Here is a 57,671-nt window from a genome sequence, read left to right on the forward strand (position 1 = left end):
CTCCCCCCCTCCCCCCCCTTCCCCCTTTGGCGCCGGTCCCGCTCGGGGTCCCTCCCCCCCCCCCGGCCCCGGGCGCCGCCCCCCGCGCGCCCCCCCCGCGCCGGCGATCACCTCGTCGAAGTAGGAGCCGATGGTCGGCACGAGCATGCCGATCACCCTCCCCCGGCCTTCGGCCGCAGGGACCCCAGTCCGGCTGCCGGACGCGTCCCGGCCGGCCTCCCGGGGAAGCGCGACCGTGCCGTGCGACCGGCGCAGCAGCCCTTCGCGGGCGAGTGCAGCGATGTCACGGCGGAGGGTCACCGCGGGGACTCCGAGGTGCCGGGCCAGATCCGCGACGCGGACCGTCCCGAGTTCCCGTACCGCATGGGTGATCCACGCGCGCCGGACCTCCGCCGAGACGGCCACGTGTTCCCCTCCCCTGGCGTCCGACGCCGATCCGTGCCGATCCATGCCGGTCCAGCTGGTTCAGCTGATCCATGCCGATCCGTTCAGATCAAGTTCTATCATTCGATCACAGATGGATCAAAGGGATGTCCGACAGATCACCGCGGGATCATCGCGCGATTCATGTGCCAATCATGTGCCGCTGGTGGGTTGCCTGGGACACCTGCCGATCCTAGGTTTCTGCGCATCGGACGGACCGCTGTCAATCGGCCCCGATTCCACGGTCCGGCGCGGGAGTTCACCCTCCACCCCGCCGCGCTCATCCACGCGGCGGCAGCTCTCCGCGTCGGCCGTCAGGCTCCCTCGAACCCCACGCAGAGGATGCGCATGCTGTCACGAATCTCGCGGCGGGCCCGGGCCGCGCTCGCCACCCTGGTGCCGCTGGCACTGGCGGCCACCGCCGTCGGCGCCGGGGGCGCGTCACCCGCCGCCGCGGCCACGCCGACGTACACGATCACCACCGGCGCGACCGGTACCTACGCCTACGCCGACGACACACCGGCGTACCCCTTCATCGACAGCGACGGGAAGTTCTCCTTCCAGTCCTCCCACTCGCTCTACGGGGGCAGCCAGGGTCGCGCCTGGCAGTTCTGGACCGGGAAGGACATCGACACCGGGGTCACCCGCGCCGCGATCGCCTCGGCCCCCGACAACGCCGACACCACGGCCCGCTGCAACAACAGCCCGACCGGACAGCTCTCCAGCTACGACCCCAAGGGCTCCCCGACCTCGGGGTACGCGGAGCGGAACTACTGCGACCTGATCGGCGTGTGGGTCGACCCGGACACCGGCGACTGGTACGGCGCCGTCCACAACGAGTTCACCCCCTCGCCCTTCGGCGACGGACTGCACTACGACTCGATCGACTACGCCCAATCCACCGACCACGGTGCCACCTGGACCATCAAGGACCACATCATCACCTCGCCGTTCACCACCTGGCGGGCGAACGACCAGCTGTGGACGATGGCCGCCGACGGCAGCGTCCGGCTGGGCGGCGGCAGTGGCGGCAAGTGCCTCGACGTCTCCGGCGGCGGCACGGCGGCCGGCACCACGGTCGGCACGTACGGCTGCACCGGCAACGCGAACCAGAAGTGGACCGCCACCGGCGGCACCCTGGTCAACCCGGCCTCGGACCTGTGCCTGACCGCGTCCGGCACCGGAGCCGGCAGCACCTTCACGATCCAGGGCTGCGGGACCTCCCCCGCCCCGGCGACGCAGGCGTTCACCACACCGGCCACCGGAACCAAGGGCCGGCTCACCTCGAGCGGTACCACCACCTGCGTCGACGGCTCCACCACGCTGCGGCTGGCCGCCTGCAACGACCCCACCAGGGACGGCCGTGACCAGTTCCCGAACCAGACCTACTACTACGGCGACGGCGACCCGAAGCTCTTCGTGGACCACGCCTCCGGCTACTTCTACCTGTACTACGACACGCAGATCCTGAACCAGTCCGGTGGCGGCCGGGTCGACCTCGGACACGTCGCGCGGGCGCCGATCTCCGGCAAGATGGCGCCGTCCACGTGGAAGAAGTGGCACGGCGGCACCTGGACGGAGCCCGGCACCGGCGGCAAGGAGGCCGACCTGGTCCCCTCCGACGGGACCAGCCCCGGGTACCTGGACGACGTCTACGACCCCGCCAACACCGGCACCACGGCACAGCAGCTGGCCGCCGGCCGACTGCCGAGCGCCCCGCCGCTGGCCTGGCTGGACGTCGCCTACGACGCCTACCTCGGCAAGTACATCAGCATGGCCCGGCCCGAGAACCCCACCACCTCCTCCCCGCTGCACGTGTACGCGACCTCCGACCTCGCCACACAGCAGTGGGTCGACATCGGCACGGTCAGCAACCCCAGCGGCGGAGCCTGGTACCGGTCGCTCCTGGACGGGACCAGCAAGACCGCCAACTACCTGGTGGGCAAGACCTTCCGCAACTACTGCATGTACAGCTGCACGTCGACCGGCGGCACCGAGTGGGTCACCACCACCATCGACACCGCGCCCGACAACCTGCCCACCCCGCCGGTCGGCCCCGGCACCGCATACCGGATCGCCGCCGGTGACGGCCTGTCCCTGGCCCAGTCCGGCGCCACGCTGACCACCACGGCCACCAACAGCAGCTCCGCAGCGCAGAGTTGGACGTTCACCGCCACCGGCGACGGGTTCTTCACCATCGCCAACGCCGCCTCGGGCCAGAACATCGGCGTCGACGACACCGTCGACGCCGGGCGGGCCTGGGGCGCCCCGCTCGGCCTGGGCACGGGCACCGGCGTCGGCCGGCAGTGGTTCCTGCAAGCGGTCAACGACACCGCCCTGCCGGCCGGCGGCTACCGGCTGGTCAACCGCTACAGCGGCCAGGCGCTCAGCCTGAACCCCGGCGGCGCCGGCACCGCGCCCCAGCGCGACTGGTCCAACCCCGGCACCGCCGGGGACACCCACCCGGTGAACGCCCAGACGCTCACCTTCCCGACCGGCACGGCCAACCTCATCCCGACCGGGGACCTCGAATCCGGCGACCTGTCGGGTTGGACCGTGCACAACGCCGCCGTCGTCACCGACACCACTGCCCACAGCCCCACCCACGACCTCCGGCTGACGTCGGGGGCCGGTGACTACGCGACCATGGAGTACACCGTCACCGGGCTGACGCCGAACACCACCTACACCTTCTCCGGCTGGGTCCGCGCCGACTCCGGCAGCTCCACCAGCGTCGGGGTGAAGAACCACGGCGCCGCGCAGGTCACCACCCACAGCGCGGCCACCGGCTGGACGCCGGTGTCCGACACCTTCACCACCGGCACCACCAACACCTCGGCCACGGTCTTCTGCTACCTGCCGTCCGCATCGGCCACCTCCACCTGCGACGACCTGACCCTCACCGTCGGCTGACCGCCCGCCCCTGCCACGCCCCTGAGGCCCGCACCGCCCCGCGTGCGGGCCTCAGGCGTGCGGGCCTCAGGCGTTTCGGCTTGCCCGCGAGGGCCCGCCGCCGCGCGCGTACGGTGGATGTGTGGCCGGACGGGTGGCCGGTGGCAGGCACTGCCGGCTGCCACTGCGGGTGACCGCACGCCGCGACGCGGTGTTCTGCTCCCCTACCGGAGGGAAAGGCCATGCCCCAGCACAGGATCGGCACGCAGGAGGAATTCGCGGCGGCCCGCGCGGAGCTGCTCGCCGAGGAGAAGAAACTCACCCGACGAAGTGACGAGCTCGCGCGGAAGCGGCGGGAGCTGCCCTGGGTGCCGGTCGAGAAGGACTACGGCTTCGAGACCGAGGGCGGGACCAAGGCACTCGCGGACCTCTTCGACGGGCGCTCGCAGCTGCTCGTCTACCACTTCATGTTCGGCCCGCCGTACCAGGCCGGATGCCCGGTCTGCTCCTCCATCGCGGACACCCTCAACCCCAACGCGATCCACCTGAAGGCCCGGGACGTGACGCTGATCTGCTCCTCGCGGGCGCCGATCGACAAGCTCCTCGCCTACCGGGAGCGGATGGGCTGGACCTTCGACTGGGTCTCCACCGCCGGCAGCGACTTCCATCGCGACCTCGGCTTCCAGTACACCGAAGAGGAGCTCCGGCCGTTCCTCGACGGTGACATCCCGCCGACCGTCCGGCAGATGGCGGAGGCCTGCGGCACCGACGTGCCCGGGTACGTCACCGAGGGCCCCGGGCTGAGCGCCTACGCCCTCTCGAACGGCACCGTCCACCGGACGTACGTCACCACCGCGCGCGGCCTCGAACCCGCCATGGCCTACTACGGCCTCCTCGACCGAACCCCGATGGGCCGGCACGAGGAGGGCGAGGAGACCCACTGGCTGCGCCGCCACGACGAGTACACGAGAACCTGATGATCCGAACGCGACGGCCTAGGACACGCTCTAGCCGAAGGTGAACCAGTTGAGGTTGACGAAGTCGGCGGGCTGCCCGCTGGCGAAGGTGAGGTACACGGTGTGCGTGCCGGTGGTCCGGGCGATGTCGGCGGGGACCGTCCGCCAGGTCTGCCAGCCGCCGGTGTCGGCGACGGCGAAGCTGCCGACCGGCGCGGCGGTCGGGCTGTCCAGCCGCACCTGGACCAGCCCGCTGATCCCGGGCGCGGCGCCGGAGGCGACCCGGGCCTCGAACCGGGTGGCACCGGAGCTGCCGAAGTCCACGCCCTGGTAGCAGAGCCAGTCGCCGTTCGCGATCCAGCCGACGTCCTGGCCGCCGCCGGTGTCGCCGCAGTTCTCCGTCGCGGTCCCGGACTGCGAGCTGTAGGACTCGGCCTGGATGGTGCCGAACGCGCTCGTCCCGCCACCGGGTTGCGGCGACGGCCCGGGGCCGGCCGGGCCGTGGGTGCCGCCGACGGTGACGGACAGCAGGGTCGGGCTCGCCGACTGCACCTTGCCCTCGAAGTCCACGCCGGCCGGATGGACGTCGTCGTACGGGAACGCGTAGCCGAGGTGGTCGGGGTTGGTCGCGTGCAGGATGCGGGCGTAGTGGTTGGTGCGCGCGGCGGTGTAGAAGGCGGCCGGGTTCTCGCCGTCCGGCTGGTGCGGATCGTCCAGCAGGGTGGTGCGGTTGAGCGCGGCGGCCAGCCGCGCGCTCAGGTTGCCCATCAGGTCGTTGCCGGTGGTGAACGGCGCCGAGCTGCAGTTGAAGACCGCGGCGGTGGAGGGCTTGGCGAAGCCTCCGACGCCGGGGAAGGTGAGCACGCCGTTGACGACCCGGCCGGTGACGGTGCCCCAACCGGCCTGGGTGTCGACCACCAGGTCGGTGCTCTGGTACTTCTGCCACACGGCGGCGAGGTAGTTGTCGAGATAGCCCTTGAACAGCGACGGTTCGGCACTGATCGCCGTGTTGGGGCTGAGGATGCGCAGGGTCCGGCCGGCGGAGTCCGGAACGATCAGCCGGGCCCAGTCGCCGCCGTCGGCAGCGGCCTGCGTGCGCAGCGCGTTCGCGACGGACTCCAGGCCGCCGACGGGGAGTCCGCTGACGCTCTGCCGCCCGCCGCCGGCGCTCAGGTCGAACGCGATGGGGACGGCGGCGAAGTCGACGTAGCTGATGTTGGCGTACAACTGGTCCGGCCCGTAGGTGAATTCGCAGAAGCCGAAGGAGGTGCCGATGTTGGGGTCACTCGGGTTGCTCACCGAGGGCAGCGCGATGCCCGGGCCCGGGTTGATCAGGAAGGTCAGCTCGCGGCCGACGGAGAAGTAGATCCGCCCGCTGGAGAGGTACGGCAGTCGGATCCGCCGCGGGGTGCCGCCGGGCGCGCCCAGCGCGATGGCGCAGTCGGCGCCGAGCGGCGCGCCCGGGGCGGCCGGGGAGGGCGGATGGTAGAGCGTGCTGCCGTCGGAGCGCAGGAAGGCCCAGCTGTTGCCCTGGGCCGGGTCGAGGCCGAGGACGTAGGCGTAAACCGGTTGGGACGACACGGTGTTGACCAGGTCGACGTCGAGCCGCTGCGGGGTGGTGCTGCCGTCCGCGGTCTGCGACAGCGCGAACAGTGCGGGCGCGGTCAGGGCCGCGACAGAGGCACCGAGCATGGTCCGGCGAGAGATCACGGGGGCTCCGGAGGCGGTGGGGGTGGTCGGCGGCGCGGACTGCGCCGCCGTCCTCACCCTCCCCTTCCGGCCTGGACACGTCAACACCTGTAACCGTAAACGCTCCTTAAGCCTGCATCAGTTGATTTCTTGAAGGCCGAGCCCGCTGCGAGCGGCCCGTTACCGCCTCGGTCCTGCCACCGCGTACACCGCGGTACCGGTCACCAGCAGGGCCCACGCCGTCCCGGTGGACGCCGCCGTGCCGGGAGGAAAGGTCATCCAGTCGAGCACCTCTCCCACGGTGCCGCCCGGAACCGGGGCGAGGAGGGTGAACGCGAGCCAGCCGGTCGGCAGGGTCCATGCCGACTGTGCGCCCCACAGCGCGGCCCCGAGCGCGGCCAGGCCGACCAGGCCCGCGCTGTCCCGGACGACGACTTCGCCGGGGGCGAGCCGCGCCCCCACCGCCTGGACCGTCAGCAGCGCCGCGCCGGCGAACGCGCCGATCAGCAGCACGTGCGCCGCCCGGCGGGGCACCCAGCGGATCGCGGCCGTCCGCTCCAGCGCGGCGTCCCGCCCGCCGAGCCCGACCGAGGCGGCCACCACGTTCGCGGTGAGGACCAGGACGGCCGTCCCCAGGCTCACCGGGCCCGGACCGTCCTGGTTGAAGGCCCATGCCGCCAACGCCACGAGCGCGACCGCGGTGGCCGAGGCGGGCACCTGCCGTGAACGGGCGTACAGGGTCAGCCATCTCATCGCGACGCCTCCCCGGTCAGCACCGGAAGCCGGCTGAACCCGGTGCAGGAGAGTGCTGCGGCGCGCACCTCGGCGATCCGTGCGCGCTGCTCGGCCGGTGACAGCGCCAGCAGCTTCTGCCAGGCGGCGTCGGCGTCCGCCCAGATCGCGCGCAAGTACGCTTCGGGGCCGTTCGCCTCCAGCGGCCGGAGCCGGGGGTCATGGAGGGCCCAGCTCACGGCGATGCTCTCGACGACGACGTCGGCGTGTCCTCCGCCCTCCCGGTCGTTGTACGGGCGGCAGTTCGGTGCCAGGCCCTGGGCGATCAGCGCGCGGGTCAGTTTCTCGCCCGCCGCATCGACGAACAGCCGTTCGTCGAAGTCGACCAGCACCACGTCGCCGGACAGCTCGCGGTCGTCGCCGAGCGCGCGCAGCAAGGTGTCCTCCCGCACCGAGTTCGGCGCCGTGTCGCCCAGGGCGTCGTGCAGCACGCTCAGTGCCTCCTTGCTGCGCAGCGCGAGCTCGGGCAGGCGTGCGCGGTTCGCCTGCGTCACGCACACCGGCCCGTCACAGACCAGGGCAGCGGCGGCCCGGTCGACGACATAGGTGTCGCGCGGATCGCCCGGCAGGACCGACAGGGCCAGGGCAGCGCCGACCAGGACGGGGACCACCGCGAGCAGCCGGGCCCGGCGGGTCACCGCCGCGAGCAGGGCGAAGCCGGTGCCGAGCAGGCCGAGCAGCCAGAGCGTCTGACCGAGGTGCACGGAGCCGGACAGGGTCAGCAGCATCTCCCGCGGCTCCGCGATCGCCGGGGACAGCTGCGCGAGCCGGTTCGGCGCGCTGCTCGACGGCAGCACCTCGTCACTGCCCTTGTTCATCAGCAGGCCCGTCAGCAGGAGGACGAGCACCACCAGGGCCGGCGGGGTGAACACGGAGGGCAGGGCCCGTGCGACACCCATGCCGAACACGGCTCCCGCGACCAGGGCCAGCGCCGCCACCAGCGAGATCGGCAGCCAACCGAGGGACGTGTAGGTGGTGGCGCCGAGGGCCACCTGGACTCCGCCCACGAGGACGAGGAGACCGAAGGCCACCGCCAGCACGAGCGCCATCGCACCGGCGGGCACCGCCGCCCGGCGCCAGGCCGGCAGCGGAGTGGTCGCCAGCAGTTCGGCCGTCCCGGAGCGGGACTCGCGCAGCCCGTACACCGCCCCCATGCCCACCACGAGCGGCCACCAGAACGCCAGCAGGTAACGGGTCCACATGGCCATGGCGGTCCACTGGGCCGTCCACCCGGCGGTGCCCCGCCACCAGATGCCGTCGATCAGGAAGAAGACCGCCAGACTGCCGCCCAGGACGACGGCGCCGGCCCACGGGGCGACGGAGCGCTTCAGCTCGGTCCGCAGGACACGCGTGCTCACCAGGTGCCTCCCCGCTGCCCAGAGGTGCGGAGCATCGCCGAGTAGCCGCGCTCCAAGGGGCTGTCGCCCGGGTGCTCGGGGCCGCCCGCCGCGGCCAGGGCGTCCGGCGTGCCCTGGAAGACGAGACGGCCGTCGGCGAAGAGCACGACGTCGGAGCAGGCGGCCGCGACGTCCTCGACCAGGTGGGTGGAGACGACCACACAGGTGTCGCGGCCCAGTTCCTGCAACAGTTCGCGGAACCGCAGCCGCTGCGCCGGGTCCAGGCCGGCCGTCGGCTCGTCCAGCAGCAGCACCGCGGGGTCGTTGACGATGGCCTGGGCGATGCCGGCCCGCCGCACCATGCCGCCGGAGAGGGTCCTCATCCGGTGGTCGGCGCGGTCCGCCAGGCCCACCCGTTCCACCGCCCGCTGGACGGCGGCCGGGACGTCCGCCTTCGGGACCTCCTTCAACCAGGCCATGTACTCGACGAACTCACGCACCGTGAAGCGCTTGTAGTAGCCGAAGTCCTGCGGCAGGTAGCCGATCCGGCGACGCAGCGCCCGGTGGTCGCCCAACCCGCCCATGGCGGTGCCGAGCAGCTCCAGTTCGCCCCCGGCGGGGCGCAGCACGGTCGCCAGCGCCCGGATCAGGGTGGTCTTCCCGGCTCCGTTGGGCCCGAGGAGGCCGTGGGCGCCGATGCCCAGGGAGAGGTCCAGCCCGTCGACGGCCATCTTCTTCCGTCCGGCGCGCACTCTCAGGCCCTCGGCCCGGATCTCCCAGGCGTAGGTCTTCGGCGCGGTGTCGGCCGCGCTCATGGCGGGTGTCATGCGGTGGTCCCTTTCGAGGGTCGATGGATGCTTCACGGCGTCGGGTGCGCGTTCCCGTTCGAGGGTCGATGGAGGCTTCACAGCGTCGAGTACGCGTTCCTGCGGGCGATCACGGCTGCGGCCCCGAGCGCGAGGACCAGCCCCCACCCGGGCAACCGGTCGTGCTGGAGGAGGAGTCGCAGGGCGAGGGGGACGTGGCCGGTGGCCCACGCGGGCACCACGACGACGACGCCCCACGCGGCTGCCAGCCCGGCGGCCGCACGGGTCACGCCGATCACGCTGCCGAGCGCCAGGGCGGTGGAGGTGAAGGCCAGGGAGGGCAGCAGCCACTGCGCGGCCGTCATCGTCCCGGTCAGCCAACCCCACGTCACGAGCCCGGGCAGGACCACCAGGAGTACCGCCGTGGTGCGCCTGAGGAGCAGCGGCAGGCCGAACCGGGCGGTCGAGGCGGTCAGTTCGTGCGCCGGGTCCAGGCCGCGCGACCACGATGCGGCGACACCGCACAGCGGCAGCACGGGCGCGATCGGCAGCACCGGAGAGGCGCCGCCGAAGAAGGTCGGCGACGCGATCGCGTCCAGCAGCAGCGCCGTCAGCGTGACGAGGACGGTCATGGCCAGCCACGGGGCCACGGCCGGCGTCAGCCAGGTCGAGACCCACCGCGGACGACGCCGCCGGGGCGCCCTGACGGCCGCGTCCAGCTGCGGCTCCAGAGCGGCCCGCACGGTGCCGAGGAGTGCGGCGACGTCCGGCGCCTCGGTGGCCACGGAGGCCGCCAGGCGGCCCCGGCACGGCGCGCACGTCTCCAGATGGGCCTCCAGCGCCCACACCGTGTCCGCCGCGATCGTCGTGTCACCGCGTGCGTAGTCGTCGATCAACCGCATCGACGCGTGTTCCCCGCTCATCCGGCCCCCCTCGCTTCGCTCGCTCATGCCAGCGCCTCCCGCATCGCGATCCGGGCCCGGCGGGCGCGGGTCTTGACCGTGCCCTCGGGCAGCCTGAGCAGGACGGCGGTCTCCCGGACGGAGAGCCCGTCGAGCACCGTGGCCTGCAAGACCTCCCGGAGTTCCGGCGCCAGTCGCCGCAGGGCGTCCCCGACGTCACCGCCGACGGTCCCGGCGAGTGCCTCCTCCTCCGCCGCGGGCACGACCGCCCGCTCGGCGGCGGCGACCGGCGGTTCGGCGTGGTGGGCCCGGCGCCGGAACGCGTCGACGAGGCGGCGCGCCGCGATCGTCCACAGCCATCCGACGGCCGTCCCGCCGACCGCGCTCCCGGCGAACGCGCCGGCCGCGCGCCACACCGCCAGATAGGTCTCCTGCATGACCTCGGCGACGATCTGCTCGTCCGCGCAGCGGCGGCGCAGCCGCACCGCCAGCCACGGCGACGTACGCCGGTACAACTCGTCGAACGCCCCGCGGTCACCTCTGGCCACCAGCCGGAGAAGGCGTTCCTCGTCCAGCTCGTCCAGTGCTCTCCTGCGTGATCTCACACCAGCCAGACGCCCGATTCCGCGCGCAGGTTCTGCATCGGCCGTGACCTGCGTCACAGCTTCACGCGCTCAGGTTTGCGATCCGCCCGCCGCCGCGGTCGGGAATGTCCTCACCGGAGCGCGGCAACCTTCCGCCGGGCGGCGGCAACTGGGAAGCGAACGGGTCTGCCTCCCGCAGCTCCCGCCCCAGGAAGGAAGACGCCGTTGCCGGACGAGAACCACCCCTCCCATCGCCGCCGCCGGAACGTCCGCCGCACGCTGGTCGCCGCCACGGTGCTCGCGGTCGTGGGCGCCGCGGTGCCGCTGGCCGCCCAGGCCGCGCTGACGCCGAAGGCCCGCACGCTCACCGTGGCCGCCGACGGCAGCACCCGCTACCGCACGGTGCAGGCCGCCGTCGACGCCGCGCACCCCGGCGACCGGATCCGGATCGGCAAGGGCACCTACCGCGAGGTGGTGAAGGTACCGGCGGGAAAGAACGACCTGACCATCACCGGCGCCACCGGCCACCCTGAGGACGTCGTCATCAGCTACGGGAACTCGGCGCGGACGGCCGGGCCCGGCGGCGGCCCCCTCGGCACCGAGGCCAGCGCCACCGCCACCTTCGCGGCCACCGGGCTGACGGTCGAGAACCTGACGGTGGAGAACACCTTCGACCGCTCTGCCGCCACCGCGCACGGGCAGTCCGGCACCCAGGCCGTGGCCCTGGCGGCCGAGGGCGACCGGCAGGTCTTCCGCAACGACCGCATCCTCGGCCACCAGGACACCCTGCTCACCTGGTCCCCGTCCGCCACCGCGCAGACCCGCCAGTACTTCGTCGACGACTACGTCCGCGGCGACGTGGACATCGTCTTCGGCAACGCCACCGCCGTGCTCGACCACGCCGTCATCGAGGCGGAGGACGACGGCGCACAGGCCGGCGGGGTCAACGGCACCCTCACCGCCGCCAACACCGAGGCCTCGCACAGGTACGGTCTGCTGATCACCGACAGCACCGTGCGCTCCACCGCCGAGGAGGGCACCTACTTCCTCGGCCGGCCCTGGCATCCGACGGCCTCCTCCTTCGCCCAGGTGGTGGTCCGCAACACCGAGCTGCCGGCCGCGGTCAGGGCGTCCACGCCGTGGAGCGACATGGACGGTCACGCCTGGCGCTCCGCACGCCTGGACTCGTACGCCAACACCGGCCCGGGTGCCGGAACCGGCGCCGACAGCCCCCAGCTGAGCCCGGCGCAGGCGGCCGAGTTCACCGCCCGCGCCTACCTGGCGGGCAGCGACGGCTGGAACCCGGTCGGCCAGGCTCCCTCCGGCGGCTCCGGATCAGGGGCGGGCTCCGGATCAGGGTCGGGCTCCGGGTCGGGCTCCGGATCCCCCGGTCCGGTGCCGGCCGGTATGGCGACCGGCGACACCCGGCACGTCACCGAGCCCGTACTGCCCGCCACCACCTGCGCCGACGTCCCGGCGAAGCTGTCGATGCCCCACCGCACGGCCGACCCGACCGCCGAGACCACCCCGCCGGACACCTCGCGGATCCAGCAGGCGCTGGACGGCTGCGCCCAGAGCGGCAGCGGCACGGTCGCGGTCCGCCTCCACACCTCGGACGGCACGCACAACTCCTTCCTGTCCGGTCCGTTGACGGTGCACCAAGGCGAGGTGCTGGTGCTGGACAGCGGCGTCACCCTGTTCGGATCCCGCAACCCGGCCGACTACCAGCTCTCCGCCAAGCCGGCCTGCGGCACCCTCTCCTCGTCGAGCGGCGGCTGCCGACCGCTGATCAGCGTCGCCGGGGCCAACGCCGGCATCGAGGCGGTCCGCGCGGCCGACGGCAGCCAGGGCCGGATCGACGGCCGGGGCGACCAGAGCATCCTGGGGACCGGCACCAGCTGGTGGCAGCTCGCGACCGACGCCCAGAAGGCCGGATCCAACCAGAACAACCCCAGGCTGATCCAGGCCGACAACTCCGACAACTTCACGCTCTACCACGTCGACCTGCTCAACTCGGCCAACTTCCACGTGGTCTACAACGGCGGCAACGGCTTCACCGCCTGGGGCGTCCGGATCAAGACCCCGGCCACCGCCCGCAACACCGACGGCATCGACCCGGCGGGCGCCACCAACGTCACCATCACCGACTCCTTCATCATGGACGGCGACGACGGCATCGCCATCAAGGGCGGCAGCAGGCCCAGCCGCAACATCACCGTCGTCGGCAACCACTTCTACGGCACCCACGGCATCTCGATCGGCAGCGAGACCACCAGCGGCGTGAGCAACGTGCTCTTCCGCGACAACACCCTCACGGGCACCGACGCGCTCGGCAACGCCAGCGGCTCCAGCACCGGCATCCGGATCAAGAGCTCCCCGGCCAACGGCGGCAAGGTGAGTGACATCGGCTACCTGAACACCTGCCTGGACGCCGTCCGTTCGCCGCTGGTCCTCGACACCCACTACTCCTCGGGCAGTGGGTCGAACACCCCGTGGTTCACCGGCATCGTCGTGGACGGCGTCACCGCCCTCCACTCGCCGAGCGGCGCCAGGTCCACCCTGGTCGGCCTGGACGACGCCCACCCGCTCGAACTGACCCTCAGGCGCGTCAACCTGGACGTCACCGCCGCCACCTCGGCCCACGCCAGGATCACCGTCACGGGCAGCAACCTGACCCCGAGCGGCCCCGGGGTCACCGTCATCCGGGGTTCCGGCTCGGGCACCGCACCCTCCTGCGCCTTCCCCGCGTTCCCCGCACTCTGACCCGGATGCCGGGCCGGCCGTGGCCGTCGGCCGCGCGGGCCCTGATCACCACTGGTCCACGGCCGGCGACAGGCCCGCGGTGCGCGCGGCGACGCCCGCCTGGACTGCGAAGAGGCGGTCCCGCGCGTCCTGGTCGAGCGCGTGGAAGTGGCCGTGCGCCTCGAGGGTGACGAAGCCGTGCACGGTGGCCCAGGCCAGCATCAGGGCTTCCGCCGCGTCCGGCACCAGCGGGCTGCCGAGCCGGCCGCGCTCGGCCGTGTCGGCGACGAGTTCGAGCATGTGCTCCATGGCCCGCCGGCCGGCCACCACGGTCGGTCCGTCCGGTGGGGCCGCGTACCCGGGCACGGGGGAACCGAAGATGAGGGCGAAGCGCTCCGGATTCCGCTGCGCCCAGGTGCGGTAGCCGGTGCAGGTCGCCATGAAGCGTCCGTCCAGGTCGTCCCGCGGCACGGTCCCGCGGGTCGCCGTCAACGCGTCCGACAGGCTGTCGTACGAGTCGGCGACCAGGGCGGTGAGCAGCTCGTCCCGGTCGGCGAAGTAGCGGTACAGCGCGGGCGGGGTCATCCCCATGCTGCGGGCGATGTCGGTGAAGCGGAGGTTCGCGGCGCCGCGCTCGACGATCAGGCCCAGGGCCGCGTGCTTGATCTCCTCCACGGTGTCGGCGCGCAGCCGCTCACGGCGGCTCCGCCCCCCGCTCTCATCGGTCGACCCACCCGTCATCGCATCTCCATCGGCTCGCTGCGTCAGTCACCGCGTTGACAATCCGTACCCGTCGAGGCAAACGTTACGCTTCATAAGACGCGTTATGAAGCGTAACGCTTTGCCGGGGGACGGAGCCCCTGACGACGTACGGAGGACCACATGTCCCAGGGACTGCGCGAGGATCGGCGGACAGCCGCCGGGGAGAGCGGGCCGCACAGGCCCGGCCCGCTCGGCCGAATAGCCGGTTGGAGCTTCCGGAACCGGGGCCGCACGGTGCTGCTCTGGCTGCTCGCCGCCGCCGCGGCCTTCGGCCTCTCGGCCGGCCTCGGCGCCAAGTACAGCGCCGACTACAGCGCGCCCGGCTCGGACTCCAAGCAGGCCCAGCAGCTGCTGGCACGGGACTTCCCCGGGCTGGGCGGTGAATCGATCAGCCTGGTGCTGACCTCCGACGGCAGCGTGACCGACGCCGCCACCCGCGACCGGGTCAAGGACTTGCTCGCCCGGATGGCCGAGGTGCCGCACGTCCGCGGCATCGACGACCCGTACGGCCCGCGCGGCAAGGTGTCGGCCGACGGCCGCACCGCCCTCGGGCAGATCCACCTGGACGTCGCCGTCGCCCCCGACATGCCGAAGGCGGACACCCAGCGGCTGCTCGACCTCGCCCGCCCCGTCGACGGCGGCGTGCGCGTCCACCTCGGCGGCATGACGGTCCAGCAGGCCGAGCTGGGCGCGATCGGCTCGGAGGGCATCGGCATCGCGGCCGCCGCCGTGATCCTGGTGATCACCTTCGGCTCGGTCGTGGCCGCCGGCCTGCCGATGCTCACCGCGCTCGGCGGGCTCGCGGTCAGCAGCGCCCTGCTGCCGGTCCTCGCCGCGGTCATGCCGGTCCCGGACTGGTCGACCTCGCTCGCCGCCATGCTGGGCATCGGCGTCGGCATCGACTACGCGCTGCTGCTGGTCACCCGGTTCCGCGAGTGGCGCGCCGAGGGGCTCGAACCCGAGGCCGCCACGGTCGCCGCGCTGGACACCGCGGGCCGCGCGGTCGTGGTCGCCGGAATGACCGTGGTGGTCAGCATGCTCGGGCTGTTCGCGATGGGCCTGTCGTTCATGCGCGGCGCCGCGGTCTCGGCGATCCTCTCCGTGCTCGTCGTGATCGCCGCGTCCGCCACGCTCTTCCCCGCCCTGCTCGGCTACCTCGGCCGACACATCGAGCGCCTCCGGCTGCCCCTGCCCCAGCGCCGCGCCGCCCGGGGCGAGAACTCGGTGGGCGCCGGCTGGCTGCGCTGGAGCAGGCTCGTCGAGCGTCACCGCGTCCTCGGCGCCGTCACCGGGGTCGTCGTCCTGCTGGCACTCGCGGCGCCGTTCCTCGGCGTGCGCTTCGGCTTCCCCGACGCGGGCAACGACCCCGCCGGGCGCTCGAACCGGCTGGCCTACGACACAGTGGCCGCCGGCTTCGGACCGGGCAGCAACGGACCGCTGGTCCTGGTCGCCGAGTTGGCGCCGGGCACCCCCGCCGACGCGACAGCCTCGCTGCCCGCCGCGCTGAAGGCGGTGCCCGGCGTCACGGCCGTGACCCCTCCGGTGCCCGGCCCCGACGGCCGCTCGCTGCTGCTCACCGTCGTCCCGGATAGCGGCCCGCAGTCCAGCGCCACCAAGACCCTGGTCCGCGACCTCCGCGATCACGTCATCCCGGCCGCGGTCGGCCCCGGCGTCCGGGTGCACGTCGGCGGCGCGACCGCCAGCGCGATCGACAGCACCGACAACATCGCCCGCCGCATCCCGCTGCTGGTCGGCGGCGTGGTCACGGTGTCGATGCTCCTGCTCCTGGTGGCCTTCCGCAGCCTCGCCGTCGCCCTCAAGGCCGCCGTGATGAACCTGCTCTCCGTCGGCGCCGCGTACGGCGTGGTCGCCCTCGTCCTCGAAGGCGGCACCGCCGGCCGATTGATCGGCATCGACAGCCCCACCCCGCTGCCGGCCTTCGTCCCGGTGCTGACCTTCGCCGTCCTGTTCGGCCTCTCGATGGACTACGAGGTCTTCCTGGTGAGTCGGATGCGTGAGGCCTGGCTGCGCACCAACGACAACGCGGAGTCCATCGTCAGCGGACTGGCGGGCACCGCGCGGGTGATCACCGCGGCGGCGGCCATCATGGTCGCCGTGTTCGCGGCCTTCGTCCCGTCGCCCGACCTGCCGATCAAGGTCATCGGCGTCGGCATGGGGTCGGCCATCCTGATCGACGCCACGCTGGTCCGACTGCTGCTGGTACCGGCCGTGATGCACCTGCTCGGCCGCGGCAACTGGTGGCTGCCCACCTGGCTGGACCGCCGCCTGCCGCACCTCCACGTCGAAGGACACACCGAGTTCTACCAGCCGGCGGCCGCCACCGAGGCGCCCCGCTCCCCGGCGATGGTCGGCTAGTCGTCACAACGGACCGCGGGCGTCGTGGGGGCGCCCGCGGTCCGCTGCTACGGAACCCGCCGCCCCGGTCCGGGCGACGCTGGCGACCGGCGGCCCCGCAGCGGGATCATGGAGGCATGCGCACCGGCCGCCGAGGGCCGGTCCGAGGGAGTGAGCCCGATGGCTGCCGTCTCCACCATGGTTCCGCTCGGGACGCCCGCGCCCGATTTCGCACTGCCCGCGATCGACGGCCAGGCCGTGGCCCGGGACGACTTCGCCGCCGCACCGGCCCTGCTGGTGGCCTTCCTGTGCAACCACTGCCCCTTCGTGAGACATGTCGAGCAGGTCTTCGGCCGGCTGGTCGGCGAGTTCCCGGACCTGGCGGTCGTCGGGATCTGTAGCAACAGCCCGGCCGTCGCGCCCACCGACGACGCCGACGGGCTGCGCGCCCAGGTCGCACGGACGGGCTGGACCTTCCCGTACCTCGTCGACGTCGACCAGTCCGTCGGCCGGGCGTACCACGCGGCCTGCACACCGGACTTCTTCCTGTACGACGCCCGGCGGGAGCTGGCCTACCGCGGCGCGATGGACGAATCCACCCCCGGCAACCGGCAGCCGGTCACCGGTGGGCTGCTGCGGCACGCCATCACCCTGGTCCTGGCGGGCGAGCCCGTGCCGGAGCCACACCGGGCGAGCATGGGCTGCTCCATCAAGTGGGCTCGACGGTAGCCACCTCACCGTACGGTTCCGATGGACAGTCGCCCGGGCCGGCGACACGTGTCGCCGTGAGCGGCGCGCCGCCGCTCCGCGAGAAGCTCGTCGGTTCCAGCGGACGGCAAAAGGCAAAGGCAAGGAGATCCGTCTCTCCTTGCCACTCTCAACGTATAGCGCACCGGGGGGCTTGCGGCAAGACCCCGGTCACGGCGCAGAATCATTGGCCGAGGCCACGACCTGCGGAAATGAGGGCACGACGTGCGAGTGTTGGTGTCGACGCACTGGGGACGCGGTGACGCCGGACGAATGGTGGGGCCGGCGATGCGATCGGCCGGTGCGGTGCCCCGGGACACGACGGCCTCGGAGGTGTCGCGATGACGGAGCAGTACATTCGCGATCTTCAGGAGGTCGACCGGACGCAGGTCGCGATCGTCGGCGGCAAGGGCGCGCACCTGGGCGAGCTGTCCCGGATCGAAGGCATCCGCATGCCGGCCGGCTTCTGCGTGACGACGGACGCCTTCCGGCGGATCACGGTGGAGGCGCTGTCGATCGACGATCAGCTCGATCGGCTGTCCCGCCTGGACCCGGACGACCGGGAGGCGGTCCGCGCGCTCAGCGCGGAGATCCGCCGGACCATCGAGGAGACCGCCATCCCGGGCGATCTCGCGGCAGCGGTCACCGACGCGCTCGCCCGGCTCGGCGAGCAGGCCGCCTGCGCCGTCCGGTCCAGCGCGACGGCGGAGGACCTGCCGACGGCTTCCTTCGCCGGCCAGCAGGACACGTACCTGAACGTCGTGGGGCCGGCGGCGATCCTCCGGCACGTCAGCCGGTGCTGGGCCTCGCTGTTCACCGAGCGAGCCGTGACCTACCGCCAGCGCAACCGCATCGACCACCGCACGGTCCGGATGGCCGTGGTCGTGCAGCGGATGGTCTTCCCTCATGCGGCCGGCATCCTGTTCACGGCCGACCCCGTCACGGGCAACCGGGAGGTCGCCGCCGTGGATGCCGGCCTCGGCCTCGGCGAGGCCCTGGTCTCCGGTCTGGTGAACCCGGACGTCTTCAAGGTGCGCAACGGCGAAGTGATCGCCAGGGCGATCGCCACCAAACTGCGCGCCGTTCACGCCCTGCCGGCCGGCGGTACGCAGGAGGTGGCGGTCGACCTGCGGCGGCAGGAGCAGCCGGCGCTGACCGATGCTCAGGTGGTGCGGCTGGTGCAGCTCGGGCGACGGATCGAGGCACACCTCGGCCACCCGCAGGACATCGAATGGTGCCTGGTCGACGACGGCTTCCGGATCGTCCAGAGCCGGCCGATCACCACGCTGTTCCCCATCCCCCAGGCCGGCGACCAGGAGAATCACGTCTACGTCTCCGTCGGCCATCAGCAGATGATGACCGACCCGATGAAGCCCCTGGGGCTGTCGATGTGGCAGCTGACGGCGATGGTGCCGATGCACGAGGCCGGCGGAAGGTTGTTCGTCGACGTCACCGGGCGCCTGGCCTCGCCCGCGAGCCGCGCCGGCCTGCTGGACCTCGTGGGGAGAGGTGATCCGCTGGTCAGGGACGCACTGGAGACCGTCCTCGACCGCGGCGACTTCGTTCCGACGCTCCCGGACGCGGGTCCGGCAGGGCACGGGCGGCCACCGGCCGGCGGCGCGTCCGCTCCGATCGAGACCGATCCGGCGATCGTCACCGAGCTGATCGCGCGCAGCCAGGCGTCCCTCGCCGCCCTGCGGCGCGACATCCGGACGAAGACCGGGCCGGCGCTGTTCGACTTCCTGCTGGGCGCCTTCGAGGAGCACAAGCGACTCCTCAGTGATCCGCTGAACATTCAGGCGATCATGGCGGGGATGGAGGCCACCTGGTGGCTCAACGACAGGCTGCGGGAGTGGCTGGGTGAGAAGAGCGCGGCCGACACACTCACGCTGTCCGCCCCCGGCAACGTCACGTCGGAAATGGGACTGGCGCTGCTCGACGTCGCCGACGCGATCCGCCCGCATCCGGAGGTGGTGGCGTTCCTCCAGGGCGTTCAGGACCGGGGCGTCCAGGACCGGGGCGTCCAGGACGAGGGATTCCTGGACGAGCTGGCGAAGCTCGCGGGCGGAGCCCAGGCGCGCGACGCTGTCGAGGACTACCTCGACCGGTACGGCATGCGCTGCGTCGGCGAGATCGACATCACGAGGCCGCGTTGGCGCGAGCGCCCCCGCACGCTCGTGCCCGCGATCCTCGACAACGTCAGGCTCTTCGCGCCGGGCGCAGCCGAGCAGCGCTTCGAGCACGGGCGGCAGGAGGCGCAGCGGAAGGAACGGGACGTGCTGTCACGCTTGCGGGCCCTGCCGGACGGGGAGCAGAAAGCCGACGAGACCAAACGGATGATCGACCGGGTCCGGACCTTCATCGGGTACCGGGAGTACCCGAAGTACAACATCGTCAGCCGCTACTCCGTCTACAAGCAGTCCCTGCTGGAGGAGGCCGAGCGCCTCGTACGGGCCGACGTGCTCCGCGAGCCGGAGGACGTCTTCTACCTCACGTTCCAGGAGTTCCACGACGTCGTGCGCACCGAGCAGGTGGACGGCCGGCTCATCCAGGGGCGCAAGGAGGCGTTCCGGTCGTACGAGGCGCTCACGCCGCCCCGGGTGCTCACCTCGGACGGCGAGGCCGTCGCCGGCACGTACCGGCGCGACGACGTGCCGGCCGGCGCCCTGATCGGCCTACCGGTCTCCGCCGGGACCGTCGAAGGAAGGGCTCGCGTCATCCTCGACATGGCGCAGGCCGATCTCGAAGCGGGCGACATCCTGGTCACCGCCCACACGGACCCCAGCTGGTCACCGCTGTTCGTCGCCGTCGCGGGCCTGGTGACGGAGGTGGGCGGCTTGATGACCCATGGCGCGGTGATCGCGCGGGAGTACGGCCTGCCGGCCGTCGTGGGCGTGGACCAGGCCACCCGGCTGATCCTGGACGGGCAGCGGATCCGAGTGCACGGAACCGACGGCTACGTCGCGATCCTGCGACCGGACCGGGAAGACCCGTCCGCGGCTTCCGGCCAGGACAGCACCGAACAGTAGACGACCGCTTGCTTGCGTTGCACATCTCTTGAAGTGCAGCCGACATATGTGTCAGTCTCATTTCGCCGCCGCGGGTGTCCCAGGCGGCATGCAGTGCGCACCGATGATGCCTCTCCCTACATTGTGAGCGCTCACAATGCAGGGAGCCGCGCGGCCGACCGCTGCCTGCGTGAACCCGCACCGTCGCCGCGCCCTCCGGTGAACCGCCCGGGCAGCATCCGAGCGGTCATTGCTCCGCACATGAGACTGATCCATCGCGCCCAGAGTGTCGTACCAATGACGGACCTCGGCGACAGCGGGGCCCCGCCACCGGCCCGCAGTCGCCGTGCCGAACCCGCACCCCTACGCCAAGGAGGGAAACCCGTCCCCGGCCGGCACCGTCCGGGGACGGCGCCATGAGAGGGCGGTGTTCCAGCCGCACCCGCCCTGCCCACCACCATGCGAGGAGAGAACGATTCCATGAAACCCACCCAACGCGGACTCCCGGCGTTCAGCCTCACCCGCGGGGCCCTCGTCGCGGCGCTGGTCGCCGCCGGCGTCGTGGCCGCGCCCGCCGTGGTCTCGCAGGCGGCGACGATGACCACGCTGTACGTCTCGCCGACCGGCAGCGGTACCGCGTGTTCCTCCTCGGCCCCCTGCTCCCTGACCCAGGCGAAGACCTCCGTGGAGGCCGTCAACGGGAGCATGACCGGTGACGTCGTGGTGCAGCTCGCGGGCGGAACCTACCGGCTGACCGCGCCGCTCACGCTCGGCAGCGCGGACTCGGGCGGCAACGGCCACCGGGTGATCTGGCAGGCCGCCCCGGGTGCGAGCCCGGTGCTGTCGGGTGGGCAGCAGGTGACGGGCTGGACCCTGAAGGACTCCGCGAACAACATCTACGCGGCGCCCGTCCCGACCGGTGTCGACTCGCGGCAGCTCTACGTCGACGGGATGCTCGCGCCGCGGGCGGCGATCGCGATCTCGCGCAACGACGTGAACATCACCGCCACCGGGATGACCATCGTCAACTCGGCGCTGAACTACCTGGCCACGCTGCCGCAGCAGAACCGGATCGAGCTGGAGAGCCAGAACTCCTTCACCGACCGCTTCGCCCCGGTGCAGTCCGTCAGCGGGACCACCATCACCATGCAGCAGCCGGCCTGGAACAACAACAACTGGGGGTACGACACCCTGGCCAAGCCCTTCGCCGGCGGGTCGCTTCAGCTGGAGAACTCCTACGCGTTCCTGAAGTCCACCGGACAGTGGTACCTGGACCCGCAGGCGGGCCAGCTGTACTACAAGGCCCCTGCGGGCTGGCAGGCCACGGCCCACGACATCGAACTGCCCCGGCTGACCTCCCTGTTGCAGATCGGCGGCAGCTACACCAACCCCGCGCACGACATCACCGTCCAGGGCATCGCCTTCAACCACACCACCTGGCTTCAGCCCAGCACCGATGTCGGCTACGCCGACCAGCAGAGCGGGGCGTTCCTGGCGAGCACCTTCACCCAGCCCTCGGACTTCATGACCTCCTGCCAGTCGGGGTGCCGGCTGTTCGAGGCCGCCCGCAACAGCTGGCACCAGGTGCCGGCGGCCGTGCAGGTCTCGGCGGCCTCCTCCATCACCCTCTCCGGGAACTCCTTCTCCCACCTGGGGCAGGTGGGCCTCGGCATCGGCAACGACGCCAACGCCCACTCCTCGGGCGTCGGCCTGGGAGCCTCGGACATCACGGTCTCGGGCAACACGTTCACCGACGACTCCGGGGCGGGCATCGTGGTCGGCGGCGTGCAGCCCGACGCCCACCACCCGGCCGACACCGCGATGACGAACCAGAACATCACCATCCAGGACAACCGGATCAGCGACGTCGCCAAGGACTACAAGGACATGGCCGGGATCCTCTCGACCTACGTCACCCACGCCGTCATCACCCACAACGAGGTCTCGAACCTCGCCTACGACGGCATCGACGTCGGCTGGGGCTGGGGAGCCAACGACGTCGGCGGCAGCCAGGACTACCGCAACCGCGGCCTCTACGACTACCAGCCCGTCCACACCACGGCGACGACCCTGAAGAACACCGTCATCAGCTACAACAAGGTGCACGGCACCAAGAAGGTGTTCCACGACGGCGGCAGCATCTACACCCTGTCCGCCGACCCCGGCACCAGCATCGACCACAACTACGTCTACGACAACAGGAACACCGTCGGCCTCTACCTCGACGAGGGCTCCCGCTCCGAGACCCTGAGCAACAACGTGATCCAGGACTCGGGCGTGTGGGCCTTCACCAACGCGAGCGGCAACAACAACACCAACGACAGCACCTTCTCCGACAACTGGTACAACGGCGGCGCCACCCAGGTCGCCACCGGCGCTCCGCACAACAACGTCCTCACCGGAAACGTCCAGGTCAGCGGCACCAACTGGCCGTCCGGAGCGCAGCAGGTGATCGCCCAGGCGGGCGTGACGAGCGGCAGCGGCACCACCGGAGCAGTGCACGCCGTGGGCGCGGGCAAGTGCCTGGACGTACCGAACGCGTCGACCACCCCCGGCACCCAGACCCAGATCTGGGCCTGCGACGGTGCGGGCAACCAGACCTTCACCCGTACCGCGAGCGGCCAGCTGACGGTCTACAGCGGCTCGAACCAGCTCTGCCTGGACGCCTACGCGAAGGGCACCACCAACGGCACCAAGGTCGCCGTCTGGCCGTGCAACGGCCAGACCAACCAGCAGTGGACCTTCAACTCCAACGGCACCGTCACCGGAGTCCAGTCCGGTCTCTGCCTGGACGTGACCGGTGTCTCCACCAGCAACGGCGCGCTGGCCCAACTGTGGGCCTGCAACGGCCAGTCCAACCAGCAGTGGTACCTCTCCTGACGAGGCCCTCGGGCGAAGTCCGTCGGGTGCTCCGGGGCCGGTCCCGCGATGGCGGGCGGCCCCGGAGCCCTGGTCAGCTACGCAGACTCCACTGCTGGTTGCCCGCGCCCGAGCAGCCCCACAGCTGGATCCTCGTCCCGTTCGCCGTGCCCGTGCCGGTGGCGTCGACGCACAGGCCCGACTGCACTCCGGTGACGGTGCCGTCGGAGTTGATGTTCCACTGCTGGTTGGTCTGCCCGTTGCAGTCCCAGATCACGACGGCGGTGCCGTTGCCGGTCCCCTTGGCCGAGGCGTCCAGGCACTTGTTGCCGTAGACCATCAGCTGCTTGCTCGCCGTGTAGGTCCACCGCTGGTTGGTGCCGCCGTGACAGTCCCACAGTTGGGCCTGGGTGCCGTTGCTCGTGGAGGAGCCCGGGACGTCGAGGCAACGGCCCGACGCCTGGCCCACGATCTCCTGGCCGGTGCGCGGGGGGTTGGGGGTGCTGGAGCCGAACTGGCTGAAGAACTTCCACACTTCGCCGGACGTCCAGGTGCGCCAGCCGTCGCAGGTGCACCCGTCGATCGGACCGGGGTCGTGGCCCGCTCCGTCGAACGCGGCCCAGACGACCGGATACCCGGACTTGCACCCGGAGTAGGTGGTGACGACGTGCGTCAGGCTGCCGGAGGCCGGCTCGGGCGGGTTCTGCGGGGTGCAGCCGTTGTTCCTGACGAACTGGTCACGAAGTTGCCTCCCCGAGGAGATGGGCAGGACGTTGTCGCGGAGGCCGTGCAGCCCCAGGTAGGCGATCGGCTGCGTACCGCCGCTGCAACCGCTGAGGTTCGCCCCGGAGTAGACCGCGACCCCGCGGAAGACCGTCGCCCGGGTGCAGGCGAGCGCGTAGCTCATCCCGCCGCCGTAGCTGAAACCGGCGGCGAAGAGCTGCGTCGTGTCGACGCACAGGCCGGCTTCGAGCTGCCTGGTCATGTCGTCGACGAAGGTGACGTCCTGGCCGTTGGAGTTGGCCCAGCCGTTGTCGAAGCCCTGCGGTGCGACGAAGACGGTGCCGTTGTTGTCGGCGTCCGCCAGTCGCCTGAGCCCGTAGTAGGACCAGTTGTACCCGTCGGTGCCGCCGGAGTCGACGTCGTTGGCGGTGCCGCCCCGCCAGTGGAATCCGAAGATCAACCGGTAGGGACGGTTCTGGTCGTAGTTGGCGGGGACCCGCAGGATGTAGCTGCGGTTCTGGCCGCCGCTGGTGATCGTGTGGGTGCCGCTCGCCAGCGACGGCGCCGTGCCGCAGCCGCCGCTGGTCGCGGCGGCGGTGACCGGCGCGGTGGCCGCGACCGGAGCGGCGGTCGTGACCGGGGCGGCGGTCGCGCTGAGGCCGGTGCTCAGCGCCATGCTGATCGCAGCCACGACGACGACCATCGGGGCCAGCGCACGCGTGAATAAGGAACTGCGTTTCATGAGCTCTTCCTTCGCTGTGGGTGGACAGGAGTTCAGGGCGTCGGCCGGCGGATCTTCAGCAGGCGGGACCGCCGGCACTGTTAGCGTTAACAATCGCGCAAAGGCTTTCTCCTCCACAATGAGGTGGGACATTTGAAGGCGACGGCCGCAGCCTGCATCACTCCGTACGCGCAGTCAACCCTTCTCACAACGGCCCGGCACCGAGGTCGGCGGAGCACCCCGACCCCGTACGTCCATCGCTGGCGCGGCCGATGCCATTCGACGCGCTTTCGACAGTGATGCCATGAAAGAAATGTGTCTTCCTGCGCCGAGCCTTGCTGTGCAGACGCCCCGTCATTACCGTCCACAGCCAAGCGCTTCGACATTTCGCGCCTGCGTCCGGCAAAGCCCGGTGCTCAGAAGTCAGGGAACCCCGAACTCGCTTCCGAGCGACACCTCGCGGCGCCGGAGTCCACCACCAGCCCCGGGGGGGCCGGAAAACACGTCGCCGTCCTTGGAGGGACACATGAGATGGCAAACCGCTGAATCCATCAGCAGCAAGTCGGCCGGGTTCGGTCGGCTGGCCCTGATCGTCGCCGTGATCGCCGGGCTCCTGAGCTTCACGTCTCCGGCGCAGGCCCAGGTGTACTCCACCTGCGACCAGTGGGGTCAGTACACCCAGGGCAGCTGGACGATCTACAACGACATCTGGGGCCAGAACCACGGCCCGCAGTGCCTGACCGTCAACAGCATCAAGTCCTGGTACGTCGACGCCAACCACTCCGGCGGCGGGATCAAGTCCTACCCGAACACCGCGGTCCGGCCCCAGACGCCGCTGTCGCAGTTGAACTCGGCGGGCTTCTGGTACAACACGTCGTCGGCTCCCGTCGCCGGCAGTGACTGGTGGAACTGGACGAGCGACATCTGGTCGACCGGCAACCAGGACGAGATCATGGTCTTCACCAGCTGGTCCGGGACGGCAGGCGGCTGGGGAACGAGGATCGCGTCCAACGTGACCATCGGCGGCGTCCTGTACGCGTCGGTCTGGCAGGCCAATCCCGGCTGGAACGTCCTACAGCTCATCCCCGCCCAGCAGAGCAACACCGGCACCATCGACGCCTCGACGGTCTGGCGATGGGCCGCGTCGCAGAACCTCCTGCGCAACACCACCTTCGACACGATGCAGTTCGGCATCGAGATCACCTCGACCAGCGGCGTGCAGAAGCGGTATTCGCTGAACGCCTACAGCGCCTGGTGGAACAACACCTCCGGCGGCGGATCAACCATCTAGCCGCCATACGCGCGACCCGACGGCGCACTCCATTCGTGCACGGAGTGGGACGCCGGAGCAATTCCCAAACGCATGTCTTGCCGCCGGGCCTCGAACGACGAATTCCGGCGGCAAGGTATCGCCACGGCAGCCGATCGGTATCGAGCCCGGCACGGATCAGTCCCTATCGGGATACTCAGCCCCAGGAGCGATCCGGGGGCCGGTGCACGCTTCGTTCACTGCAGGATGTTGATCGCGCGGGCGATCACCAGGGCGGCCACGATGAGGGAGGCCGCAGCCTCCACCATCATCAGCAGCTTGGCCCATCTCTTGATCGCGGAGACGTCGGCGGGGCTGAACGCGGTGGCGGTCCAGAAGGCCAGCGACAGGTAGTCAGCGAACGTCGGCACCCAGTCGGCCGGCGCGTAGGCCGAGTGCTGCATCTCGGGGAACACGAAGCTCGGGCTCGGCTGGAGCAGGTGGGCGCGGGCGGCTGCACCGCCGCGGTCGAGGTCCCAGTACCACAGCGCGAAGGCGATCACGTTCGTGGCCCAGGTCACTCCCCCGGTGGCCAGCAGGCCGGTGGCGTTGTCGGCGAACAGCTTGTTGTCGGTCAGGATGTCCACCACCAGGTGGACACCCGCATAGAGGTTGGCCGCGGTGATGAAGCCGATCATGACGTCGGTGACCACCCTGAGCCACCGCTTCTGCCGATCGATCCGCCCCGGGTCACCGAGGACCAGTGCCCCCAGCAGGGTGAGCATGACCACGGGAACCATCCATGCGGGGTCCAGCCGATACGAGGCGGGCAGCGCCAGGTGGAGCATCGCGGCCGTCGCGACCGCCAGTGCCACCGGCCACCAGTGCTCGCCGCGCGCGGCGGCCTGATCGAGTGTCGCCGACGGTGAATCGGCCGGCCCAGGGCTTGATCCCATGCCTCATTGTGACGACGTCGGCCGCGTGGGCCTCGGACGGCACACCAGTGCGGGCGGGTGGCCCCGGTGATCCTCACGGTCCTGCGGTCCTCTGCGAGCTGTTGCGCCATCTGGCGGGCGAGCCGCTTGAGCACGTCGTGTCACCGCGCGGCCCCTGACCCCGGGTGCTTGCCTGTGGGGATGAGTCAGCTCGACCTCGCCCGCCTACAGTTCGCGATGACGTCGATCTACCACTTCCTGTTCGTCCCGGTGACGATCGGCCTCGCGTTCCTGACCGCCCTGTTGCAGACCGCCTGGCACCGCACCGACCGACCGGACTACCTGCGGCTGACCCGCTTCTTCGGGACGCTCCTGGTGATCAACATCGCCGTCGGAGTGGTGACCGGCCTGGTCCAGGAGTTCCAGTTCGGCATGGACTGGTCGGGCTACTCGCGCACGGTCGGGGACGTCTTCGGCGCGCCTCTCGCGATGGAGGGGCTCGCGGCGTTCTTCCTCGAGTCGACGTTCCTCGGGCTGTGGATCTTCGGCTGGGAGAAGCTGCCGAAGCGGGTGCATCTGGCGACGGTCTGGGCGGTGGCGGCCGGGAGCGCGCTGTCGGCGGCGTTCATCATGGCGGCCAACTCCTGGATGCAGCACCCGGTCGGCTACACGATCGACCCGGACACCGGCCGGCCGCAGCTGAGCGACGTCTGGGCACTGTTCACCAACCCCGTGTTCCTACGCGGCTATCTGCACGCCCTGCTGGCCTCGCTGGTCACCGGAGCCATGGTCATGCTCGCGGTCTCGGCCTGGCAGCTCCGCAAGGGGGCCGACCCGGAGGCGTTCCGGCCGTCAGCCCGGCTGGCCCTGATCGTGCTGACGCCGGCGCTCCTGTTCGCCATGCTGGTCGGCAGCGAACTGGGCGTCACCGAGGGCAAGTACCAGCCGATGAAGATCGCCGCGGCCGAGGCGCAGTGGGACACCTGCCAGCCGTGCTCGTTCTCGGTCTTCCAGATCGGCGGCGGGAACAACGACGAGGACCCGACGAAGTACATCGCCATCCCGCACCTGCTCTCGCTGCTGGCCACCAACAGCTGGAACGGCCAGGTGATCGGGCTCAACGCCGTCCAGAGCCAGTACCAGCAACAGTACGGTCCGGGCGACTACGTGCCCAACGTCTTCGTCCAGTACTGGTCCATGCGCGTCATGGCCTACCTCGCCACGCTGGCCCTCCTGGTCGGCCTCTGGGGGCTGTGGCTGCTCAGACGCGGACGGCTGGCGTCGTCCCGCCGGTTCCTGCGGGCGGCCCAGTGGGCGGTCGTGCTGCCGTTCCTCATGAACACCGCGGGCTGGCTGCTCACCGAGAGCGGCCGGCAGCCGTGGATCGTGCAGGGCGTCCAGCTCACCCGGAACGCCGTGTCCCCGTCCGTCGACACGACCGACGTCGCGATCAGCCTCCTGGTCTTCTTCCTGCTCTACGCCACGCTGGCAGTCGTCGCCGGCACGTTGATGATCCGTCACTCCCGCACGGCGGCCCCCGCGGCTCCGAGCGAGGACCAGCCCGTCCCCGCCGTGACCTACTGAGGTCCCGAATCATCCCGAGGTCGCGATGGACGCACTCGCCGTCTTCTGGTTCATCCTCGTCGCCACGCTGTGGACGGGCTTCTTCGTCCTGGAGGGCTTCGACCTCGGCGTCGGCATGCTGCACGCCGTGCTGACTCGGGACGAGGCCGGGCGCCGAGCCGCGATCAACACGATCGGACCGCTCTGGGACGGCAACGAGGTGTGGCTGATCACCGCCGGGGCGGCGATGTTCGCGGCCTTCCCCGGCTGGTACGCAACCATGTTCTCCGCCTTCTACCTGGCCCTGGTCCTGCTGCTGGTCGGGCTGATCGTCCGCGGGGTCTCCTTCGAGTTCCGGGGCAAGGTCGACAGCGTGCGCTGGCGCCGCACCTGGGACGTGCTGCTGACCGTCGGCAGCCTGATCGTGCCGCTGGTGATCGGCATCGCCCTGGGCGGCCTGCTGCACGGCCTGCCGATCGGGGCCGACCAGGAGTACACCGGGTCGTTCTCCGACCTGTTCACGGGCTACGGGGTCTTCACCGGGATCACCCTCGTCGCCCTGTGCATCCTGCACGGGTCGACGTTCATCGCGCTGAAGACCACCGGCGGCCTTCGCCGCCGGGCCGGCCTGCTGGCCCGCCGGGCCGCCCCCGCCGTCGGCCTGGTGGTGCTCGCCTTCGTCATCTGGACGCACTCCACCGCCGGCCGGGGCGTCCTGATCAACCTCTCCGAACTCGCCGCGGTACTGGCCGTCTTCGCCGCCGCCTGGCTGATCGGCACCGGGCACGAGGGGTGGGCCTTCACCGCCACCACGGTCGCGATGGCCACCACCGTGGTCTCACTGTTCGTCGAGCTCTACCCCCGGGTCATGGTGTCGAGCACCGGCTCCGCGTTCGACCTGACCGTGCGGAACACCGCATCGGGTCACTACGCGCTGAAGGTGATGACCGTGGTGGTGGCCGTCCTGCTGCCGGTCGTCCTGGCCTACCAGGGCTGGACCTACCACGTGTTCCGGCTGCGGCTGACCACCGAGCACTTCCGGACGTCCGCGGAGTAGCTGCCGCAGGACGGCGACCGGCGGACCACGGCGTCCGGACGGCCAGGCCGCCCCGCACAGGCCACGCACCCCTCCAGGGGGCTCACGCCCCTACTCCACCGCCCGTACTCGGCCAGGCGGGCATGCAAGCGATCGCGTGTTTCGGACACGCTCAGCCCCGAAGCGGTCGGAGGACGCCGACTACGACGCTCCGCATACGGCTAGCGCGGTTCGTGCCAGGCCGCGCAGCCAGGCGTGAGCGTGGTCGGTGTCGTAGCGCTGATGCCACGACAGGTATATCGGTGCCGACGGCAGTTCGAGCGGGAGGGGGAGCACGACCAGGCCGAGGTCGGCGACTGCGGACCGCGTGGTGGCTTCGGGGACGGTGATCAGGAGATCGGAACCGCGTGCGAACTCCAGCGCGGCCGCTTCCGTGGGCGCGGTGCCCACCAGGCGGCGGGTGAGGCCGAGCCGCGCGAGGGCGTCGTCGAGGGCGTTGCTGAGGTTTCCGCGTCGCGAGGCGGTGACGTGCTCAGCGGCGGCGTACCGCTCTGCGGTGACGGTCCTGACGCGGGTGAGGGGGTGCCCGTGCCTCACGACGATGACGAGGCGGGTCTCACCCACCTTCTCGGCACGGATGTCCGGTGCGCTCGGACGGTTGGCGTTCGCCTCCAGGTCGACCTCTCCGCGCCGCAACTCGGGGGTGTCGACGCTCGATTCCGCGACGAAGCGCAATCGCACGCCCGGCGCCTGTCCGCGCACGGCCGCGAGCAGCGCGGGGCCGCTGAGGGCGACCAGGGAATCGTGCCAGCGGAGTGTGAAGGTGCGCTCCAGCGTTGCCAGATCGAGTTCACGGCTCGGTGCAAGCACCCCCCGGACCTGGTGCAGCAGCTCGTGCACCTGCTCCCGGACGGCGATCGCATACGGCGTCGGGGTCATCGTGCGGCCGGTGCGCACCAGGATCTGATCCCCGGTCGTGCGCCGGATCCGGCCCAGACTCCGGCTCATCGCGGGGGCCGTGACATGCAGGCGCGCGGCCGCCCCGGCCACACTGCCCTCCTCCAGCAGCGCGTCCAGCGCGGCGAGCAGGTTCAAATCCAATTGCATACGAGTAATCCTAGCCATGCTTGACATGCACTTGAAGTTAATTACGGGGCTATCTACCGTTGAGGCGAAAGCGCAAGAAGTAAAGCGCAGTTCGGCCCTCGACCGGCCTCATCCCCCTCCTCAGACGGGAGTACCACCATGTCCGAAACGCTTCAGACCACTGACGTCGCCGCCTTGGACGCCGACCTGCTCGACCGGACCGCGAACGCCGTGCGCGAGGCGGGTTCGGCGCTGCGCGAGCGCTTCGGCGAAGTGGTCCGCTACCGGAACCGCGAAGAGCTGATGCGCGCGCTGGCCGCCAACGACGAGATGGCCCTCGACATCCTGCGCCCCCGCCTCACGAGCCTGCGCCCGGACGCCGGCTGGGTGGAGGACGAACTGGACGGCGGGGCACTGCCGCCCGGCGAATGGTGGGTCGTGGATCCGGCCGAAGGCAACGTCAACCACCTGCACGCCCTGCCCGAATGGGCGGTGACCGCCACCCTCGTGCGCGACAACCAGCCGGTGCTCACCGTGGTCCACTTGCCGTTGACCGGCGAGACCTACACCGCGCTCACCGGCGCGGGCGCCCACCTCGACGGCCGGCCGCTCAACGTCTCCCCCACTGCGGACCTCGGCCTGAGCATCGTGGCCACCAGCCAGGCCCGGCCCGACGAGGACGAGAAGGTCGTGCGACGCGTCGGCTCCTCGATCACCGCGATGCTCTTCGACGCGCTCGTCGTCCGCACCGCCGTGCCCGCGACCCTGCACCTGGTGAACGTGGCCGCCGGCCGGATCGACGCCTTCTGGCAGTTCGCCGGCGCCCGCGCGGACCTGCTCCCCGGAGCACTGCTCGTCACCGAAGCCGGCGGACGGATCTCCGACGCCCAGGGCCGCCCCTGGACCCCCCAGAGCGGAAGCTTCCTGGCCGCCGCACCCGGCGTCCACGCCGAAGCCGTCGCCACCCTCTCCCGCTGACCGCACCACAACCCGCACCCATGGAAGGACACCATCACCATGACCACGATCGCCGTTCTCGGAAACGGCCGCGTCGGCGGCAACCTGGCCACAGCCCTCACCCGGGCAGGGCATGAGGTGACCGTGGCGGACCGCACGCCGGGCGCCGCCGCCGATGCCGCTCGCACAGCCCGGATCGTCATCAACGCCACCCCGGGCAACGGCTCACTGGACCGGCTCGTCGCCCTGCGCGAGGAACTGCGCGGCAAGATCCTCGTCGACGTCTCCAACGCCACCGTCGACGGACCGGACGGACTGCCCGCCGATCTGATCTACCCCGGCTCGAGCCTCGCCGAGCAGCTCCAGGAAGGGCTCCCCGAAACGCGCGTCGTCAAGACCCTCAACACCATGCTCTTCCCGGTGATGACCGCACCGGCCGCGCTCCCCCAGACACCGACCGCGTTCCTCTCCGGTGAGGACCCGCAGGCCAAGCAGACCGTCCGCGAACTGCTCACCGACCTCGGCTGGCACAAGGAGTGGATCACCGACCTCGGCGGGATCCAGACTGCCCGCGCCACAGAGGCCGCGGTCCTCTTCGTCCCGCACGTCATCCGATCCACCGGATTCACACCCTTCGCGGTCTCGATCGCCCGCTGACTGTCGAGCCGCGCCGGCTGGACACTGCTCGTCGGCCAACGGTCCAGCCGGCTCGCTCCGGCTGGACCGGCCGGTACCCGCGTGCAGGTGCACACCGGCGTTTGCCGGGTCGGGCGCTCCCCTTTCACCTCCGAACAGGTGAGTCGAGCACCGCCGCGCGTCCGGCGATCGGGCCGAGGACTCCCTGTCGGGGCATCGTCAAGGTCCAGGTGGTGTCCTCGGTCAGGTCCAGGTGGTGTCTTCGGCCAGAACCGCTTCCAGCGCGGGCACCTTCAGCTCGTCCAGGGCGTGGGCGTAGTGCGCCACCGCCTGCTGGGGTCAGGCGATCACGAGACCACCGTCAGCACGATCTTGCCTTGGATGTGGCCCTGCGCGGCTCGCGTGTGTGCGCTGCCCGCCTCGGGCAGCGGGTAGGTGCTGTCCACCCCGACCTGGAGCTTGCCCTCGTCGAACAAGCGCCCGATCTCTGCGAGCTGGGGGCCGTTGGAACGCACCTGAATGGTCGAGACCGTGATGCCCAGACTCGCCGTCTCTTCCGGATCGTACTGGGCGAAGAACACCGGAAGCATGGTGCCGCCGCGCTTGAGCACGGTCAGGAAGCGTGAGCTGTCCGGGCCACCGACGGCGTCGATCACCAGGTCGACACCGCTGACCACGTCCGCCGCCTGCGTCCTGGTGTAGTCGATGAACTCATCGGCGCCGAGCTTGCGCAGGAACTGCTCGTGCCGCCCGGAGGCCACCGCGATGACGTGCGCCCCCTTCCATTTCGCCAGCTGCACCGCGAAGTGACCCACTCCACCGGCAGCCCCGTTGACCAGCACGGTCATCCCTGGCGTGATCGGCACCGGCCGGTGCACCTGACCGGTGAAAACTGACGGCACGTCATGGCCGAGATCCACCAGGTACTGCCAGGCCGTAAGCACGGCCATCGGTGCCCCGGCCGCCTGCACGTGGTCGATACCGGCCGGCTTGTGAGCCAGGTCCGAAGCCGGTGCGGCCACGTACTCGGCGTAGGTCCGGCCGTCGAATCCGGGGAACCGCAGCATGCCGAAGACCTCGTCACCGACGGCGAACCCCGACACGTCCGGAGCGACCGCCTGGACCACGCCCGACATGTCCGTTCCGGGGACCAGAGGGAACTCCAGGGCCGGCCTCATCTCGGCCGGCATGACCTTCATCCCCTCACGCAGGTACCAGTCCGGCGGGTTGATACCCGCCGCGTGCACCCGGACGAGCACTTCGCCCGGGCCGATCTCGGGAACCGGCACCTCGTCGTACTGCAGAACCTCCGGCCCGCCCGCTTCGTGGAACTGGATCGCCTTCATCACGTCTGTCGCCTTCCTGGGGAAACGTTGCTCCTTGAGTCAAGGCCCACCGCGGCATCGCCGTCCAAGACCGATCCGGCAACCTGCTCATTCCGAAACGGCATGACGCGTACGCTGCAAGGGTGAACGATCTCGGACAGGACCTGGAACTGCGGTTGGTGCGCTACTTCACCGTGGTCGCGGCGCACCAGCACTTCGGCCGGGCCGCCGCCGACCTGCACGTGGCCCAGCCTGCGCTGAGCCGCCAGATCCAACGGCTCGAAAAGCATCTCGGCACACGACTGCTGGATCGCGTACCCCAGGGCGCCCGGCTCACTCCGGCAGGCCAGAGGTTCCTCCCCCGGGCCCAAGCCCTGCTCCAGGCCGCCCGCCAGGCCGAACTGACCGTGCGCGAACAAGCCGAGATCGAACGAATCACCATCGGCTACGTCGAAGACCTGGTGATCACTGCCGCCGTGGGGGAACTGCGCCGCCGTCACCCGGACGCCGAGATCACCACCCGGTACCTGAGCTGCCGCGACGTCGGGGCGCTGTCCGACAAGCGCGTCGACGCCCTGATCGCGCGGGCCCCGCTGCCGCTCGCCGCCGACGACGTCCTCACCACCCCTCTGTACGAGGAGCCCCGGATGCTCGTGGTCCCACGCGGCCATCCCTTGGCCGACCGCCCGTCGGTGACCGCGGAAGAACTTGCCGGCGAGGAGGCGGCGCCGTGCCCGTTCGAGACCGCGGACTGGACTTCCTACCGGATCCTCGGGGCCGGCGTGCCGCCGATCGAGAGCTACGAGGACAAGCTCGAACTCGTCGCGAGTGGCAGGGCGATCGCCGTGCTACCGGTCGGCGATCGGCGTAGCTCACTGCGCCCCGACCTCGTCACCGTCCCGATCGAGGGCGCTCCTTCCAGCCAGGTCGTCCTGGTCAGCCGCAAGGGCGACCCGAATCCGATGATCAGGAATCTCCGGCAGGTGGCCAGGGCCGTCCTGACCGGCCTTGCAGCCTGACCGGGCTCACCTTCTCCTCCAGCGCGAGGGGCCGGGAGGTGCGCATCCTGCGCAAGGACCTGGCCACCTGGTGCCGTGGACACCGTCGCTGGAGCAGACCGTCGCCGAGATCGCCCAGGACGACCCGCACTGGGACTTCACGGTGTTCCAGCCCAGGGCCGATGGCATGGTCACCGCCGAGGTGGCGCTACGGTATGGCCCGCCTGGTCGAAGAGGGCCCGGAGAACGGGTCGGTTACCAGGGCAGCGGGCCCTCGGCGTCGGTGTAGGTGCCGGTGGGACCGTCCGGGGTGAGGCTGGCCATGCGGACGATGATCTCGGCACCCTGTTCCACGGTCTGGATGCCGGTGTTGCCGTTGAGGTCCGTCTTGGTGAAGCCGGGCTCGACGGCGTTGATGCGCATGTTCGGGAACGCCTTGGCGTACTGCACGGTGACCATGTTGACGGCGGCCTTGGAGGCCGGGTAGGCGACGCCGGGGTACGCGTAGGTGGGGGTGTCGGCGGTGGTGACGCGGGTGAGCGAGGCCAGGCCGCTGCTGAGGTTGACGACGACGGGGGCGGCGGAGCGCTGCAGCAGCGGGAGGAACGCGTGGGTGACGCGTACCGTGCCGAAGACGTTGGTTTCGAACGTGCTCCGCATCAGGTCGGCGGTGACGTCCGCGGCACCGATGATGCCGTTGTCCTCGGCCCGCTCCTCCACGCCGGCGTTGTTGACCAGCACGTCAAGGCCGCCGTCGGCCTCGACGGTCTTGACCGCTGCGGCGACCGAGGCGTCGTCGGTGACGTCGATGACGACCAGCCGCGCGCCCAACTGCTCGGCGGCGCGACGCCCACGCTCGGGGTCCCGGCTGCCGATGTACACGGTGTGGCCTGCGGCGATGAGTTGACGGGCGGTCTCGAAGCCGAGCCCCTTGTTCGCTCCGGTGATCAGTGTTGTGGTCATGCCTCCACGATGCTGCGCGGCGATGCCGTCAGCCAGGCGTCCGGTGTTCCTGGGACTGCCAGTACCAGGCACCCGCGGGTGGGGCGGTGCACAGTGGTGGCATGGCGACCACGGAGTTCGGGCAGACGGTGCGGCGCTGGCGTGACCGGGTCCCGCCGGAGGCGGCCGGCCTGCCGGTGGGCGGCCATCGGCGCGCGGCCGGACTGCGCCGGGAGGAGCTGGCGCTGCTGGCCGGGATCTCGGTCGACTACGTCACCCGCCTCGAACAGGGCCGGGCGACCAACCCGTCGGAGCAGGTCGTCGAGGCGCTGGGGCGGGCGCTGCGGCTGAACGCGCAGGAGCGTGAGCACCTGTTCCGGGTCGCCGGGCTGGTAGCGCCGGGAATCGGCACGGTGCCCGCCTACATCACGCCCAGCGTGCATCGGATGCTGGACCGGCTGACCGGCACACCCGTCGCGGTCTCCGACGCGGCGTGGACGCTGCTGCTGGCCAATCCGCTCTACACCGCGCTGATGGGTGAACGGCACGGCAAGGAGCGCAACGGGGCGTGGCGGAACTTCCTCGGCTCGGGCAGCCGGGTCCGCCACACGCCGGAGTCCCGGCGGGCGTTGGAGACCGCGGTCGTCTCCGACCTGCGGGCGACGGCGAGCCGCTACCCGGCGGATCTGCGGCTGCGGCGTCTGATCGCTGATCTGCGCGGCAACAGCGAGCGGTTCGCCAAGCTGTGGGACTCCGGCGCGGTGGGACACCAGGAGGCCTCGCGCAAGACCATCGACCACCCGCAGGTGGGATCGCTGACGCTGGACTGCGACGTGCTCAGCGTCGCGGGCAGCGATCTGCGGATCATGGTCTACACGGCCGAACCCGGCACCGAGGACGCCGAACGGCTGGCGCTGCTGGCGGTGATCGGCACGCAGGCACTGGTGGAAGTCGCCGGCGAGGGCGTCGGGTGAAACCGCCGCAGCGGGTCGGCTCAGCTGTCGAGCTCGGCGACGCGGCAGGTGCGGCGGGTGCGGCGGGCGAAGTAGCCCTTGCCCTCGATGACCAGCGGGTTCCCGTCCTTGTCGAAGCCACAGGCAGTAGTGCGCGCGGTACGAGGCGCGACCATGTCGGCGCCGGGCACCGAGCGGCAGCCCTCGGCGTCGTCGATCAGGCGGCGGGTCGCCGGGTCGGGCTGGTCCAGGACTGGGTTGGCGATGTGCCCGACATGGCGGACGCCGTCCTCGTCCAGGTAGTCGAGGACGAACAGCCGCAGGTCGACGTCGACCTGGTTGGCGGCCGGTCCCGCGCCCTCGGCGACATGCATGGTGCGCCTCGAAGTCGACGTGGACCAGGCCGAAGCGCTGGTGGTAGCCCTCAGCCCGTCGAACGCCCTGTCATCGTATTCGCCTAGCCGGCGTCAGTCGGCCAGGATCACCACGCCGAGCGCTCTGAGCTGTTCGACGACCGGGTCGCGGGGGTCGGCGTCGGTGATCAGTCCACTCACCTTCTCCCAGGGCAGGACGCGGAACTGCGATGCCGTACCGATCTTCTCGGAGGAGGCGAGGATGTAGGTGTCCGCGGCCCGTGCGGCCAGGGCGCGTTTCATCGCAGCCTCCTCGACGTCCGCGGTGGTCAGTCCTGCCTCGGGGTGCACGCCGGTGACGCCCAGCAGGCAGAGGTCGGCGGAGATGTTCTGCGCGGCCTCGACCGCGGCGGCACCGCAGGCGACCGCCGAGTGCTTGAAGATGCGGCCGCCGAGCAGGAAGAGCTCTGCCCGCGGATGGTCGAGCAGGGCCGCGGCAATCGTCGGGCTGTGGGTGATCACGGTGCAGGCGAGGTCGTGCGGGAGCGCGTGGGCGACGGCAAGAGCGGTAGTGCCGCCGTCGAGGATCAGCGTGCCGCCCGGCCGCACCAGCCCGGCGGCCACCGAGGCAACCTTCCGCTTGCCGTCCGGGGCCACGGTCTGCCGGGCGGCGTAGTCCACCACCGCCGGCGAAGCCGGCAGCGCGCCGCCGTAGACCCGCTGGCAAAGTCCCTCGGCCGCGAGATCGCGCAGGTCGCGCCGCACGCTGTCCTCGGAGATCCCCAGTTGGGCAGCGACGTCCTTGGCGACGATCTTGCCCTCGCGGGCGAGCAGACCGAGCAGGTGGTCACGCCGTTCAGCAGCCAGCATCCACATTCCCTCCTGTTCTTGCACGTTTCTGCATGTATGGTAACGCCTGTGACCGACAAGCCCATGCTCATCCTGATAGCCGGGCCCTACCGCTCCGGTACCGACGGCGACCCGCAGGCCATGGCCGCCAACCTCGCGCGGCTCGAAACGGCTGCCTGGCCGGTGTTCGCCGCCGGCCACCTCCCCGTGATCGGGGAATGGATAGCCCTGCCCGTCCTGCGCTCCGCCGACGCCGGCCCCACCGACCCACTCGCCGACCAGGTGCTCTACCCCACTGCCGACCGCCTGCTCGCCCGTTGCGACGCCGTACTGCGCCTGCCCGGCGACTCCGCCGGAGCTGACCAGGACGTCGCCACCGCCCGCCGCCGCGGCTTGCCCGTCTACCACGACGTGGCCGAGATCCCCCACCGCACACCGCGGGAGACCGTATGACGAGCCGGCCCGGCATCGACACCCCCGACCATCGCGGCCGTATCGGCCTCGACCAGGCCGGACGGAGCCTGGATCGCAACCCCGACGTCGTGATCCGCGACGTCGAGCTCACCTCGCAGGGCTGGCACGTGCTGCGGCGCACCACCTTCGATTACCGCCGCCGCGACGGACGCTGGGAGACCCAGCAACGCGAGACATACGACCGCGACAACGGCGCCGTCGTCCTGCCCTACGACACCGCGCGCGCATGCGTCCTGCTCGTCCGCCAGTTCCGCTACCCGGCCTACGTCAACGACCACCCCGACGGCATGCTCATCGAGGCGGCCGCAGGGCTGCTCGACGCGGAGGACCCGCCCGCCGCCGTCCGACGCGAGGCCGCCGAAGAACTCGGCGTCACCCTCGGCCCGCTCACCCACATCCTCGACGCCTACATGAGTCCCGGCTCCGTGACCGAACGCCTTCACTTCTATGCCGCCCCCTACACCCCGGCCGACCGGACCGGGGCCGGCGGCGGACTCGAGGAGGACGGCGAGGACATCGAGGTCCTCGAACTGCCCTTCGCCGAGGCCCTCGCCATGACTCGCAACGGACGCATCACCGACGGGAAGACCATCCTGCTCCTGCAATGGGCAGCCCTGGACGGACCCTTCGCCCCCGCAGCGGCCGACCGGAAGGTCAACCCCCTTCCGGCTCACCCCCCGTGCCGCGCGCGGTGATCGGTGATCGGTGATCCGGCATCCCACTCATGTGTGTTCGCAGGAGCGCCGGGCACCCCTGTCGATCCGGTCGGAGAGTCAGTCCCCTTCGGCTTCGAAGGTGCGCAGCAGGTCGGCAGCGACGCTCACGGCAATCGTCGCGGGTTCCTTACCGGTGATGTCGGCCAGCCCGATCGGGGTCTTGATCCGATCGATGGTGGCCTCGTCGTGACCGCCCTCGGTGGCGAGGCGTTTGCGGAACCGCACCCACTTGGTCGCCGACCCGATCAGCCCGATGGAGCCGAGATGGGTTGTGCGCAAGGCGGCGTCGCACAGAGCGGCGTCCTCGGCGTGATCATGGGTCATGATCAGGATGTGGGTGCCACGCGGCAACCGCGCCAGCACCTCCTCGGGCAGCAGTGGCGTGTGATGCACGTGCACCTGCGCGACCGCGTCTGCCAGCACGCCGAGCCGCTCCTCGGTGAGGATGTCTGAGCGGGTGTCGATCAGATGGAGGTCGAGGTCCTGGCGTGCCAGGATGCGCGCCAGTTCCAGCCCGACGTGCCCGACGCCGAAGATCGCCACCGCCCGTACCGTCGGCAGCGGTTCGAGCAGCACCGAGACCGTGCCGCCGCAGCACTGCACGCCATGCCTGTTGGTCACCTTGTCATTCAGGGTGAAGTCGATCAGCTCCGGCTCCGGCTTGGACGTGGCGATCATCTCCCGGGCTCGATCGATCGCGACGGCCTCGACATTGCCGCCACCGATCGAGCCCCACGTCTCGGTCTCCCCCACAACGAGCTTCGCACCGGCGTCGCGCGGGGCATGGCCGCGCACGGTCGCGACGGTCACCAGCACGCCGGACTGCCGGCGTGCTCGCAACCGTGCGACCGCGGCGACCCACGTCATGTCAGGCACCGCTCAGCGCTTTTGCGTCGGTTCGGATCTCGCCGGTTCCGCCGTGCCCGTTGGCGGCACACCCGTTGCGGGCGTGACCGTTCCCGGAGACATCGCCCTGGCGAGCCGCCTGGACCGCCCAGTACACCGCCTCCGGCGTCGCCGGTGAGGCCAACTCGACGCTGACCCCGCTCGGCCCGAACGCGGCGGCGGCCTGCCGCAACGCTTCTCGCACCGAGAACGCCAGCATCAGCGGAGGCTCACCCACCGCCTTGGACCCGTATACCGCGCCCTCCTCGGTGGCGTTCTCCAGAAGCGTGACGTTGAACTCCTCCGGCATCTCCGAGAAGCTCGGCAGCTTGTAGGTGCTCGCGGCCTGGGTCAGCAGCCGGCCGCGGTTCGGCCCGTCACTGGCGTCCCAGCGCAGGTCCTCCAGGGTCAGCCAGCCCGCGCCCTGCACGAAACCACCCTCGACCTGACCGATGTCGATCATCGGGGACAGGCTGTCGCCGACATCGTGCACGATGTCCACCCGCCGGATGCGGTAGGCGCCGGTGAAGCCGTCCACCTCCACCTCGGCTGCGGCGGCACCATGGGCGAAGTACTTGAACGGCGAGCCCCTGAACGTCTTCGCGTCCCAGTGCAGACCCTCGGTCCGGTAGAAACCGGCCGCCGACAGCTGAACCCGCTGGAAGTACGCGGTGCGCACCAGGTCGTCCCAGGCCAGTTCCTTGTCGCTGCCCAGGGTGCGCGCGACGCCTTCGACGATGCGTACGTCCGAGGCGTTCGAACCCAGCTGGGTGGCGGCCACCTGTCGCAGCCGCTCGCGCAGTTGCTCGCAGGCGTTCTTCACCGCGGCGCCGTTGAGATCCGCCCCGGCACTGGCGGCGGTGGCAGAGGTGTTGGGCACCTTGTCGGTTCGCGTCGGGGCCAGCCGCACCTTGTGCAGCGGGATACCCAGCGTGGTCGCGGCCACCTGCAGCATCTTGGTGTGCAGGCCCTGGCCCATCTCGGTGCCGCCGTGGTTGATCAGGACCGAGCCGTCCTTGTAGATCAGCACCAGCGCGCCGCCCTGGTTGAAGGCTGTGAGGTTGAACGAGATTCCGAACTTGAGGCCGGTGACCGCAAGTGCCCGCTTGGTGTGCGGGTGCGCGGCATTGAAGGCAGCGATGTCGCGCCTGCGATCGGCGATGCCGGCGTTGTCCTGAACCTGCTGCCAGACGGCGGAGATCCGTTCGGGGTGAACGACCGGCTGTCCGTACGGCGTCGCCTGACCCGGCCGGTAGAAGTTGCGCTCCCGCAACTCGATCGGATCCAGTCCGAGCAGCGGCGCGCACCGGCCCATGATGTCCTCGATCACCAGCATGCCCTGCGGTCCGCCGAAGCCGCGGAAGGCGGTGTTGGAGACCTTGTTGGTCCTGGCGATGCGACCGGCGATGCGCGCGTTGGGAAGCCAGTAGGTGTTGTCGATGTGGCACAGCGCGCGGGCCACCACGGGTTCGGACAGATCCAGGCTCCAGCCGCCGTCCGCGGTCAACGTGGCGTCCAGGGCCTGGATGCGGCCGTCGGCGTCGAAGCCGATCTTCCACTCGGCGTGGAACCCGTGCCGCTTACCGGACATGGTCAGGTCCTGAGTGCGGTTGAGCCGCACCCGGACCGGCCGGCCGGTCAGCTTGGCGCCGAGCGCGGCGACGGCCGCGAACCCGTGCGGCTGCATCTCCTTGCCGCCGAAGCCGCCACCCATCCGCAGGCACTGCACGGTCACCTCGTGACTGTGCAGACCGAGCACGTGCGCGACGATCTCCTGGGTCTCCGAAGGATGCTGGGTGCTGCTCTGGACGAACACCTGCTCGGCCTCGTCGACGTAGGCCAGCGCCGCGTGCGTCTCGAGGTAGAAGTGTTCCTGGTCGGAGAACTGGAACTCGCCGGTGAACACGTGCGCGGAGTCGGCGAAGCCGGCGTCGACGTCCCCGGTCAGCATCATGGGCCGGGCGCCGTGAAAACTGTCGGCCGCGATCGCTTCCTGAAGCGTGATCAGGGAGGGCTGTTCGTCGAGTTCCACCTCGACGGCCGCCGCACCGAGCCGGGCCGCCTCCAGGGTCTCGCCGAGCACCCAGGCGACCGCGTGGCCATAGAACATGACCGTGTCGGGAAACAGTGGCTCGTCGTGCTTCATCCCGGCATCGTTGACGCCGGGCACGTCGGCACCGGTCAGCACGCGGACCACGCCGGGGACGGCGAGCGCGGGCTCGGTGCGCAGCGCGGTGATCCTGCCGTGGGCCTTCATGACCTGGACCGGGTAGGCGTGCAGTACGTCCTTGGTGCGATGAATCAGGTCGTCCGTGTAGAGCGCGGCGCCGGTGACGTGCAGGACGGCGCTCTCGTGCGGCATCGAGACGCCGACGACAGCCTTTTCGGGGCGTTCGGACAGATGGCTCATGACGACACCGCCTCGGTGGTCTGTGCGTGCAGCTTCAGCAGGCTCTGGCCGAGCATCGCAGTACGGTACTCGGCGCTGGCGCGGTGATCGTTCATCGGCGTGCCCTCGGCCCGCAGCACCCGGGCCGCGGCCTCGATGGTCTCCGCCGTCCACGGCCTGCCCTCCAGGGCCGCCTCGGTGGCGAGGGCGCGGATCGGGGTGGCGGCCACGCCGCCCAGGCCGATGCGCGCCTTGCGGACGATCCCGTCCTCGACGTCCAGCGCGAAAGCGACCGCCACGCTGGAGATGTCGTCGAAGCGCCGCTTGGCGATCTTGTGGAAGGCCGCGACCGACGACAGCGGCTGCGGGATGCGCACGGCGCGGATCAGTTCGCCGGGACGGCGCACGCTCTGCCGGTAGCCGGTGAAGTAGCCCGCCAGCGGGACCTCGCGCTCACCGTCGGCGTCGACGAGCACCACCGATGCCTCCAGCGCCAGCAGCGCCGGCGGGCTGTCACCGATGGGCGAGCCGGTACCCAGGTTTCCGCCGAGGGTCGCACCGTTGCGGATGAGCCGGGATGCGAACTGCGGGAACAGTTCCGCCAGCAGCGGGATGCCACCGTCGAGACGGCGTTCGATCTCCGTGAGCGTCAACGCCGCCCCGATCTCGATGCAGTCGGATTCGACTCGCAGCTCCCGCAGTTCGGACAGCCGGTCGATGGCGACCACGCAATCCGCCCGGCGGGAACGGATGTTCACCTCCACGCCCCAGTCGGTGGAACCGGCGACCACCACCGCGTCGGGCCGCTCGCGCAGCAACTGCAGCGTGTCGGCCAGGGTGCTCTTCCGCAGGAACGCGCTGTCGCCCTGGGTGAATTCGGTGGCAACCGGTGCGGGCGGGGACTGCTCACGACGCTTTGCCAACGGGTCCTCGTCGGTGGGCGTCCCGACGGCGAACGCGGCATCGCGAATCGGGCGATAACCGGTGCAGCGGCACAGGTTTCCGCTCAGCGCGTGCAGATCGAAACCGTTCGGACCATGCTCGTGATCGGTGCTGTCGGCGTCGGTGCGGTCGGCGGAGTCCGCGTGCGCACAGCGGTCGGGTCGGTAGTACTCGGCTGCCATGCTGCAGATGAATCCCGGTGTGCAGTACCCGCATTGGGAGCCGCCGCGGACCGCCATCTCCTCCTGCACGGGATGCAGGATGGACGGCATGCCGGGTTCGCCGGCGGTCGCGAGACCTTCGGAGGTAATGACCTCCTGACCATCGAGCGCCGCGACCGGGACCAGGCAGGCGTTGACCGCCACCCAGTCGGTGGGCTTGTTCACCCCGGGGCGGGCCACCAGGACCGAACAGGCGCCGCATTCACCCTCGGCGCAGCCTTCCTTGGTGCCGGTGAGGCCACGCTCGCGCAGAAAATCCAGCGTTGTGGTGTGGGGCGCAGCCGGTGAAATCGGAGTTTCTTTCCCGTTGACCGTGATCCGCGCCGCTACCATGACGGGCCTTCGTTTCGGTGCGCGATCGGTCGATTCATCATGTTCGCCAATTTCAGGCAGCTTTCTGTGTTCAGACGCGCCACGTGAGACGAGCGGGCGCAGAACGGCACGCACAGCGACGCGCCAGGAAGTGGTGAGCGCGAAACCCGAAATGTGCCACGAGCGGGCACGTCAGAACGGCGCGATCAGCAGCCGTGCGCGATGCGACCCGGAACCCAGACCGTGCAGTGGGCGAGGCGAGCCAGATCAGAGCTGGTGTACATCTGCTGGTCGCCTCCTTTCGGTAGTCACGGGTCGGCGTCTACCGCAAATTAGTATCCGGGGCCGCAGAGGTCAAGAGGTCGACCTCTGCGTCTCGACAACCGATCGGATTCGAGGGCTTCCCCTGAATCGAACCTCGGCAAGGCCTTACCCGTGCCGCCACTCGGCCGAGCCGGGTGGCCAGCGAACGGTGGCCGCTCACAGGACGACGAGGCCCTCGACTGGTGCCGCCCCTGACGGCCCTCATCTCTACCAGGAAGGCCAACTACTGTGCACTGCAACCACGTTGGCTGGCGATCAGGTCCCGGTACCAGCCGTACGACGCCTTCGGCGTGCGCACCTGCGTGTCGAAGTCGACGTGGACCAGGCCGAACCTCTCAACCAGCGGCTCGCCGGCAGACTCGCCTGCCCCCACACCGAACTCACCGACCTCACCGACCTCAAGAGGCATCACCGGCACCTGATCCCGGTCCTGGCGGCCAGAGACGACGAGGTCGAGCGGCTTCGAGGTGAGCTGAGCACGTTCGCTTCGGTCCCGGATCAACGGCAGGGCACCGACTGCACGCCGACGCGATCGATGGCAGGTGGCCGAGCAAGGCCCATCGGGCGCGCCGACGCGGCGTCAAGGGTGGAAAACAGGGCAAGACCGGCGTTGCCCATGGCGTCTACGACAAGCGCTCGGTGCCGGGTTCGACATCCCGCGAGCGACCGCATACCGCTGTGCGGGTGACGGCACGGCGGTCTTTGCCGCTCGCCGCCCCGATCTGCACGAGGCGCTACGACAGGCCGCCGGCCAGGGGGTGATGTGCTGGGTCCGGGTCAGCGGGTGATCGAGATCGCGAAGGGGACGAACCCGCTGGAGCGGATCACGTGGGGTACGAACAGGATCGCGGCCTCCGTTGCGCGGGCGGTCCGGATGCCGCCGAGGTCGGTGATCCATTCGTTGTGCCAGCCGAGGTCGGTGAGGAGTTCGCGGACGGTCTGCTTGGCCCGGGGGTCCTCGCCGGAGAGGAACACGGTGGGAGTCTGGGTGAGCGTGGCCGGTGCGGTCATCACCGGGAAGAGCATGGTGTTGAGGGTCTTGACGACGTGTGTTTCGGGGAGTGCTTCCTGGAGTTGCTCGGCGAGGCTCGAGCCGGGGTAGAGCAGGTCGGCGGGCAGGCCGTCCGGTCCGTCGGTGGTGGCGTTGGAGACGTCGACGAGGAGGGTGCCGCGCAGTTCGTTGCGCAGGGCGGCGAGTCGTTCCAGGGAGCCGGCGCCCGGGGTGGCGTTAATGACGATCCGGGCGCGTCGGGCGGCATCGGCGGCGGCGCCCGGCGTGCGGTCCGCGACGGTCACCTCGTGCCCTGCGCGGGTGAGGGCGGCGGCCAGGTTGCCGCCGACGCGGCCGCTTCCGAGTACTGCGATCGTGGTCATGAGGGTGTGGTCCCTTGTCGCGTGTGCGGGTGGAGTGGTGTTCGGTCAGCGTGCGAGGGTGGCGACGGCCTGGGCGTGGACGCCGGGTGCGGCGGCCAGGAAGCCGGCGCTCTGCGGGGTCCAGGGGCGGCCCTCGGCGTCGGAGATCCGTCCGCCGGCCTCGGTGACGAGCAGTGCTCCGGGGAGCCAACGTTCTCGTCCTCGTCGGGCCGGGCCTGGCTGGTGGCCACGATGCTCAGGCCGAGGTCCGCGGCCCGGGAGACGTGCAGGGGCCGGCCGTCGAGGTGGGCGCCCGCGCCGGTGAGCGCGGTGTAGGTCTCGCCGGTCAACGGCAGGTGGACCACGGTGAGCACCGGCTGGTTGTCGCGCACGAGGGTGGCGGTCACCGCCCACTCCGGCAGGGCGTGCAGGTGGTTGACGTTGCCCTCGGCCGGATCCACGACCCACCACTCGCCGGGCGGCAGCGCCCCGCCGTCCAGTTCGTCCTCCACCCAGCCGGCGTCCGGGCGCAGGCTCGTGAGGCGGGGGCGCAGGATGCCGAGGGCCGTGTCGTCGTTGGCGGCGAGTGCGCTCATCAGCTCGTCGCGGGTCTGGTAGGGGACCACCTCGCCGAACCGCTCGCGCAGTGCCGAACCGGCCTCACGCACGGCGGCCGCGGTCCGGTCGAGCAGGTGGGCGTCGGAGACGGTGACGTCAGTGGCCTGAAGCGTTTCGGACATGGTGGAACTCCCGTCTGAGCAAGGGGTGTTGAACAAAGGTTCGGGCCAGGCCGTGCGTTCCGTCCTGCGCCGTGATGACGACGCTATACACCTCGTCCGTTAGCATCAACTGCATGTCAAGCACGGCTGGGATTACTCCTATGCAATTGGATTTGAATCTGCTGACCGCGCTCGACGCGCTGCTGGAGGAGGGCAGCGTGGCCGGGGCGGCCGCACGCCTGCACGTCACCGCCCCCGCGATGAGCCGGAGTCTGGGCCGGATCCGGCGCACGACCGGGGACCAGATCCTGGTCCGCACCGGCCGCACCATGACCCCGACGCCCTATGCGATCGCCGTCCGGGAGCAGGTGCACGAGCTGCTGCACCAGGTCCGGGGGGTGCTGGCACCGAGCCGTGAACTCGATCCGGCAACGCTGGAACGCACGTTCACACTCCGCTGGCACGATTCCCTGGTCGCCCTCAGCGGCCCCGCGCTGCTCGCGGCCGTACGCGGACAGGCGCCGGGCGTGCGACTGCGCTTCGTCGCGGAATCGAGCACCGACACCCCCGAACTGCGACGCGGCGAGGTCGATCTGGAGGCGAACGCCAACCGCCCGAGCGCACCCGACATCCGCGCCGAGCACGTGGGCGAGACCCGCCTCGTCGCCGTCGTGAGGCAGGGACACCCCCTCACCCGCGCCCGAACCGTCACCGCGCAGCAGTACGCCGCCGCCGAACACGTCACCGTCTCGCGACGCGGAAACCTCGGCAACGCCGTCGACGATGCCCTCGCACGGCTTGGCCTCACCCGCCGGGTGGTGGCGGCCGTCCCCACGGAAGCAGCCGCGCTGGAGTTCGCGCGCGGCACCGACCTTCTGATCACCGTCCCCGAAATCACCACACGCACCGCGGCCGCCGACCTCGGCCTGGCCGTACTCCCCCTGCCGCTCGAACTCCCCTCGGCACCGGTGTACCTGTCATGGCACCAGCGCTACGACACCGACCACGCCCACACCTGGCTGCGCGCACTGGCGCGAACCGCGCTGGCCACGTGCGGAGCGTCATAGCCGACGCCGTACGGCCGCGCGCTGCGGCCTTCCGCGATGACTACGCGAGCCAGCCCATGTGCGTCGACTGCGCGTCCTGACCGCAAGCGGCGCGCCAACGGCGATCGCATGCCCACCGGCGGCGGACAAGCCTGTGCTCACAGCGGGGTGAGGATGTCCTGATGGCCCCGGTCCAGGACGAGGCCGTTGTCCCACCGGACCCGGACCGTCACGCGGTTCCCTTGGTCCTGGTGGACGGTCCACAGCGGCTCGAGCTCGGCGATCTCTCCTTCCAGCCGCATCCGGCTGGCCTCGGGCATGGTGTGCCCGTAGTCGTCGAGCAGTGCCTTGAGCCGCTGGTACTCGCGGACCTCCTCACTTTGCGGGACTTCCCCGTCCACCCGCTCGACGGTGCCCTCGATCCCGGCCGCGAGGGAGAGGAACCCGACGACCGCTCCGGGCTCACCGGCGACTGCCTCGCCGATCGCGAGGTCCTCGGCCAGCCTGACGCGTCGGCCTTCCTTCAGGGACATCCGTTCCGTGACTCTCCAACGATCGGTGCCGCGGGCGCGATCGGCCGGCGGTCCCGGTCATTATCTGCCGGACGGGCCGTACGACGTGCCGGTCGGATTCCGGTGGGTCGGGGGCTGCCTGCCGGGAACCGAATACGCCGTCGCCGCAGTCGTTCGACTTCATGGGAACCATGGACCGCATCGCACCACCGTCAGCACCAGCACGCCGTACGCGCCGGGTCGCGCTCCTCCTTCCGGCGGTGCTCGGTGTCTCGGCCGTCGCCGCCTTCGCCGCACGTGGGCCGCTGCGCGACCACCGAGGGGGCTGGCATGCATGGGTCGGCACGGTCAACGGCGTGGTCTTCCTGACGCTGGCCGCACTGCCGGTGGCCGCGTCGGCAGTGTGGGGTCTGGCGCGCCGCCGGCGTGTCGCGGGCGCCGCGCCGCGGTGGGCGTGGCGCAAGTCGCTGGCCGAGGTCGGCATGGTCCACGGCACGGCACCGTGGATTTGGATGATCATGCTGCCCGGCACCGGGGCCGGTGTCGCGCCCCGCCGCGTGAGCCTGCTGCCGCTGCGGGACCTGATCGCGATCCTGGCGGAGGGCAGTCCGGTGACGGCGACGGTCCAGATCGTCGGCAACCTGCTGGTGTTCGCGGCACTGGGGTACCTCGCGCCGGTGCGGTTCGCGGGCCTGGCGTCGGTGCCGCGGGTCCTGGCCCTCGCGGCGGGCTGCTCGATCCTGGTCGAGACCGCGCAGTACGTGCTGTGGCTCGACAGGGTGTCCTCCGTGGACGACGTACTGCTCAACACCGCCGGTGCCGGACTGGCGGCACTCGCGTCGCGCCGCTGGTGGCGGGCCACGGCCGACGCACCGTCGGAGCGGCCTCGGCCGGCGGCGGTACCCGGGCGCTGAGCTGCCTGGCCGTCACTGGCCGCGCGGGGGCGAGCTTTTCAGCCCTCCGGGAACGTGCGCGGCGGCGCGGTCGGGGTGCCCATCCGCGCCGCCGGCGTCGGCTGGCGATTGAACCACTGGTGATGGGCTGCGGACTTGTCGAACACCCTGTCCTTTACGCAGTCTCCGGGGCGCGGATGCTGCGGGCGGCGCCATCGAGATGGCCTCTCGGCCGTCGCCAACGGCCACACATCCCGCAGCCGACAGAAGTCAACTACCGTGAATGGTGGCTCCGGTGACTTGCCATCAGGTCGCGGTACCAGGCGTAGGAGGCCTTCGGGGTGCGGCGCTGGGTCTCGAAGTCGACGTGGACCAGGCCGAACCTTTGATGGAACCCTTCAGCTCGTCGAACAGACTGTCATTCTACGAGACCGTAAACCGCGAGTCTCGTCACTGTCGAACGTGGCCATCCGCCGACGAAGTTGCAGCCAACGCAAGCCCACCTACCGCGTTGTTCCAGGTCGGAGACGGAGCATCTCTCCGGTATAGGTTCGGGTGCTTCGGGCTGAGCCACGGTCTACGCGGCGTTCATGGTCTCCCGCGCCGGCCAGTCGTACCCCGTCGGCGACGTCAGCACCGACCACGGCGCCACGTTCAAGACCGCCGGCGTGATCGTCCCACCGGATACGAACAACTGGGGCGACTGAGACTTCATCACCGTCGGCCCGGACGGAACGCTCCTGGTCCAGGCCGGTGCAGGTGCCCTCGGACACCCTGAAGGTGCCGCACGTCATGCAGGTCGTCGCCGGGCCTCCCGGGGTCGCATACCTGGGCCGGCTGTCGAACAGCGACCCGCGCGCCCACGGCCGCGCAGGACGACATCTGGGCCGCGACCGTGGGGTGGCACTGCCCTGAGGCTCGGGCGCGAATGGGCAGTGATGACTCCCCCGAAGGAACCGTGGAAGTAGCCCCGCCTGCCTGAAAGGGCAGTTCCGCATCTTCAATACCCGCAATGATCACGCCCCAAGAGCCACTCCACGATGCCCCGAAGTCCCTCGCAGCAGTCAGCCGCAACCCGTGCCGTTCAGGCGGAGGAGATCGGGCATTGACACCTCCGGCGACATGATCAATCATCAAGCCAGCCGCCGGACAAGAGAGCGGCAATCAGGCGTTCTCCCTGGTTAGACAGTTGGCCGTGGGCTGCCTGTCCTGCCAGGAGATGAGCACGCGGTGGGTGAGATGGTAAATACAAGCCGTCTGTAGGCGCACCGCGGAGAAACACACACCAGGTGCCCGCAGTTTGAGCGCCGCACCCGTCGAGTAGTCGTCTCTCGCGCCCGCCGCCGAGCCGGTTAGGTCTTCCCGCACGCCTCCCCAACTGTCCTCCGCTCAGAGGAAAGAGCTGGCTTTGCCGACGATACGCACCTCCCCCACGACCGCCAGCAGCAGCAGCCGCGGGTCCCGGCCCGGCGCCGAGGAATCGGCCACGGCCCACCGGGACGAACCGCAGCCGCTCTCCTTCGCGCAGCAACGGCTCTGGACGCTGGCTCAGCTGACCGGCGCCGGCGAGGCGTACAACGAGTCGGTCGTCCACCGGCTGCGCGGACCGCTGGACCGTGGGGTGCTGGCCCGGGCGCTGGACGCGATCGTCGGTCGGCACGAGGTGCTGCGGACCCGCCTGGTCCCCACGGGCGGCGAGGTGCACCAGTGGATCGACCGATCGGGCATCGGGTACCCGCTCCTCACGGATGATCTGACCGGGGCCCCCGATCCCGAAGCGCGGCTGGCCGCCCTGCAACGTGCGGAAGCCACCACGCCCTTCGATCTGGCCGGTGGCCCGCTGGCCCGTGGCCGCCTGGTCATCCTGGCCCCGGACCATCACGCGTTGCTGCTGACGATGCATCACACGGTCTTCGACGGCTCGTCCATGGACGTCATGATGCGCGAACTCAACCTCCTCTACTCGACGTTCCTCCACGGTGACGGCGCCCCGTTGCCGCGATTGCCGCTCCAGTACGCCGACTACGCCCGCCGGCAGCGCGAGTGGATGGACGGCGAGGAGCAGACCGCACAGGCCGCGTACTGGCAGCAGAACCTGGTCGGTGCCCCGCCCTTGCTCGAACTGCCGACCGACCGGCCCCGCCCGCCCGAGCAGGACTTTTCCGGCGGCCGGGTGGCAATCAACCTGGACGAGGAGCTGACCGCCGGGCTGCGGACGCTCGCGCGGCGGCACGGCGGCACCCTCTTCGTCGCCGCGCTGACCGGCTGGTCACTGGTGTTGTCGCGGCTGGCCGGGGAGACCGACATCGTGGTCGGCGTACCGACGGCGAACCGACGCAGCCGTGATCTGGCCGGGCTCATCGGCTTCTTCGTCAACTCCCTTGCCGTACGCGTCGATCTGTCCGGCGCACCGACGGTCTCCGCCGCTCTGGGCCGGACGCGCACCGCCGTCCGTGGGGCCTTGGACCACCAGGACCTGCCGTTCGAGCGGGTGGTGGAGTTGGTCAACCCACCGCGCAGCAACGCCCATTCGCCACTGTTCCAGACCATGTTCGCCTGGCAGCCGTCCCGCAGCGGCCTGTTGGACCTGCCGGAAGTCGAAGCGGAGCCCCTCGAAATCCCGTTCGCTCCCGCCAAGTTCGACCTCGCGCTGTCGTTGGCCGAGGAGGACGGCCGACTGGTCGGCCATCTCGACTACGCCACGGCCCTGTTCGACCACGAGACCGCCGAACGTTACGCGGGCTACCTGCGCCGGGTGCTGGCCCAGATGGTGGACGAGCCCGACCGGCAGGTAGCGGATCTCGCGTTGATGGACGCGGACGAGCGCCACCGGCTGCTCACGGACTGGGACGCGACCCAGGGCGCCGAAGCCGTGCCACCCTCCGGGCTCGGCGGCCTGATCGAACGTTTCGAGTCGCAGGTCAGCGCCCGCCCGGACGGACCGGCGCTCCTCTGTGCCGGTGAGCGGACCGACTACGCCACGCTGGAGCGCCGCGCCAACCGCTTGGCGCACGCGCTGATCGCGCGCGGGATCGGCCCCGACCAGGTGGTCGGCCTGCACGCCGGGCGGTCCACGGAGCTGGTCGTCGGCGTCCTCGGCATCCTCAAGGCAGGTGCCGCCTTCCTCCCGCTCGACCCCGGCCAGCCCACCGAGCGGCTGACCGCCATGGTGGCGGACGCCGCACCCGCCCTGGTGTTGAGCACTATGGGCAACTGGCAGGACCTGCACTCGGTCGAGGGGGAGGGTGTCCGTGACGATGCCCCGGCGGTCGCGGTCAGCCCCTCGCACCTGGCGTACGTGCTCTACACCTCGGGCTCCACCGGCCGCCCCAAGGGCGTTGCGGTGACGCACGGCAGCGTGCTCAACCTCTTCGACACCTGGCTCGCCCGGTTCGGTGCGACACCCGGCGAGGCGACCTCCGCCTGGTCCAGCATCGGCTTCGACGCGACGATCCACGAGATCCTGCTGCCGCTCACCACGGGTGCCGTGCTGCACGTCGTCCCCGACGAGCTGCGCGCCGACCCCGAGGCGCTGATGGGGTGGATGCGTCAACACCGCATCGTGCAGGCGTTCCTGCCCCCGGCGTACATCCGGTGGATCGACGAGGCACCCGAGCAGCGCCTCGCCGGGCTCGCCCTGCGTCAGCTCCTGACCGGCGTGGAGTCGCTCCCTGAGATCGCGCTCCACCGCATGACGCAGGTGCTGCCCGGCCTGCGGATCTGCTATGGCTACGGCCCCACCGAGAGCACGCTCTACTGCACGTTCTACACCGACCCGCAGCCCCTCGACCGGCCCTGCCCGATCGGCCGCCCGCTCGGCAACACCCGCCTCTACCTGCTCGACGAACGGCTCCAGCCCGTCCCCGCCGGGGTCACGGGCGAGCTCTGGACCGGCGGCGCCGGACTCGCCGCCGGCTACCTGAACCGGCAGGACCTGACGGACGAGCGCTTCCTCGCCGACCCCTTCGTGCCGGGCGAACGCATCTACCGCACCGGCGACCTCGCCCGCCGGCTCCCCGACGGCAACGCCGAGTTCCTCGGCCGCCGGGACGACCAGGTCAAGCTTCGCGGCTTCCGGATCGAACCCCGCGAGGTGGAGGCGGCACTGCTCGCGGTGCCCGGTGTGCGCGAGGCGGCCGTCCTCGCCGACCGCGACGAGGCCGGTGAACTGCGCCTGGTCGCCGCCGTCGGCCGGGGCGGCGCCGAGCCGCGACAGCCGCACGAGTGGCGCGCCGCGCTGGCCGAGCGGCTGCCGGACTACATGATCCCCGCGGTCTTCCTCGAACTGCCCGCGCTGCCGCTCAGCCGCAGCGGCAAGCTGGACCGCGCCGAGCTGCTGCGGCAGGCCCGGACGGCCGTTCCCCAGCAGGTCAACACGGCCACCCCGCGCGACCACGTCGAGCTGGCCCTCCACCGCATCTGGAAGCGCGTGCTGCTGCGCCCCGCGATCGGCATCACCGACAACTTCTTCGAGATCGGCGGCACTTCGATCTCCGCCATCAAGGTGGCGGCCGCCGTCCACGAGGAGTTCGGCGACAGCCTGCCCATCCGCGACGTCATCGCGCACCCGACGATCGAGACGCTGGCCGAGCGTCTGCGCACCGGCACCGCCCGGCAGCGGAGCGGCAGCCTGATCGAGTTCCGGGCGGGCGACGGACGGCAGCGGGTGGTCTGTGTCCACCCGGCCGGAGGCACCGCCTTCTGCTACCTGTCGCTGGCCGCCGCGCTGCCGGAGGAGATCGGCGTGTACGGCATCCAGTCACCCGGCCTGGACCCCGGCGAGACGCCGCTGCCCACCGTCGAGGCCATGGCGCGGCACTACCTGGAGCTGGTCGGGCCGCGCGCGGACGAGTCGCTGGTGCTGTGCGGGCTGTCCTACGGCGGCCTGGTCGCCCACGAGATGGGACGACTGCTGGCCGAGGCCGGACACCCGCGGTTCAGCGTGGTCCTGCTCGACACCCGTGGCACCGACGACCCGCAGGAGCGGGCCGCGATCACACCCGTCGAAGCGGCGGAATTCCGAGAGAAGCTGGTCAGGTTCAACGGGATGTACCCGGGCATCGAGGACGACCAGATCGACCGGTACTTCCGGATCTACAACCACAACCGGATGTCCGCCCGCGACTACCCCGTGCCGCCGTCACCGGCCCGGCTGGTGTTCGTCCAGGCAGCCGGGGAGAACGAGAACGTGGAGCACGAAGCCCGCGCGTTCTGGCAACGGCGGGCCGGGGACAGCCTGTTGGTGGAGCCGGTGGGCTGCGGGCACTGGGACATGCTGGAGAGTGACTCGGTGCCGCGGATCGCGGAGCTGATCGAGGCGGAGCTGCTACGGGCGCCGGATCATCCGGCCTCCGCCGGGTCGTCGGACCTGCGCGCGGGGCGGGAGGCATGATGCGTACCGGTACCGAACCCGTCACGGGCCTCGCCCAGGGCGTGCACACGTGGGCGCTGCGGACCCCCGGCGCGCTCGCGCTGGTCGACGGCGACCAGCGGCTCGACTACACCACCCTGGACGCGACCGGCGCGGCGGTGGCCGAGGCACTGCGCCACAGCGGGGTGCAGCCCGGCCAGGCGGTCGCGGTCCACCTCCCCCGCTCCTGGCAGCTGGTCTGCGCCATGCTCGGCATCCTGCGCCTCGGCGCAAAGGTCGTGCCGCTCGACGCGCAGAGCCCGCCGGAGCGCCGTCGTCACATCCTGACCGACTCCGCCGCCGTGGCGCTGATCCATACGGACAGCGCGCCCGAGGACCTGCCGGACGGCGTACACCCTCTCCCGGTGGGCGCCCTGCTCGCCCACCACGCCGCTGCCGAACCCCCGTTCGCCGGATCACCGGTCTCCTTCCTCTTCTACACCTCCGGAACCACCGGCCTCCCCAAGGGAGTTGAGGTGACGGAGCGCGGCGTGCTGCGCCTGGCCCGCCCGGGGTACATCGAGCTGAAGCAGGGTGCGCGCTACTCCTGCATGTCCAACCCCGCGTTCGACGCGCTCAACTTCGAGGTGTGGGCACCGCTGCTGACCGGCGGCTGCTGTGTGATCATCAACGACGCGGACGTCCAGACCCCGGACCGCCTGGCGGCCGCTCTGCTGCGCGAACGGATCGACACCCTCTTCGTCACCGTGGCGCTCTTCAACGCCGTGGTGGACGCCGTCCCCGACTGTTTCGCCGGCGTGGGGCAGGTGCTGGTCGGCGGCGAGCAGCTCAACGCCCGCCTGATACAGCGCTGGTACCGCCACAACGCGGACAGCCCGACCCGACTGCACAACGTCTACGGCCCGACCGAGACCACCACCTTCGCGCTGTGCCACCCCATCCCTCGGGACTTCGCGGCGGACGCAGTCCCGATCGGACGCCCGCTGTCCGACACCCGGGCGGTCCTCGTCGTACCGGGCACCGACCGGCAGGCCGCACCCGGCGAGGTCGCCGAACTCCACCTGGCCGGAACCGGATTGGCGGCCGGCTATCGCAACCTGCCCGAGGAGACCGGACGGCGCTTCGTCCGGCTGCCCTGGTACGACGACGGCCGTGACCTCCACTACCGGACCGGCGACCTCGTCCACGCCGACGCCGACGGCGTCGTGGAGTACGTCGGACGCGCCGACCGGCAGGTGAAGGTCCGCGGCTTCCGGATCGAACCCGGCGAGCTGGAACGGCAGATCGTCAAGCACCCGGCCGTGCGGCAGGCGTACGTCTGCACCCGCCGCGACGGCGAGTACGGCCCGAACGAGCTGCTCGCCTACCTTGTGCCTGACGGCGAGCTGACCTTCGAGGAGTTCGACCGCCACCTGGCGAGCGGGCTGCCCGCCTACATGCGGCCGCACCACCTCTACCTGCTCGACACGCTGCCGCTGAACGCCAACGGCAAGGTCGATCAGGCCGCGCTGCTGGCCCGCGAGGCCCCTGCCTGGCGGCGTACGGGCGGCTCCCGCCCCGCCGCCACCGCCTGGCAGCGCGAGGTGTTGGAGCTGGTGGCCGAGGTACTGGGGATACCCGAACCCCGGCTCGACGACAGCTGGACCAGCGTCGGCGGCGACTCGCTGAAGGCGCTACGGCTGCGCTTCGAGCTCAGGCGCCGCTGGGGCTGCGACCTGCCGCAATCCACCGTGCTGCGGGGCGACTTCGCCTCGCTCGCCGAGGCCGTCGCCACCGCCCGCGCCGCCGGGAAAGCACACTATCCCGTACCGGCCGGGCCCACCGAGGCCTGCACCGCCCCTGCCACCAGCGAACAGCAGCGACTGTGGCTCTTCCAGCAGCGCTCGCCACGCTCCCGCGCCTACGACGTGACCACCGCCGTTCGGATCGACGGCCCGGTGGACGCCACGGCTCTCCGGCAGTCACTGCGGCGTCTGGTGGACCGACACCCGGCGCTGCGCACCGGGTTCGAGGCGACGCCCGAGGGTCTGTACCAGGTGGTGGGCGAGCCGTACGACCCCTGGACCGACCCCGGCACCGCCACGCCCGACGACGAGAACGGCCAACGGGCCTTCGCCGAGCAGTTCTTCGCGCTCCCCTTCGACCTGTCCCGGCCCCGGATGCTGCGCGCCTGCTGGCTACCGCAGGACGCCGGCGGCGTGCTGCTGCTCCACCTGCACCACATCGCCGTCGACGGCTGGTCGCTCAACCTGCTCTTCCGCGACCTGTCGGCCGGGTACGAGCAGCGCCGACCGTCCGAGGCGCAGCCCGCGCTCACGCCACTGGACTTCGCGCACTGGCAGGCCGAGTGGTCCGCCCACCCGGGGTACCGCGCGCAGCGCGCCGAACTTCGGGACTACTACGCCGGGTTGGACGAGGTTGCCGAGCCGCTGGAGCCGAGCCAGGCCGGTCCGACCGAAGCGGCGCAGCTACTGCACACCACGCTGGACGTGGTGCGCCGCGCCCACATTGACCGGCTCTGCGCCGAACTCGGCCTGACCCGCTTCCAGTTGCTGCTCGGCGTCTTCGCCTGGAGCCTGTACGCCGTGACCGGCCGGACTGGACTGCGGGTGGCAGCTCCGGTCGCCAACCGGCCGGTTCAGGAGTTCGAGGCGGGCGTCGGCATGTTCGCGAACACCGTACTGCTGCCGCTGACCCTCACGCCCGGCGAGGAGCTGCGCGCCCAACTGCGGCGCCTGGGCGCCGGGGTGCGCGAGGTGCTGGACCGACAGGACGTCACGCTCTCGGACGTACTGGCCGGCCTGGGCCCGGCGGCGGGGCAGTCGCCGTTCGACATCCTCTTCGTCCAGGAGAACACCGACTTCGGGGCACTGGCCCTGCCGTCCTGCACGGCCCGCCCGCTGTGGTGGGCCCCGGCCGAGGCCAAGTGCCCGATGACCCTGTTCGTGGTCGAGCACGCGGGCGACCTCGACCTGGTGTGGGAGTACGCCGCCGACCACTTCAACACCGCCCAGGTCGAGGCGATGGCCGGGCTGCTGCTGCGCGGTCTGGACCTGCTCGCCGCCGACGAGCAGGCCACCGTGGCCGAGTTGGCCGCCCCCTACCGTGACAGCCTGCCGCAGCACGGCGACGGCCCGGCTGCGGAGCTGACGTACCGGACAGTGGCCGAGGGCTTCGCCCGGCAGGTCGCCCGGACCCCGGCTGCGGAGGCCCTGAACGACGGTCTGCGGACGCTGAGTTACGCCGAACTCGACGCCCATGCGGCCGCGCTCGCCGCCGAGCTGCGGTCGGCGTACCCGGCAGCGGACGGCGACGACCGCCCGCGCCGCGTCGCGCTGTACTTCGAGCCCTGCGTCGAGCACGTGGTGGCACTGCTGGCGCTGGCCCGGCTCAACCTGACGATCGTGCCGCTCGACCCGTCCTACCCGCCGCACCTGCTGCGGCTGATCCTGGCGCAGGCGGAGCCGCTGTGCGTCCTGCTGCTGCCGGGCGGTGACGCGGCGTTCGACGCCGTCGACCCGGGCGGCCTGGTGCGGCACGTCGTCACGCTGGCGCCCGTGCCCAAGCCCGTGCCCTCGCTCCCGCCGCACGAGGGCACCCGGCCGCTGTACACCCTCTTCACCTCGGGCTCCACCGGGACCCCCAAGGGCGTCCAGGTGTCGGACCGGACCCTGTGCAACCTGCTCCAGTGGCAGGCGGCGGCGGGCGGCCTCGGGGCGCCCGCCGTGACCCAGCAGTTCGCCATGCTCTCCTTCGACGTCTCCTTCCAGGAGATCTTCGGCACGCTCTGCGGCGGCGGCCGCCTGCACCTGGTGCGGCCCGGCTGGCGGCAGGACGGGCCCGCCCTGCTGGCGCAGCTGGAGTCGGCGGGGGTGGAGCGCGTCTTCATGCCCTACGTGGCCCTGCAGCTCCTCGCCGAGCACGCCGTCCACCTCGGCCGTTACCCCGCCCGACTGCGCGAAGTAGTCACTGCAGGCGAGCAGTTGGTCTGCACCGACGCCATCCGCCGGTGGTTCGCGGGCCTACCGGGTGCCCGCCTCTTCAACCACTACGGCCCGACCGAGACGCACGTGGTGAGCAGCCTGTGCCTGGAAGGCGACCCCGCCCGCTGGCCGGATCGCCCCGCCATCGGCCGGCCCGTGGCCGGTGCGGTGCTGCGCGTGGTGGACGGGGCCGGGCAGGCCGTCCCGTCCGAGTGCCCCGGTGAGCTGCTCATCGGTGGCACGATGGCCGAGCGCTGCTACCTCGGCGAGGGCGGGCTGAACGACGAGCGCTTCGTCGAACTGCCGGGCCTGGGCCTGTTCTACCGCAGTGGCGACCGGGCCCGCTTCGAC

General features: G+C 71.0%; 39 protein-coding genes and 4 pseudogenes (1 of these 43 running past the window's edge). 20 read left to right on the plus strand and 23 right to left on the minus strand.

The features are described 5' to 3' along the window. Window positions 1-450: DeoR family transcriptional regulator (locus ABTY15_RS22775; protein ID WP_350597066.1), on the minus strand; the 450-nt coding region annotated here is incomplete at its 3' end. A 321-nt stretch (window positions 451-771) separates the two neighbouring features. Here ABTY15_RS22775 and ABTY15_RS22780 point away from each other — a divergent pair. Further along, window positions 772-3,336, plus strand: a complete 2,565-nt coding sequence (locus ABTY15_RS22780; RefSeq protein WP_350597071.1) for an RICIN domain-containing protein — start codon at window positions 772-774, stop codon at window positions 3,334-3,336. Window positions 3,337-3,557: 221 nt separating this feature from the next. Beyond that, window positions 3,558-4,292 carry a DUF899 domain-containing protein gene (locus ABTY15_RS22785; protein ID WP_350597076.1) on the plus strand — a complete coding sequence of 245 codons (735 nt, stop codon included), beginning with the start codon at window positions 3,558-3,560 and terminating at the stop codon, window positions 4,290-4,292. Window positions 4,293-4,322: 30 nt separating this feature from the next. Here the strand turns inward: ABTY15_RS22785 and ABTY15_RS22790 are convergent, their stop codons facing one another. The 6 genes from ABTY15_RS22790 to ABTY15_RS22815 all read right to left on the minus strand — a co-directional run bounded on the left by ABTY15_RS22790 (window position 4,323) and on the right by ABTY15_RS22815 (window position 10,402). Continuing rightward, window positions 4,323-5,981: a beta-1,3-glucanase family protein gene (locus ABTY15_RS22790; protein ID WP_350597080.1), complete on the minus strand. Its 1,659-nt coding sequence runs from the start codon at window positions 5,979-5,981 to the stop codon at window positions 4,323-4,325. Window positions 5,982-6,140: 159 nt separating this feature from the next. Continuing rightward, window positions 6,141-6,713: a hypothetical protein gene (locus ABTY15_RS22795; RefSeq protein ID WP_350597083.1), complete on the minus strand. Its 573-nt coding sequence runs from the start codon at window positions 6,711-6,713 to the stop codon at window positions 6,141-6,143. Next, window positions 6,710-8,110, minus strand: coding sequence for an ABC transporter permease (locus ABTY15_RS22800; protein WP_350597087.1), 1,401 nt, complete (start codon window positions 8,108-8,110; stop codon window positions 6,710-6,712). The genes ABTY15_RS22795 and ABTY15_RS22800 overlap by 4 nt, the downstream gene beginning before the upstream one ends. Next, window positions 8,107-8,916 carry an ABC transporter ATP-binding protein gene (locus tag ABTY15_RS22805; RefSeq protein ID WP_350597090.1) on the minus strand — a complete coding sequence of 270 codons (810 nt, stop codon included), beginning with the start codon at window positions 8,914-8,916 and terminating at the stop codon, window positions 8,107-8,109. The genes ABTY15_RS22800 and ABTY15_RS22805 overlap by 4 nt, the downstream gene beginning before the upstream one ends. 77 nt (window positions 8,917-8,993) lie before the next feature. Continuing rightward, complete coding sequence (locus ABTY15_RS22810; protein WP_350597263.1) at window positions 8,994-9,818, minus strand: zf-HC2 domain-containing protein; 825 nt, start codon at window positions 9,816-9,818, stop codon at window positions 8,994-8,996. Between the two features lie 23 nt (window positions 9,819-9,841). Further along, a complete protein-coding gene (locus ABTY15_RS22815; RefSeq protein WP_350597094.1) occupies window positions 9,842-10,402 on the minus strand; it encodes an RNA polymerase sigma factor in 561 nt (186 codons plus the stop codon). Between the two features lie 204 nt (window positions 10,403-10,606). On the opposite strand from ABTY15_RS22815, the gene ABTY15_RS22820 reads away from it, so the two are divergent. Beyond that, window positions 10,607-13,144 carry a pectinesterase family protein gene (locus tag ABTY15_RS22820; RefSeq protein ID WP_350597097.1) on the plus strand — a complete coding sequence of 846 codons (2,538 nt, stop codon included), beginning with the start codon at window positions 10,607-10,609 and terminating at the stop codon, window positions 13,142-13,144. Between the two features lie 45 nt (window positions 13,145-13,189). Here ABTY15_RS22820 and ABTY15_RS22825 read toward each other — a convergent pair whose 3' ends face one another. Beyond that, window positions 13,190-13,864 carry a TetR/AcrR family transcriptional regulator gene (locus ABTY15_RS22825; protein ID WP_350597101.1) on the minus strand — a complete coding sequence of 225 codons (675 nt, stop codon included), beginning with the start codon at window positions 13,862-13,864 and terminating at the stop codon, window positions 13,190-13,192. Between the two features lie 141 nt (window positions 13,865-14,005). On the opposite strand from ABTY15_RS22825, the gene ABTY15_RS22830 reads away from it, so the two are divergent. From ABTY15_RS22830 to ABTY15_RS22845, 4 genes are all read left to right on the plus strand, one after another. Continuing rightward, on the plus strand, window positions 14,006-16,261 hold the full coding sequence (locus tag ABTY15_RS22830; RefSeq protein WP_350597104.1) for an MMPL family transporter: 2,256 nt from the start codon (window positions 14,006-14,008) through the stop codon (window positions 16,259-16,261). A 159-nt stretch (window positions 16,262-16,420) separates the two neighbouring features. Further along, window positions 16,421-16,969 carry a thioredoxin family protein gene (locus ABTY15_RS22835; protein ID WP_350597109.1) on the plus strand — a complete coding sequence of 183 codons (549 nt, stop codon included), beginning with the start codon at window positions 16,421-16,423 and terminating at the stop codon, window positions 16,967-16,969. 359 nt (window positions 16,970-17,328) lie between these two features. Then, window positions 17,329-20,016, plus strand: a complete 2,688-nt coding sequence (gene rph, locus ABTY15_RS22840; protein ID WP_350597112.1) for a rifamycin-inactivating phosphotransferase — start codon at window positions 17,329-17,331, stop codon at window positions 20,014-20,016. A 459-nt stretch (window positions 20,017-20,475) separates the two neighbouring features. Beyond that, on the plus strand, window positions 20,476-22,875 hold the full coding sequence (locus ABTY15_RS22845; RefSeq protein WP_350597114.1) for a ricin-type beta-trefoil lectin domain protein: 2,400 nt from the start codon (window positions 20,476-20,478) through the stop codon (window positions 22,873-22,875). A gap of 73 nt (window positions 22,876-22,948) precedes the next feature. Here ABTY15_RS22845 and ABTY15_RS22850 read toward each other — a convergent pair whose 3' ends face one another. Then, the gene (locus tag ABTY15_RS22850) at window positions 22,949-24,280 is read right to left on the minus strand and encodes a ricin-type beta-trefoil lectin domain protein (RefSeq protein ID WP_502893567.1); all 1,332 of its coding nucleotides are present in this window, start codon (window positions 24,278-24,280) and stop codon (window positions 22,949-22,951) included. Window positions 24,281-24,824: 544 nt separating this feature from the next. Here ABTY15_RS22850 and ABTY15_RS22855 point away from each other — a divergent pair. Then, the gene (locus ABTY15_RS22855) at window positions 24,825-25,589 is read left to right on the plus strand and encodes a glycoside hydrolase family 12 protein (protein WP_350597118.1); all 765 of its coding nucleotides are present in this window, start codon (window positions 24,825-24,827) and stop codon (window positions 25,587-25,589) included. A gap of 215 nt (window positions 25,590-25,804) precedes the next feature. Here the strand turns inward: ABTY15_RS22855 and ABTY15_RS22860 are convergent, their stop codons facing one another. After that, window positions 25,805-26,503 (minus strand): hypothetical protein, encoded by a 699-nt coding sequence (locus ABTY15_RS22860; protein ID WP_350597121.1) that lies wholly within the window; start codon window positions 26,501-26,503, stop codon window positions 25,805-25,807. 180 nt (window positions 26,504-26,683) lie between these two features. On the opposite strand from ABTY15_RS22860, the gene ABTY15_RS22865 reads away from it, so the two are divergent. Together ABTY15_RS22865 and cydB are read left to right on the plus strand one after the other, a co-directional pair. Beyond that, on the plus strand, window positions 26,684-28,066 hold the full coding sequence (locus ABTY15_RS22865; RefSeq protein WP_350597126.1) for a cytochrome ubiquinol oxidase subunit I: 1,383 nt from the start codon (window positions 26,684-26,686) through the stop codon (window positions 28,064-28,066). Window positions 28,067-28,091: 25 nt separating this feature from the next. Further along, window positions 28,092-29,102 (plus strand): cytochrome d ubiquinol oxidase subunit II, encoded by a 1,011-nt coding sequence (gene cydB / locus ABTY15_RS22870; RefSeq protein ID WP_350597131.1) that lies wholly within the window; start codon window positions 28,092-28,094, stop codon window positions 29,100-29,102. A 180-nt stretch (window positions 29,103-29,282) separates the two neighbouring features. Here cydB and ABTY15_RS22875 read toward each other — a convergent pair whose 3' ends face one another. Further along, window positions 29,283-30,188 carry a LysR family transcriptional regulator gene (locus ABTY15_RS22875; RefSeq protein WP_350597136.1) on the minus strand — a complete coding sequence of 302 codons (906 nt, stop codon included), beginning with the start codon at window positions 30,186-30,188 and terminating at the stop codon, window positions 29,283-29,285. Between the two features lie 138 nt (window positions 30,189-30,326). Here ABTY15_RS22875 and ABTY15_RS22880 point away from each other — a divergent pair, with 138 nt between their 5' ends. Both ABTY15_RS22880 and ABTY15_RS22885 read left to right on the plus strand, forming a co-directional pair. After that, window positions 30,327-31,145: an inositol monophosphatase family protein gene (locus tag ABTY15_RS22880; RefSeq protein ID WP_350597138.1), complete on the plus strand. Its 819-nt coding sequence runs from the start codon at window positions 30,327-30,329 to the stop codon at window positions 31,143-31,145. A 39-nt stretch (window positions 31,146-31,184) separates the two neighbouring features. After that, the gene (locus ABTY15_RS22885; protein WP_350597141.1) at window positions 31,185-31,781 is read left to right on the plus strand and encodes an NADPH-dependent F420 reductase; all 597 of its coding nucleotides are present in this window, start codon (window positions 31,185-31,187) and stop codon (window positions 31,779-31,781) included. A 326-nt stretch (window positions 31,782-32,107) separates the two neighbouring features. Here the strand turns inward: ABTY15_RS22885 and ABTY15_RS22890 are convergent, their stop codons facing one another. Next, window positions 32,108-33,106 (minus strand): NADP-dependent oxidoreductase, encoded by a 999-nt coding sequence (locus ABTY15_RS22890; protein ID WP_350597270.1) that lies wholly within the window; start codon window positions 33,104-33,106, stop codon window positions 32,108-32,110. 122 nt (window positions 33,107-33,228) lie between these two features. On the opposite strand from ABTY15_RS22890, the gene ABTY15_RS22895 reads away from it, so the two are divergent. Then, window positions 33,229-34,104, plus strand: a complete 876-nt coding sequence (locus ABTY15_RS22895; protein ID WP_350597144.1) for a LysR family transcriptional regulator — start codon at window positions 33,229-33,231, stop codon at window positions 34,102-34,104. 234 nt (window positions 34,105-34,338) lie between these two features. On the opposite strand, the gene ABTY15_RS22900 is transcribed toward ABTY15_RS22895, so the two are convergent. Continuing rightward, window positions 34,339-35,046 carry an SDR family NAD(P)-dependent oxidoreductase gene (locus tag ABTY15_RS22900; protein WP_350597148.1) on the minus strand — a complete coding sequence of 236 codons (708 nt, stop codon included), beginning with the start codon at window positions 35,044-35,046 and terminating at the stop codon, window positions 34,339-34,341. A 101-nt stretch (window positions 35,047-35,147) separates the two neighbouring features. On the opposite strand from ABTY15_RS22900, the gene ABTY15_RS22905 reads away from it, so the two are divergent. Further along, a complete protein-coding gene (locus ABTY15_RS22905) occupies window positions 35,148-35,999 on the plus strand; it encodes a helix-turn-helix transcriptional regulator (protein WP_350597152.1) in 852 nt (283 codons plus the stop codon). A gap of 62 nt (window positions 36,000-36,061) precedes the next feature. Here the strand turns inward: ABTY15_RS22905 and ABTY15_RS22910 are convergent. Further along, a pseudogene (locus ABTY15_RS22910) lies at window positions 36,062-36,352 on the minus strand (peptide deformylase); the annotation flags it as partial. A 93-nt stretch (window positions 36,353-36,445) separates the two neighbouring features. Continuing rightward, window positions 36,446-37,201: a DeoR/GlpR family DNA-binding transcription regulator gene (locus ABTY15_RS22915; RefSeq protein ID WP_350597157.1), complete on the minus strand. Its 756-nt coding sequence runs from the start codon at window positions 37,199-37,201 to the stop codon at window positions 36,446-36,448. A 48-nt stretch (window positions 37,202-37,249) separates the two neighbouring features. Between ABTY15_RS22915 and ABTY15_RS22920 the strand changes: the two genes are divergently transcribed. Beyond that, window positions 37,250-37,633, plus strand: coding sequence for a DUF4406 domain-containing protein (locus tag ABTY15_RS22920; protein ID WP_350597160.1), 384 nt, complete (start codon window positions 37,250-37,252; stop codon window positions 37,631-37,633). Next, window positions 37,630-38,349 (plus strand): NUDIX domain-containing protein, encoded by a 720-nt coding sequence (locus tag ABTY15_RS22925; protein WP_350597162.1) that lies wholly within the window; start codon window positions 37,630-37,632, stop codon window positions 38,347-38,349. The genes ABTY15_RS22920 and ABTY15_RS22925 overlap by 4 nt, the downstream gene beginning before the upstream one ends. A 78-nt stretch (window positions 38,350-38,427) precedes the next feature. Here the strand turns inward: ABTY15_RS22925 and xdhC are convergent, their stop codons facing one another. From xdhC to ABTY15_RS22955, 6 genes and pseudogenes are all read right to left on the minus strand, one after another. Beyond that, window positions 38,428-39,237 (minus strand): xanthine dehydrogenase accessory protein XdhC, encoded by an 810-nt coding sequence (xdhC, locus tag ABTY15_RS22930; RefSeq protein WP_350597165.1) that lies wholly within the window; start codon window positions 39,235-39,237, stop codon window positions 38,428-38,430. A gap of 1 nt (window position 39,238) precedes the next feature. Beyond that, window positions 39,239-41,665, minus strand: a complete 2,427-nt coding sequence (gene xdhB, locus ABTY15_RS22935; RefSeq protein ID WP_350597273.1) for a xanthine dehydrogenase molybdopterin binding subunit — start codon at window positions 41,663-41,665, stop codon at window positions 39,239-39,241. Beyond that, window positions 41,662-43,140, minus strand: coding sequence for a xanthine dehydrogenase small subunit (locus ABTY15_RS22940; RefSeq protein ID WP_350597169.1), 1,479 nt, complete (start codon window positions 43,138-43,140; stop codon window positions 41,662-41,664). The genes xdhB and ABTY15_RS22940 overlap by 4 nt, the downstream gene beginning before the upstream one ends. A 526-nt stretch (window positions 43,141-43,666) precedes the next feature. Continuing rightward, window positions 43,667-43,780: pseudogene (locus ABTY15_RS39815) on the minus strand (family 1 glycosylhydrolase); the annotation flags it as partial. A 440-nt stretch (window positions 43,781-44,220) separates the two neighbouring features. Then, the gene (locus ABTY15_RS22950; protein ID WP_350597176.1) at window positions 44,221-44,817 is read right to left on the minus strand and encodes an NADPH-dependent F420 reductase; all 597 of its coding nucleotides are present in this window, start codon (window positions 44,815-44,817) and stop codon (window positions 44,221-44,223) included. Between the two features lie 45 nt (window positions 44,818-44,862). Further along, window positions 44,863-45,536: pseudogene (locus ABTY15_RS22955) on the minus strand (inositol monophosphatase family protein). Window positions 45,537-45,676: 140 nt separating this feature from the next. On the opposite strand from ABTY15_RS22955, the gene ABTY15_RS22960 reads away from it, so the two are divergent. Next, the gene (locus tag ABTY15_RS22960) at window positions 45,677-46,582 is read left to right on the plus strand and encodes a LysR family transcriptional regulator (RefSeq protein WP_350597178.1); all 906 of its coding nucleotides are present in this window, start codon (window positions 45,677-45,679) and stop codon (window positions 46,580-46,582) included. A 137-nt stretch (window positions 46,583-46,719) separates the two neighbouring features. On the opposite strand, the gene ABTY15_RS22965 is transcribed toward ABTY15_RS22960, so the two are convergent. Further along, on the minus strand, window positions 46,720-47,094 hold the full coding sequence (locus ABTY15_RS22965; protein ID WP_350597180.1) for a hypothetical protein: 375 nt from the start codon (window positions 47,092-47,094) through the stop codon (window positions 46,720-46,722). Between the two features lie 170 nt (window positions 47,095-47,264). Between ABTY15_RS22965 and ABTY15_RS22970 the strand changes: the two genes are divergently transcribed. Continuing rightward, a complete protein-coding gene (locus ABTY15_RS22970) occupies window positions 47,265-47,987 on the plus strand; it encodes a VanZ family protein (protein WP_350597184.1) in 723 nt (240 codons plus the stop codon). A gap of 253 nt (window positions 47,988-48,240) precedes the next feature. Here ABTY15_RS22970 and ABTY15_RS22975 read toward each other — a convergent pair. Beyond that, window positions 48,241-48,369 (minus strand): annotated as a pseudogene (locus tag ABTY15_RS22975) (family 1 glycosylhydrolase); the annotation flags it as partial. Window positions 48,370-49,374: 1,005 nt separating this feature from the next. Between ABTY15_RS22975 and ABTY15_RS22980 the strand changes: the two are divergent. Together ABTY15_RS22980 and ABTY15_RS22985 are read left to right on the plus strand one after the other, a co-directional pair. Beyond that, on the plus strand, window positions 49,375-53,358 hold the full coding sequence (locus ABTY15_RS22980) for a non-ribosomal peptide synthetase (RefSeq protein ID WP_350597187.1): 3,984 nt from the start codon (window positions 49,375-49,377) through the stop codon (window positions 53,356-53,358). Next, window positions 53,358-57,671: the 5' portion of a non-ribosomal peptide synthetase gene (locus ABTY15_RS22985; RefSeq protein WP_350597191.1), read on the plus strand. The gene runs 4,785 nt beyond the window's last position; 4,314 of the gene's 9,099 nt are visible here — the first part of the coding sequence; it begins with the start codon at window positions 53,358-53,360; its stop codon lies off the right edge, out of view. Before ABTY15_RS22980 ends, ABTY15_RS22985 begins: the two co-directional genes overlap by 1 nt.

The sequence above is a fragment of the Kitasatospora sp. NPDC097643 genome, from assembly GCF_040302625.1.
Lineage (GTDB): Bacteria > Actinomycetota > Actinomycetes > Streptomycetales > Streptomycetaceae > Kitasatospora.

Excerpts from the sequence above, each read along its gene's own strand:
- ABTY15_RS22780 (WP_350597071.1), top strand. The coding sequence starts at position 772 with ATGCTGTCACGAATCTCGCGGCGGGCCCGGGCCGCGCTCGCCACCCTG.
- ABTY15_RS22785 (WP_350597076.1), top strand. The coding sequence starts at position 3,558 with ATGCCCCAGCACAGGATCGGCACGCAGGAGGAATTCGCGGCGGCCCGC.
- ABTY15_RS22795 (WP_350597083.1), bottom strand. The coding sequence starts at position 6,713 with ATGAGATGGCTGACCCTGTACGCCCGTTCACGGCAGGTGCCCGCCTCG.
- ABTY15_RS22805 (WP_350597090.1), bottom strand. The coding sequence starts at position 8,916 with ATGACACCCGCCATGAGCGCGGCCGACACCGCGCCGAAGACCTACGCC.
- ABTY15_RS22810 (WP_350597263.1), bottom strand. The coding sequence starts at position 9,818 with ATGAGCGGGGAACACGCGTCGATGCGGTTGATCGACGACTACGCACGC.
- ABTY15_RS22825 (WP_350597101.1), bottom strand. The coding sequence starts at position 13,864 with ATGACGGGTGGGTCGACCGATGAGAGCGGGGGGCGGAGCCGCCGTGAG.
- ABTY15_RS22830 (WP_350597104.1), top strand. The coding sequence starts at position 14,006 with ATGTCCCAGGGACTGCGCGAGGATCGGCGGACAGCCGCCGGGGAGAGC.
- ABTY15_RS22835 (WP_350597109.1), top strand. The coding sequence starts at position 16,421 with ATGGCTGCCGTCTCCACCATGGTTCCGCTCGGGACGCCCGCGCCCGAT.
- rph (WP_350597112.1), top strand. The coding sequence starts at position 17,329 with ATGACGGAGCAGTACATTCGCGATCTTCAGGAGGTCGACCGGACGCAG.
- ABTY15_RS22845 (WP_350597114.1), top strand. The coding sequence starts at position 20,476 with ATGAAACCCACCCAACGCGGACTCCCGGCGTTCAGCCTCACCCGCGGG.
- ABTY15_RS22850 (WP_502893567.1), bottom strand. The coding sequence starts at position 24,280 with ATGGTCGTCGTCGTGGCTGCGATCAGCATGGCGCTGAGCACCGGCCTC.
- ABTY15_RS22855 (WP_350597118.1), top strand. The coding sequence starts at position 24,825 with ATGAGATGGCAAACCGCTGAATCCATCAGCAGCAAGTCGGCCGGGTTC.
- ABTY15_RS22860 (WP_350597121.1), bottom strand. The coding sequence starts at position 26,503 with ATGGGATCAAGCCCTGGGCCGGCCGATTCACCGTCGGCGACACTCGAT.
- ABTY15_RS22865 (WP_350597126.1), top strand. The coding sequence starts at position 26,684 with ATGAGTCAGCTCGACCTCGCCCGCCTACAGTTCGCGATGACGTCGATC.
- cydB (WP_350597131.1), top strand. The coding sequence starts at position 28,092 with ATGGACGCACTCGCCGTCTTCTGGTTCATCCTCGTCGCCACGCTGTGG.
- ABTY15_RS22875 (WP_350597136.1), bottom strand. The coding sequence starts at position 30,188 with ATGCAATTGGATTTGAACCTGCTCGCCGCGCTGGACGCGCTGCTGGAG.
- ABTY15_RS22880 (WP_350597138.1), top strand. The coding sequence starts at position 30,327 with ATGTCCGAAACGCTTCAGACCACTGACGTCGCCGCCTTGGACGCCGAC.
- ABTY15_RS22885 (WP_350597141.1), top strand. The coding sequence starts at position 31,185 with ATGACCACGATCGCCGTTCTCGGAAACGGCCGCGTCGGCGGCAACCTG.
- ABTY15_RS22890 (WP_350597270.1), bottom strand. The coding sequence starts at position 33,106 with ATGAAGGCGATCCAGTTCCACGAAGCGGGCGGGCCGGAGGTTCTGCAG.
- ABTY15_RS22900 (WP_350597148.1), bottom strand. The coding sequence starts at position 35,046 with ATGACCACAACACTGATCACCGGAGCGAACAAGGGGCTCGGCTTCGAG.
- ABTY15_RS22905 (WP_350597152.1), top strand. The coding sequence starts at position 35,148 with ATGGCGACCACGGAGTTCGGGCAGACGGTGCGGCGCTGGCGTGACCGG.
- ABTY15_RS22915 (WP_350597157.1), bottom strand. The coding sequence starts at position 37,201 with ATGCTGGCTGCTGAACGGCGTGACCACCTGCTCGGTCTGCTCGCCCGC.
- ABTY15_RS22925 (WP_350597162.1), top strand. The coding sequence starts at position 37,630 with ATGACGAGCCGGCCCGGCATCGACACCCCCGACCATCGCGGCCGTATC.
- xdhC (WP_350597165.1), bottom strand. The coding sequence starts at position 39,237 with ATGACGTGGGTCGCCGCGGTCGCACGGTTGCGAGCACGCCGGCAGTCC.
- xdhB (WP_350597273.1), bottom strand. The coding sequence starts at position 41,665 with ATGAGCCATCTGTCCGAACGCCCCGAAAAGGCTGTCGTCGGCGTCTCG.
- ABTY15_RS22940 (WP_350597169.1), bottom strand. The coding sequence starts at position 43,140 with ATGGTAGCGGCGCGGATCACGGTCAACGGGAAAGAAACTCCGATTTCA.
- ABTY15_RS22950 (WP_350597176.1), bottom strand. The coding sequence starts at position 44,817 with ATGACCACGATCGCAGTACTCGGAAGCGGCCGCGTCGGCGGCAACCTG.
- ABTY15_RS22960 (WP_350597178.1), top strand. The coding sequence starts at position 45,677 with ATGCAATTGGATTTGAATCTGCTGACCGCGCTCGACGCGCTGCTGGAG.
- ABTY15_RS22965 (WP_350597180.1), bottom strand. The coding sequence starts at position 47,094 with ATGTCCCTGAAGGAAGGCCGACGCGTCAGGCTGGCCGAGGACCTCGCG.
- ABTY15_RS22970 (WP_350597184.1), top strand. The coding sequence starts at position 47,265 with ATGGACCGCATCGCACCACCGTCAGCACCAGCACGCCGTACGCGCCGG.